Annotated in this window: 39 protein-coding genes and 1 pseudogene (2 of these 40 cut by a window edge); 19 read left to right on the top strand and 21 right to left on the bottom strand. The window is 56.5% G+C overall.

Features of this window, described 5'->3' with window-relative positions:
• On the top strand, positions 1-479 hold the 3' portion of the coding sequence (locus SCT_RS01535) for a ParA family protein (RefSeq protein ID WP_059418129.1). The gene continues 286 nt to the left of window position 1, outside the view; only the last 479 of its 765 coding nucleotides appear in the window; its start codon lies beyond the left edge, outside the window; its stop codon occupies positions 477-479.
• 11 nt (positions 480-490) lie between these two features.
• Here SCT_RS01535 and SCT_RS01530 read toward each other — a convergent pair whose 3' ends face one another.
• From SCT_RS01530 to SCT_RS01490, 9 genes are read right to left on the bottom strand one after another with little or no spacing between them, the layout of a single operon-like run.
• Positions 491-1,279, bottom strand: coding sequence for a diguanylate cyclase (locus tag SCT_RS01530; RefSeq protein ID WP_059418128.1), 789 nt, complete (start codon positions 1,277-1,279; stop codon positions 491-493).
• Between the two features lie 60 nt (positions 1,280-1,339).
• On the bottom strand, positions 1,340-1,999 hold the full coding sequence (locus tag SCT_RS01525; RefSeq protein ID WP_059418125.1) for a response regulator transcription factor: 660 nt from the start codon (positions 1,997-1,999) through the stop codon (positions 1,340-1,342).
• A gap of 4 nt (positions 2,000-2,003) precedes the next feature.
• Positions 2,004-2,660 (bottom strand): thiol:disulfide interchange protein DsbA/DsbL, encoded by a 657-nt coding sequence (locus SCT_RS01520; protein ID WP_059418124.1) that lies wholly within the window; start codon positions 2,658-2,660, stop codon positions 2,004-2,006.
• Positions 2,661-2,693: 33 nt separating this feature from the next.
• Positions 2,694-3,308: an SPOR domain-containing protein gene (locus tag SCT_RS01515; protein WP_059418122.1), complete on the bottom strand. Its 615-nt coding sequence runs from the start codon at positions 3,306-3,308 to the stop codon at positions 2,694-2,696.
• A gap of 12 nt (positions 3,309-3,320) precedes the next feature.
• Positions 3,321-5,042, bottom strand: a complete 1,722-nt coding sequence (argS, locus tag SCT_RS01510) for an arginine--tRNA ligase (RefSeq protein WP_059418119.1) — start codon at positions 5,040-5,042, stop codon at positions 3,321-3,323.
• A 54-nt stretch (positions 5,043-5,096) separates the two neighbouring features.
• The gene (locus tag SCT_RS01505; RefSeq protein ID WP_059418117.1) at positions 5,097-7,280 is read right to left on the bottom strand and encodes a primosomal protein N'; all 2,184 of its coding nucleotides are present in this window, start codon (positions 7,278-7,280) and stop codon (positions 5,097-5,099) included.
• A gap of 25 nt (positions 7,281-7,305) precedes the next feature.
• The gene (gene hemE / locus SCT_RS01500) at positions 7,306-8,373 is read right to left on the bottom strand and encodes a uroporphyrinogen decarboxylase (protein ID WP_059418115.1); all 1,068 of its coding nucleotides are present in this window, start codon (positions 8,371-8,373) and stop codon (positions 7,306-7,308) included.
• A gap of 53 nt (positions 8,374-8,426) precedes the next feature.
• On the bottom strand, positions 8,427-9,863 hold the full coding sequence (locus SCT_RS01495; RefSeq protein ID WP_059418112.1) for a glutamate synthase subunit beta: 1,437 nt from the start codon (positions 9,861-9,863) through the stop codon (positions 8,427-8,429).
• On the bottom strand, positions 9,864-14,546 hold the full coding sequence (locus tag SCT_RS01490) for a glutamate synthase-related protein (RefSeq protein WP_189799633.1): 4,683 nt from the start codon (positions 14,544-14,546) through the stop codon (positions 9,864-9,866). It lies immediately after the preceding gene.
• Between the two features lie 458 nt (positions 14,547-15,004).
• Between SCT_RS01490 and SCT_RS01485 the strand changes: the two genes are divergently transcribed.
• The 4 genes from SCT_RS01485 to SCT_RS01470 all read left to right on the top strand — a co-directional run bounded on the left by SCT_RS01485 (position 15,005) and on the right by SCT_RS01470 (position 18,877).
• A complete protein-coding gene (locus SCT_RS01485) occupies positions 15,005-15,799 on the top strand; it encodes a hypothetical protein (RefSeq protein WP_202812094.1) in 795 nt (264 codons plus the stop codon).
• Positions 15,800-15,995: 196 nt separating this feature from the next.
• The gene (locus SCT_RS01480; RefSeq protein WP_059418111.1) at positions 15,996-16,910 is read left to right on the top strand and encodes a hypothetical protein; all 915 of its coding nucleotides are present in this window, start codon (positions 15,996-15,998) and stop codon (positions 16,908-16,910) included.
• A gap of 29 nt (positions 16,911-16,939) precedes the next feature.
• Positions 16,940-17,797 (top strand): ThiF family adenylyltransferase, encoded by an 858-nt coding sequence (locus tag SCT_RS01475; RefSeq protein WP_059418110.1) that lies wholly within the window; start codon positions 16,940-16,942, stop codon positions 17,795-17,797.
• The gene (locus tag SCT_RS01470; RefSeq protein ID WP_059418106.1) at positions 17,798-18,877 is read left to right on the top strand and encodes a nitroreductase family protein; all 1,080 of its coding nucleotides are present in this window, start codon (positions 17,798-17,800) and stop codon (positions 18,875-18,877) included.
• Positions 18,878-18,879: 2 nt separating this feature from the next.
• Here SCT_RS01470 and SCT_RS01465 read toward each other — a convergent pair whose 3' ends face one another.
• The 3 genes and pseudogenes from SCT_RS01465 to SCT_RS17545 form a co-directional block, all read right to left on the bottom strand.
• On the bottom strand, positions 18,880-20,352 hold the full coding sequence (locus tag SCT_RS01465; protein WP_237759545.1) for a DUF1302 family protein: 1,473 nt from the start codon (positions 20,350-20,352) through the stop codon (positions 18,880-18,882).
• A 58-nt stretch (positions 20,353-20,410) separates the two neighbouring features.
• On the bottom strand, positions 20,411-21,082 hold the full coding sequence (locus tag SCT_RS01460; RefSeq protein WP_237759549.1) for an ABC transporter ATP-binding protein: 672 nt from the start codon (positions 21,080-21,082) through the stop codon (positions 20,411-20,413).
• 42 nt (positions 21,083-21,124) lie between these two features.
• Positions 21,125-21,394: pseudogene (locus SCT_RS17545) on the bottom strand (FHA domain-containing protein); the annotation flags it as partial.
• 152 nt (positions 21,395-21,546) lie between these two features.
• Between SCT_RS17545 and SCT_RS01455 the strand changes: the two are divergent.
• Positions 21,547-22,359 (top strand): outer membrane lipoprotein-sorting protein, encoded by an 813-nt coding sequence (locus tag SCT_RS01455; protein ID WP_059418102.1) that lies wholly within the window; start codon positions 21,547-21,549, stop codon positions 22,357-22,359.
• An 8-nt stretch (positions 22,360-22,367) separates the two neighbouring features.
• Here SCT_RS01455 and SCT_RS01450 read toward each other — a convergent pair whose 3' ends face one another.
• Positions 22,368-23,579 carry an ABC transporter permease gene (locus tag SCT_RS01450; protein WP_059418100.1) on the bottom strand — a complete coding sequence of 404 codons (1,212 nt, stop codon included), beginning with the start codon at positions 23,577-23,579 and terminating at the stop codon, positions 22,368-22,370.
• Between the two features lie 16 nt (positions 23,580-23,595).
• Positions 23,596-24,819, bottom strand: coding sequence for an FtsX-like permease family protein (locus SCT_RS01445; protein ID WP_088178621.1), 1,224 nt, complete (start codon positions 24,817-24,819; stop codon positions 23,596-23,598).
• 215 nt (positions 24,820-25,034) lie between these two features.
• On the opposite strand from SCT_RS01445, the gene SCT_RS01440 reads away from it, so the two are divergent.
• Positions 25,035-26,282, top strand: a complete 1,248-nt coding sequence (locus SCT_RS01440) for a glycosyltransferase (RefSeq protein WP_082098128.1) — start codon at positions 25,035-25,037, stop codon at positions 26,280-26,282.
• Between the two features lie 175 nt (positions 26,283-26,457).
• Here SCT_RS01440 and SCT_RS17540 read toward each other — a convergent pair whose 3' ends face one another.
• The 5 genes from SCT_RS17540 to prsT (SCT_RS01410) all read right to left on the bottom strand — a co-directional run bounded on the left by SCT_RS17540 (position 26,458) and on the right by prsT (SCT_RS01410) (position 34,672).
• A complete protein-coding gene (locus tag SCT_RS17540) occupies positions 26,458-27,441 on the bottom strand; it encodes an EDSAP-1 family PEP-CTERM protein (protein ID WP_059418094.1) in 984 nt (327 codons plus the stop codon).
• Positions 27,442-27,695: 254 nt separating this feature from the next.
• The gene (locus SCT_RS01430) at positions 27,696-28,376 is read right to left on the bottom strand and encodes a DapH/DapD/GlmU-related protein (RefSeq protein ID WP_059418091.1); all 681 of its coding nucleotides are present in this window, start codon (positions 28,374-28,376) and stop codon (positions 27,696-27,698) included.
• Positions 28,377-28,398: 22 nt separating this feature from the next.
• On the bottom strand, positions 28,399-28,779 hold the full coding sequence (locus tag SCT_RS01425; protein WP_059418086.1) for a hypothetical protein: 381 nt from the start codon (positions 28,777-28,779) through the stop codon (positions 28,399-28,401).
• Positions 28,780-28,863: 84 nt separating this feature from the next.
• Positions 28,864-31,647: an XrtA/PEP-CTERM system TPR-repeat protein PrsT gene (gene prsT / locus SCT_RS01420; RefSeq protein ID WP_159107867.1), complete on the bottom strand. Its 2,784-nt coding sequence runs from the start codon at positions 31,645-31,647 to the stop codon at positions 28,864-28,866.
• A 244-nt stretch (positions 31,648-31,891) separates the two neighbouring features.
• Positions 31,892-34,672: an XrtA/PEP-CTERM system TPR-repeat protein PrsT gene (prsT, locus tag SCT_RS01410; protein WP_237759544.1), complete on the bottom strand. Its 2,781-nt coding sequence runs from the start codon at positions 34,670-34,672 to the stop codon at positions 31,892-31,894.
• Positions 34,673-35,233: 561 nt separating this feature from the next.
• On the opposite strand from prsT (SCT_RS01410), the gene SCT_RS01405 reads away from it, so the two are divergent.
• The 8 genes from SCT_RS01405 to SCT_RS01370 all read left to right on the top strand — a co-directional run bounded on the left by SCT_RS01405 (position 35,234) and on the right by SCT_RS01370 (position 47,109).
• Positions 35,234-36,151, top strand: coding sequence for a lytic transglycosylase domain-containing protein (locus SCT_RS01405; RefSeq protein ID WP_059418073.1), 918 nt, complete (start codon positions 35,234-35,236; stop codon positions 36,149-36,151).
• Between the two features lie 967 nt (positions 36,152-37,118).
• Positions 37,119-37,919 carry a serine protease gene (locus tag SCT_RS01400; protein WP_202812097.1) on the top strand — a complete coding sequence of 267 codons (801 nt, stop codon included), beginning with the start codon at positions 37,119-37,121 and terminating at the stop codon, positions 37,917-37,919.
• Between the two features lie 10 nt (positions 37,920-37,929).
• Positions 37,930-39,336: a TIGR03013 family XrtA/PEP-CTERM system glycosyltransferase gene (locus tag SCT_RS01395; RefSeq protein WP_371257721.1), complete on the top strand. Its 1,407-nt coding sequence runs from the start codon at positions 37,930-37,932 to the stop codon at positions 39,334-39,336.
• Between the two features lie 10 nt (positions 39,337-39,346).
• Positions 39,347-41,431, top strand: a complete 2,085-nt coding sequence (prsK, locus tag SCT_RS01390) for an XrtA/PEP-CTERM system histidine kinase PrsK (RefSeq protein WP_059418069.1) — start codon at positions 39,347-39,349, stop codon at positions 41,429-41,431.
• Between the two features lie 16 nt (positions 41,432-41,447).
• A complete protein-coding gene (gene prsR, locus SCT_RS01385) occupies positions 41,448-42,800 on the top strand; it encodes a PEP-CTERM-box response regulator transcription factor (protein WP_059418067.1) in 1,353 nt (450 codons plus the stop codon).
• 116 nt (positions 42,801-42,916) lie between these two features.
• Entirely contained in the window at positions 42,917-44,755 is a 1,839-nt protein-coding gene (locus SCT_RS01380) for an asparagine synthetase B (protein WP_059418060.1), read from the top strand.
• 136 nt (positions 44,756-44,891) lie between these two features.
• A complete protein-coding gene (gene cysC, locus SCT_RS01375) occupies positions 44,892-46,457 on the top strand; it encodes an adenylyl-sulfate kinase (protein WP_059418052.1) in 1,566 nt (521 codons plus the stop codon).
• A 247-nt stretch (positions 46,458-46,704) separates the two neighbouring features.
• Positions 46,705-47,109 carry a hypothetical protein gene (locus tag SCT_RS01370; protein ID WP_059418050.1) on the top strand — a complete coding sequence of 135 codons (405 nt, stop codon included), beginning with the start codon at positions 46,705-46,707 and terminating at the stop codon, positions 47,107-47,109.
• A 120-nt stretch (positions 47,110-47,229) separates the two neighbouring features.
• Here the strand turns inward: SCT_RS01370 and SCT_RS01365 are convergent, their stop codons facing one another.
• Together SCT_RS01365 and SCT_RS01360 are read right to left on the bottom strand one after the other, a co-directional pair.
• Positions 47,230-50,601 carry a VanZ family protein gene (locus tag SCT_RS01365; RefSeq protein WP_059418048.1) on the bottom strand — a complete coding sequence of 1,124 codons (3,372 nt, stop codon included), beginning with the start codon at positions 50,599-50,601 and terminating at the stop codon, positions 47,230-47,232.
• A 127-nt stretch (positions 50,602-50,728) separates the two neighbouring features.
• On the bottom strand, positions 50,729-52,045 hold the full coding sequence (locus SCT_RS01360; RefSeq protein ID WP_059418045.1) for a hypothetical protein: 1,317 nt from the start codon (positions 52,043-52,045) through the stop codon (positions 50,729-50,731).
• Between the two features lie 350 nt (positions 52,046-52,395).
• Here SCT_RS01360 and SCT_RS01355 point away from each other — a divergent pair, with 350 nt between their 5' ends.
• From SCT_RS01355 to SCT_RS01340, 4 genes are all read left to right on the top strand, one after another.
• Positions 52,396-53,856: a lipopolysaccharide biosynthesis protein gene (locus tag SCT_RS01355; RefSeq protein ID WP_059418044.1), complete on the top strand. Its 1,461-nt coding sequence runs from the start codon at positions 52,396-52,398 to the stop codon at positions 53,854-53,856.
• 8 nt (positions 53,857-53,864) lie between these two features.
• The gene (locus tag SCT_RS01350) at positions 53,865-55,790 is read left to right on the top strand and encodes a hypothetical protein (protein WP_059418043.1); all 1,926 of its coding nucleotides are present in this window, start codon (positions 53,865-53,867) and stop codon (positions 55,788-55,790) included.
• Between the two features lie 393 nt (positions 55,791-56,183).
• Positions 56,184-56,999 (top strand): bifunctional 2-polyprenyl-6-hydroxyphenol methylase/3-demethylubiquinol 3-O-methyltransferase UbiG, encoded by an 816-nt coding sequence (locus SCT_RS01345; RefSeq protein WP_059418041.1) that lies wholly within the window; start codon positions 56,184-56,186, stop codon positions 56,997-56,999.
• Positions 57,000-57,236: 237 nt separating this feature from the next.
• Positions 57,237-57,671: the 5' end (the start) of a glycoside hydrolase family 99-like domain-containing protein gene (locus SCT_RS01340; protein WP_059418039.1), read on the top strand. It continues 645 nt past the right edge of the window; 435 of the gene's 1,080 nt are visible here — the first part of the coding sequence; the start codon lies at positions 57,237-57,239; its stop codon lies beyond the right edge, outside the window.

The raw sequence follows: 57,671 nt of genomic DNA, 5'->3' as shown, positions 1-57,671 counted from the left end.
ACGGAAAAAGCACCAGCATTGCATCGCGCCTGCGCGAGGGCCTGCAGGAAAGCCTGGCATGGGAGGACAGTCCGATTTTGATCGACTGCTGCCCGATGCTAGGCGTGTTGTCTTTGAATGCGATTTTTGCTGCAGACCGGGTGCTGATCCCGGTGTCAGCCGATTATCTTTCCATGCAGGGGGTAGAGCGGCTGGATGCCGCATTAAACGTTCTGGAGAGAGGTCTGAAGCGCAAAATCGAACGCAAGGTGGTGGTGACCCGTTTCGATTCTCGCAGAAAGTTTTCCCGTCACGTTTATGAACAGTTGAGGGAGCGCTACGGCGACGTCTTGTGCGAAACCCGCATCGCGGAAAACGTCAGCTTGGCGGAAAGCCCGGAGCATGGCAAGAGCGTGTTTGGTTTCGCCCCCCACAGCCAGGGGGCAAAAGACTATTTTGCGTTGACAGCAGAATTGCTTGAAAAAGGTTTTATTCAGTAGCGAGATGCGGCCTATTCTGGAATTTCCGGGTAAACGTCGTCAAGCCGGTCTAGCAAGGCATTGACGTTTTCTTCATCGATCGCTTCGGCGACATTGTAAAGTAGCTGGATTTCCCCCCCCACATCCAGGTTTTCTTCACGCAAGGCTCTTTGCAGGCGGTCTGCAGTCAGTCTGGCGTTTTCCAATGCGGTTTCCGGCAGAATCGCCAGGAATTGACCATCCTTGTAGTTTCCTACGACATCCATCACGCGTAGGTGAACTCGCAGCATGTCCGCAATCTGATGGAGTTGCTCCCGACCGGCATTCGGAAATTTAAGCAGGAGCAAGCTGAATTTTTGCTGGTAGCGCTTCATCCGGGAAATCTCTTCCTCGATGCGGCGCGACATGGAAAGACGGGTATACAGGCCGGTTTGTGGGTTGAAGAATGCCTGGTCGGGCGTGGATTCAAGTGGCGTGAAGGCAGGGCGGCGAAACAGGACCAGCACGCAGATTTTCCCATCGATTTGACGACAGGCTGCTTGCGCCTCAAAGGCGGTGCTATCGTGTTCGCCATTCAAAGGAATAACGAGCTGCCGCGCGCTGGATAGAGCGGCCAGTAGTTCTTCCCTTTTTTCGGCCAGATCCGGGTAAACGGAGGTTAGCTGTAAGCCTATGCAGTGAGGGGAGATGCCAAATTCGCTGATTCGGCCACTCAGAAAAACGACGTTGAGCTGGGAATCAGCCAACAGATACGCCACTTCGTCCAGCTCGGTCAACGCAGCAAGCACAGGAACCTGGTGGGATGGCGGAATATTCAACATAAGGCTTTCTCGTGAGACAGGCAGGAAACCATTATAACAACAGCCCGGGGCTGGGGCAGTCTACGCTGCGCCAGACTTTCTGCTGATGCCATGTTTCAGGGCAAAGGTGGCGACCTGCACGCGGTTGTCGAGTCCGAGCTTTTCCAGGATGCTACCCAAGTGGTTGCGTACGGTGTTGTCCGAAAGGCCCAGTTCGTCGCCTATGGCCTTGTTGCTCTTGCCGTGCGCAACCAGGCCGACGATTTCCAGTTCGCGGGTTGAAAGCTTGCTGCTCGCATCCGATGTCAGCTTACCCTGCATGGTTTCATCCATGACGGGAGAATGAGGTAACCCAGAACCTCGTGCGACAGTAGATATCGCCTGAAGAATCTGAGCCGGTTCGCTGGTTTTGGATACGTAGCCGTCAACACCACACTCTATGGCCTCCCGGATTTCGTGGGCTTCATCCGCAACGGTCAGCATGATTACCTTGATGCCGAATCGCTTCAGTTCGGGAACAAGAGTCAGGCCGTCTTCGTCACGCAAGTTACGATCCAGCAAGGCAACTTCCGCACGCCCGCCGTTCCGCAACCAGTCGAGGACGCCGCCTATTTCGGCAAACTGCCCGGCAACAGTGATTCCTGCTTCACGGGCCTCGAGCAGGTGCGACAACCCTTTGCGAAACAGCGGGTGGTCGTCGATCAGAATGACGGAGATGCTCATGGCAGGCAGGTTAGACATTCCCCTATTTGCCGGCGCGCTCCTGCCGCGCCTGCTTGATCAACTGGTCGAGTGCCGACATCAAGCCGGCATGGCTGCCGGTGTTCGATACGGATGTGCGATATTTACCATCCACGATAACCGTGGGAACACCACTAATCCCATAGGCTTGAGTAAGCTGCTTGGCACGCAACGCCTTGCTCTGGGTTGAGAAGGAAGAATAGTTATCGATAAAGCTTTTTCGGGGGATGCCCTGTTTTTCAACCCAGTCAAAGATTGCGTTGTCGTCATTGAAGCGAATGTGACTGACGTGAATGGCATTGAAAAATTCGCCATGCAGCTTTTCGGTCAGGCCCATGGCTTCGAAGGTATAAAACACCTTGGCTAGAGGTGTCCAGTCGGCACGGAAAATTGCCGGCAAGCGGCGGAACTCGACATCCTTGGGGAGCTGTTTCGACCATTTGCTGATATCCGGATCGAGGTCGAAACAATGTGAGCAGGCGTAGGAAAAGATTTCCAGAACCTCAATTTTCTTCCCTGTTTCCACGGCCTGGGGTGGGGAAACCAGTTCATATTCCTTGCCGGGACGGAGATCTGCTGTTGCATTGAGCCCGACCAGGGCCAAAGCAACAGCTAGGAAAATGCGCAGGGAAAAGGGACGGAAGAAAGGGATAAAATTCATGTTGTCTACTCCGGAATAATTAATTTCAGTGAGTTAATTTGTCGACGGTCCTTTGACCTTGACCAGGCTGGAGGCAATGTCGTTCTGCGTGAGCAAGGTGCGAGAGCGGCTCATGTCCTCGATGTTGGCAAAAGGCCCGATGCGTACCCGGTGCCAGACTCCCTTGTCGGGAATGTCAGCCGTTTGGATGACCGCTTCCAAGCCGAGGAGGGCGAGACGCGCTTTCATGTTGTCAGCTTCGGCTGCCGCTTGAAAAGAGCCGACCTGAAGAAAATAGCTATCTTTGGCGACGCCTTCCTGCTTGGTGGCTTGTTTGATTTCCTGTTCTGACACCGGCGCCTCGCTGCCAGGCAAAATAGTATAGAAATCAAACCGGGGTTTGTCGGAAGACTTGCCATTTTTGCCTGCCACATCGGGTGGCGCAGCATCTTGCGAGGCGGTGTCGTTTTTTGTCGCTGCCTTGGTGGATGTGGATGCCTCAGGCTGTTTGTCTCGGCTGGCGAAGGGCTTGGGGCTGAAGTTAATGTAAAGGGCAACACCGATCGCTACGGCGAGACCGACGGTCAGCCCGATCAGTACGCCCGTAAATAATGAGCTACCCCCTTTTCTGGAGGAAGTGCGGTCGGGTTTTTTGTAATCACGGCTCATAATTTACCAAACCTACATTTTTTCCGGGCTGCCAACGCCAAGCAGGGTTAACCCATTACGCAATACTTGCCGGACGGCGATAATCAGTGCCAGGCGGGCTAGTCGCAGAGTGTTGTCTGGAACTAAAAACTGCTCCGCATTATAGTAACTGTGAAACTCGCCGGCCAGATCCTTGAGGTAATAGGCGATCAGGTGGGGGGAAAGTTCCCTGGCCGCGCTTTCCACAATACCTGAATAGTCGTTCAACAGGTTCATCAGGGCAAGCTCGTGCTTGCCGCCCAAGGCTCCGGTTTCCGCATCGGCCAGCTCTGCTGCGTCGCCCCCCCATTGCCCCAGTACGCTGCAGACTCGGGCATGCGCATACTGGATGTAATACACTGGATTTTCGTTGCTCTGCGATTTGGCCAGTTCCAGATCGAAGTCGAGGTGCTGGTCGCTTTTGCGCAGCACGTAAAAAAACCGCGCGGCATCGTTGCCAACCTCTTCACGCAACTCGCGCAAGGTGACGAAGTTGCCGCTACGCGTGGACATCGGCAATTTTTCAGCGCCGCGCCAGAGCACGGCGAACTGAACCAGGGCGATAACCAGTCGCTCGGCATCCAGTTCCAGTGCGGTCAGCGCACCTTTGACGCGGGCAATGTAGCCATGGTGGTCCGCACCCCAGACATTAACGACGCGGTCGAAGCCGCGTTCATATTTGTTCAGGTGATAGGCGATATCAGAGGCGAAATAGGTGTAAAGGCCATTCTCGCGCTGTACCACGCGATCTTTCTCGTCACCGAAGTGGGTGGAGCGGAACCACTTTGCGCCGTCCTGCAGGTAAATATGGCCATGCTTTTCCAGGTCGGCGACGGCGCGATCCACCAACCCGGTGTCGAATAGCGATTTTTCCGAAAACCAGGAGTCGAAAGTAACGCCGAACTCGGTCAGGTCGTTGCGGCAATCTTCTAGCTGCTCGGTCAGGGCAATGTTGTGGATATAAGCGTAACCCTCGCCCAGAAGCTTCTTGGCATTGGCGATCAGGGCATCGAGATGGCCCTCGGCATCCTCCTCATGGGCGGGGACGCTCTCCAGAATAGAGCCCGGCTGGTGCAGGTAACGATCACCGTGGGCTTCCTGGATCAGGCCTGCCATGTCGCGCACGTAGCCGCCCTGATAGGCGTTGGCCGGGAATGCGACGTGTACGCCGTTCAGTTCCAGATAGCGCAGCCAGGTGGAAAGAGCCAGGATATCCATTTGCCGGCCGGCATCGTTGACGTAGTACTCACGGGCAACTTTATAACCGGCAGCGCCAAGCACATTCGCAAGGCTCATGCCAAATGCCGCGCCACGTCCGTGGCCGACGTGCAACGGGCCAGTGGGGTTGGCGGAAACGAATTCGACCTGGATTTTGAGTCCTTGTCCCAGGGTGCTGCAGCCGAAATTCGACCCCTGCGCAAGGACTTGCTTGATGACCTGCTGCTTGGCATCCGGGGTCAAGAACAGGTTGATGAAGCCGGCGCCGGCAATTTCAGTTTTTTCTACAAAAGGAGAGGCAGGCAAAGCGTTGAGCAGCTTAGTCGCGATTTCCCGAGGATTGCCGCGCAGTGGGCGCGCCAGCTGCATCGCCAGATTGCAGGCGAAATCGCCGTGTTGCACCTGCTTGGGGCGAGTGATTTCAAAAGCGGTGCCGGCGTGTTCCGGCGCGACTTCTTTCAGGGCTTGGGCAAATAGTTCGGAAAGGTGATGTTTCAAAGCGGTAACTTTAGCGTAAAACCGACATTTTAGCGGCTATTCGCTCATGCTGCACTAAAACTCCAGAGGGTCGACATCCAGAGACCAGCGGACATTCCCGCCCATGCTGAACAGGGATTTATTCCAGGCGCTGAGAAAAGCCTGCAAAGCGCCACGGGATGTGGCCTGGACCAGCAAGTGCGCGCGCTCCATACCAGCCAGGCGGGCCATCTGGGCCGGAACCGGATCGAACAGGCTGACGTCGAAATCTCGGGGAGCAACACCCTGCGCTTTGCGCAGGAATGCCAAGGCAGTTTCTACTTGCGGTGCTTCGGCACGCAGCAGGGCCTGGTGGCAAAAGGGCGGGAATTCCGCCTGCTTGCGCTCGGTCAACAGGGTTTCGGCAAATCCCGGGTAGTCGTGCCGGATCAGCGCCTGGAACAGGGGGTGGGTGGGAAACTGGGTCTGGATCAGCACTTCGCCGGGGAGGGTGTCGCGCCCGGCGCGCCCCGCGACCTGCATCAGTTGCGCGAAGAGCCGTTCCGAGGCGCGGAAATCGGAGCTGTAAAGCGCGCCATCCGCATTCACCACGCCGACCAGGGTGAGCTTCTTGAAGTCGTGGCCTTTTGCCAGTAGCTGGGTGCCGATCACGATATCCACCTCCGCCGCGTGGATGCGCTCCAGCATTTCGGGCAAAGCCTGCTTGCGCCGGGTGCTGTCGCGGTCGACGCGCAGGATGCGGGCGGCGGGAAACAGGTTGCCCAAGGTATCCTCCAGTCGTTGCGTGCCTTGGCCGAGAGGTGCCAGGTCGGCATTGCCGCAATCCGGGCAGGTGGGGGGGATGCGCGATTCGTGGCCGCAATGATGGCAGCGCAGGCGTTTCTCGCGCAGGTGAACAACCAGCCGGCTGGAACAGCGGTGGCAGGTGGAGACCCATCCGCACTGGCCGCAGCGCATCACCGGGGCATAGCCGCGGCGGTTGATGAAAACCAGGCTTTGCTCACCGCGTTCCAGGCGCACGCGCAGCGCATCGATCAAGGAGTCAGACAGGCCATCGACCAGCTTGGCGCGACTGATGTCGATGCAGTGGATGGCCGGCAGCGCAGCTTCCGCGATGGCTCGTGCCGGCAGTTCCAGTTTTTGGTAGCGGCCGATGCTGGCGTTGTACCAGGTTTCCAGCGCGGGCGTGGCCGAGCCGAGAATCACCGGCGTGCCGGCCTGTTTGCCGCGTGCGATGGCCATGTCGCGCGCGGAATACCTCAGCCCGTCCTGCTGCTTGAATGAGCCGTCGTGTTCTTCGTCCACCACGATCAGTTTCAGTTTCGGCATCGGCGTGAACAGGGCCAGGCGGGTGCCGAGCACGATTTTGGCTTTCCCGGATTGCGCCAGCGACCAATTTCGCAGTCGTTCCCCGGCGGAGAGGCGGCTGTGCAGGCTGACCTGGCAGGTATCCGGGAAGCGGGCGCGAAAGCGCGATTCCAACTGTGGCGTGAGGTTGATTTCCGGCACCAGCACCAAGGCCTGCCCGCCACGTTGCAAAACCTGTGCGATGACCCGCAAATAGACTTCCGTTTTGCCGCTGCCGGTGATGCCATACAGCAACCAGACCTGAAAATGATCCTGGCCGGACAGAATGGCGGTGACCGCCTGCTCCTGCGGTGGTGTCAGCGGCGGTAGCCCGTCTGTCTTGACCGGTGCGAGCACAGGCTCGGCTATTTCATCGCTTTCCGCGGCCCACCCTTGCGCGATAAATTCCCTGAGGGCCTGCAAGGCGCTCGGGGAAAGGCCGGCAATGTCGTTGCGTGCAAGCGTGCCGGCCTGCTTCAGACTTTGCAGCAGCTTGCGCTTGACGATCGCGCGGGTGGGCAAGGCATCGGCTTCGAGCGCGAGTCCCGCCTCGGTCAGCCGGTAGCCGGTGGGGTTGGTGCGCGCAACCGGCTTGGTCTGGCGCAGGGGGACGGGCAGTGCGTTGAGAACGACTTCGCCCAAAGGGTGGTGATAGTAGTCGGCGCAGAAGCGCAGCAGGTGGAATATTTCTTCGGACAGGGGCGGCGTGTCGCGAAAGACCTGAAGCACCGGTTTGATGCGCCCCGGTGACAGGTCGGAATGGTCGGAAATTTCGGCGACCACGCCGACCATCTGACGCCGACCGAATGAAACCAGAACCCGGTCGCCGATTGCGATGTTGTCCTGGTCCGCTGCGGAATAGTCAAACAGGGTGTCGAGTGGGACGTCCAGTGCGACACGAAGAATCTTCATGCCCAATACAGCATTATTTGGGTGCTTACGCGTGGTACGGCTTGCTCAGTTCGTGCACCGCCTCGACCATGGCGGCGGCATTTTCCGGATTGGTGAACTGCGAAATGCCATGCCCCAGGTTGAATACGTGGCCGCTGCCCTTGCCATAGCTGTGCAGGACTTTGCCCACTTCGGTGCGGATGGCATCGGGATTGCTGAACAATACTGCCGGATCAAGGTTGCCTTGCAGCCCGACCTTGTCGCCGACACGAGCACGCGCCTGGCCGATGTCGATAGCCCAGTCCAGCCCGACTGCGTTGCAGCCGGTAGCGGCGATGCTTTCCAGCCACAGTCCGCCGCCCTTGGTGAAGATGATATTGGGTATGGTGGCGCCATTATGTTCACGGATCAGTCCGCTGACGATCTGCTCCATGTAGGGCAGAGAAAATTCATGGTAAGCAGCGTGGGACAGCGCCCCGCCCCAGGAGTCGAAAATCATTACTGCCTGTGCGCCGGCTTCGATCTGCGCATTGAGATAGCTGGTCACGGCGCGAGCGTTGATGTCGAGGATGTGATGCAGCAGTTCCGGGCGCTGGTAGAGCATGGTCTTGACCAAAGCAAAATCCGAGCTGCTGCCGCCCTCGACCATGTAGCAGGCCAGCGTGAACGGGCTGCCAGCAAAGCCGATCAGGGGCACTTCATTGTTGAGCGTCTTGCGGATCTGGCTTACGGCATCCATCACATAGCGCAGATGCACGTTTGGGTCAGGTACGGCCAAGTCGCGAATTTCCCATTCGTCGCGCAGCGGACGCTCGAATTTGGGTCCTTCGCCGGTACTGAAATAAAGACCCAGACCCATGGCGTCGGGAATGGTGAGTATGTCTGAAAACAGGATGGCGGCGTCGAGCGGGAAGCGTGCCAGCGGCTGCATAGTGACTTCGGTGGCGAGATTGGGGTTCTTGCATAAAGACAGGAAATCACCGGCTCTGCCACGCGTCTGATTGTATTCCGGTAGATAGCGTCCGGCCTGCCGCATCATCCACACCGGGGTGTATTCGGTTGGCTGGCGCAACAGGGCGCGCAGGAAGGTATCGTTTTTTAGTTTGTTGCTCATTTTATAACCCTCTTCCCCAACCCCTCGCCCGCAAGCGGGCGAGGGGGGTAAAATTACCGGGGTAAATCGGAAAAGCCCATCAGGTATTCATCGACGGCACGTGCGGCCTGGCGGCCTTCGCGTATGGCCCACACTATCAGCGATTGGCCGCGGCGCATATCGCCGGCAGCGAACACCTTGTCCACCGAAGTTTTGTAGCAGCCCGCACCATCCGTCGCGGCCTTGGCGTTGCCGCGGCCATCCTTCTCCACTCCGAACGCTTCCAGAACCTTTTGCACCGGGCTGACGAATCCCATTGCCAGCAGTACCAGATCGGCCTGTATCTCGAATTCGCTGCCGGGTATTTCGAGCATCTTGCCGGCATTCCATTCCACGCGCACGCAGTTCAGTTTTTCGACCTTGCCACTGGCGCCGAGGAATGCCTTGGTCGTGACCGACCAGTCGCGCGTGCAGCCTTCTTCCTGTGAACTGGAAGTGCGCAGCTTGAGTGGCCAGTTGGGCCAGGTCAGCGCCTTGTCTTCCTGTTCGGCAGGGCGCGGCATCACCTCGATCTGGGTTACCGAGGCCGCTCCCTGGCGGATCGAGGTGCCCACGCAGTCGGAGCCAGTATCTCCGCCGCCGATCACCACGACATGTTTGCCGGAGGCCAATATCTGTTGAGGCAGCACATCGCCGGCAACCACCTTGTTCTGCTGCGGCAGGAACTCCATGGCGAAATGCACGCCCGATAGTTCCCGTCCTGGTGCCGGTAAATCACGGGCTTGTTCCGCACCGCCGGTCAAAATCACGGCATCGAACTCATCCTTCAGTTTTTGAGCCGGCACGTCCTCGCCGACTTGTTGATTGACGCGAAATTCCACTCCCTCTGCGCGCATTTGTTCGATGCGGCGGTCGATGTGCGACTTCTCGAATTTGAAATCGGGAATGCCATAGCGCAACAGTCCACCGATGCGGTCATTCTTTTCGAACACCACCACGCCATGTCCGGCACGCGCCAGTTGCTGCGCGCAGGCCAGACCGGCGGGGCCGGAGCCGACTATCGCGACCGTCTTGCCGGTCTTCTTCTGTGCCGGCAGCGGTACGACCCAGCCTTGCTCCCATCCTTTGTCGATAATCGCGTGCTCGATGGACTTGATGCCCACCGCATCATCGTTGATGTTCAGCGTACACGCAGCCTCGCAGGGTGCAGGGCAAACGCGACCAGTGAACTCGGGAAAGTTGTTGGTGGAATGCAGCACGTCGAGTGCCCTTTTCCAATCAGCCAAGCTGCCTCGGTACACCAAGTCATTCCAGTCCGGAATGATGTTGTTGATGGGGCAGCCGCTGGTACAGAAAGGGATGCCGCAGTCCATGCAGCGCGCTCCCTGTATGGCGGCTTGTTCGTCGGTCAGGTGCTGCACGAATTCGCGGTAGTTTTTCAGGCGTTCCGCGACGGGAAGGCTCGCCTCGTTCTGGCGGCGCAATTCCATGAATCCGGTAGGCTTGCCCATTTATGCAACCTCCTTCAACTTGGCCTGTTGCGTTGCGATTTCCTGCAAGGCGCGGCGATACTCGGTAGGCATGACCTTGACGAACTTCGGCAGATAGCGCGCCCAGTTATCCAGAATATTCTTCGCGCGCGTGCTGCCGGTGTAGCGCAGATGCTTCTCGATTTTCCCGCGTAGCGCGGCTTCGTCGGCTTTGCCGAGAGGATTAAAATGTACCCTTCCATGCCCTTCCACGGCACCGGTTTCGCTGGCGGCCACTTCTTCGGGTATCGGCTCCAACTGTACCATGGACAAATTGCAGCGACGTTCGAAGCTGCCGTCCTCGTCGAGCACGTAGGCTACGCCACCGGACATGCCTGCCGCAAAATTGCGTCCGGTCTGACCCAGTACGATCACCATGCCCCCAGTCATGTATTCGCAGCCGTGGTCGCCTAGACCTTCCACCACCGCGACAGCCCCAGAATTACGCACCGCGAAGCGCTCACCCGCTACGCCGCGGAAGTAGCATTCGCCGCTGGTCGCCCCGTACAGCACGGTGTTGCCGACGATGATGTTTTCTTCAGCCACGATCTTGCATTCCTTGGGCGGCATCACCACGATGCGCCCGCCGGACAAACCTTTGCCGACATAGTCATTGCCTTCGCCGGATAGCTCGAAGGTGACGCCATGGGCGAGGAAGGCGCCGAAGCTCTGCCCTGCCGTGCCAGTCAGCTTCACCGTGATGGTGTTGTCCGGCAGTCCGGCATGACCGTAGCGTTTCGCTACTTCGTGCGACAGCATGGCACCGGCGGTGCGGTTGACGTTGCCGATAGCGCTGTTTATCACCACCGGTTGCCGGGTCTCCAGGGCGGCCTTGGCCTGTGCGATGAGTTGATGGTCCAGTGCCTTGTCCAGGCCGTGATCCTGCGCCTCGGTGTGGAGGCGCGCCACGCTGGACGGCATGGCCGGCTGATGGAATACCTTGGAGAAGTCCAGTCCCCCAGCTTTCCAGTGCGCAATACCCTGCTTCATGTCGAGCAGATCGCTGCGCCCGACCAGGTCATCGAACTTGCGGATGCCCATCTGCGCCATGATCTCGCGCGCTTCTTCGGCGACAAAGAAGAAGTAATTCACCACGTGCTCGGGCTGGCCGGTGAATTTCCTGCGCAGCGCGGGGTCTTGTGTCGCCACGCCCACCGGGCAGGTATTCAGGTGGCACTTGCGCATCATGATGCAGCCTTCTACCACCAGCGGCGCGGTGGCAAAGCCGAATTCGTCCGCGCCCAGCAAGGCGCCGATCAGCACATCGCGCCCGGTCTTGAGCTGCCCGTCCACCTGCAAGGCAACGCGCCCGCGCAGCTGGTTCAGCACCAGGGTCTGCTGGGTTTCCGCCAGGCCGAGTTCCCACGGCGTGCCGGCATGCTTGATGGAAGACAGCGGCGATGCGCCGGTGCCGCCATCGTAGCCGGCTACCACGATGTGGTCTGCCTTGGCTTTGGATACGCCGGCTGCCACCGTGCCCACGCCTACTTCGGAGACCAGCTTGACCGAGATGGACGCGCTGGGATTGGCATTTTTCAGGTCATGGATCAGCTGCGCGAGATCTTCGATCGAGTAAATATCGTGGTGCGGCGGTGGGGAAATAAGGCCCACACCGGGTACCGAGAAGCGCAACTGGGCGATATATTCGGAGACCTTGTGGCCGGGCAGCTGACCGCCCTCGCCAGGCTTGGCTCCCTGCGCCATCTTGATCTGGATCTGGTCGGCGCTGGACAGGTATTCCGCCGTCACGCCGAAGCGGCCGGATGCCACCTGCTTGATCCGGGAGCGTAGCGAATCGCCTTCTTTCATCACCAGGTCGCGTTCAATACGACCCTTGCCGATAATCTCGGAGAGCTTTTCGCCGCCCTTCACTGCCTTGAACCGAGCGGCGTCTTCGCCACCTTCGCCGGTATTGGATTTGCCGCCGATGCGGTTCATTGCGATGGCCAGCGTGGTATGCGCCTCGGTAGAAATGGAGCCAAGCGACATCGCGCCGGTGACGAAACGCTTGACGATCTCTTTCGCCGGTTCCACTTCATCCAGCGGTACCGGGGCACCCGCCGGCCTGATTTCGAACAGCCCGCGCAAGGTCTTCAATTGCTCGCTCTGGTCGTTGATCAGCTTGGCATATCCCTTGTAAGTCTGAAAATTGTTGGAGCGCGTGGCGTGTTGCAGTTTGGCGATGACATCCGGTGTCCACATGTGGGCTTCGCCGCGCACCCGGTAGGCGTATTCGCCGCCCGCTTCCAGCGCGTTGGACAGGACCGGATCGTCGCTGAATGCAGACTGATGGGTGCGCACGGTTTCTTCAGCGATTTCGTGCAGGCCTATGCCTTCGATCTGGGTTGCTGTGCCGGTGAAATATTGCGCTACGAAGCCGGCGTTAAGGCCGACCGCTTCGAAAATCTGGGCGCCGCAATAGGACTGGTAAGTCGAGATGCCCATCTTGGACATGACTTTTAACAACCCCTTGTTTATTGCCTTGATGTAGCGCTTATTGGCCTCTTTGCCGGTCAGCCCGGTGGGCAGGGAGCCGGCCAGGGCATCAACGGTTTCAAAGGCCAGCCAGGGACATACCGCCTCGGCGCCATAGCCGGCGAGCAGGGCGAAGTGATGTGTTTCTCGGGCGGAACCCGTGTCTACCACCAGACCGGTGCTGGTGCGCAGGCCTTTGCGCACCAGGTGATGGTGCACCCCCGCGCAAGCCAGTAATGCCGGGATGGCTGCACGGTTACGCGATATTGCCCGGTCGGACAGGATCAATACGTTATAACCCCCTGCCACGGCCGCGTCGGCAGCCACGCACAAGGCTGAGATCGCTGCTTCGCAGCCTGCCGAGCCCTGCGTGACTGGATAGGTGATATCCAGTATCCGGGTTTTATAGCGTCCCTGCGTCAGCTGGTCGATGTCGCGCAGCTTCGCCAGGTCCTCATTGGACAGCACCGGTTGGTGGACTTCCAGGCGCAGCGGCGGATCGGTCTCGTCGATGCCGAGCAGGTTGGGTTTCGGCCCGATGAACGAGGTCAGCGACATCACGATCTCTTCGCGGATCGGATCGATCGGCGGATTCGTCACCTGGGCAAACAGTTGTTGAAAATAATCGTACAGCGATCTGTTCTTGTCGGAGAGCACCGGCAACGCGGAATCGTTGCCCATGGAGCCGGTCGCTTCCTCGCCTGCCGCAGCCATGGGCGCGAGGATAAACTTGAGATCTTCCTGCGTATAGCCGAAGGCTTGCTGGGTGTCGAGCAGTGTTTCCTGGAGCGCAGTCTTGCCGTCTACGCCGGGCAGATCACCAAGAAAATAACGCGATTTCTCGATCCACTCGCGGTAAGGCTTGGCGGTGGCGAGATGCTGTTTCAGTTCGGCGTCGTCCACAATACGGCCTGCCCGCAGGTCGATCAGGAACATCTTGCCCGGCTGCAAGCGCCATTTTTTCACGATCTTGTGTTGCGGAATGTCGAGTACGCCCATTTCGGACGCCATCAGCACCACATCATCGTCGGTAATCAGGTAGCGCGCCGGACGCAGGCCATTGCGATCCAGAGTCGCGCCGATCTGGCGTCCATCGGTGAAGGCCACAGCGGCGGGGCCGTCCCATGGCTCCATCAGGGCTGCGTGGTATTCGTAAAAAGCGCGGCGTTCTTCGTCCATCAGGGGGTTTCCCGCCCAAGCTTCAGGTATCAGCAGCATCATCGCGTGAGGAAGCGAGTAGCCACCCGCCACCAGTAGCTCGAGGGCATTGTCGAAGCAGGCCGAGTCGGACTGGCCGTCCACGATCAGGGGCCACAGCTTTTCCAGGTCAGCACCCAGCAGCTTCGAGGACATCGCCGCATGCCTTGCCGCCATCCAGTTCACGTTGCCCCGCATGGTATTGATCTCGCCGTTGTGGGCAATCATGCGGAAAGGGTGGGCCAGATCCCAGGTGGGGAATGTGTTGGTGGAGAAGCGCTGGTGGACCAGCGCCAGCGCGCTGATTACGTTCTCGTTTTGCAGGTCGAGGTAATATTTGCCGACCTGGTTGGCCAGCAGCATGCCTTTGTAAACGATGGTGCGCGCGGACAGGGACGGGATATAGAAGCCTCCCCCCTGATTGTCGGGCAGGCTGCGCACGGCATGTTCCGCGGTCTTGCGGATTACAAATAATTTGCGTTCGAAACTGTCGGCATCCAGGCTCTGCGCCCCTCGACCGATGAATACCTGGCGTACGACCGGCTCTACCGCCTTGACGCTTTCGCCCAGGCTGGCGTTGTCCACCGGCACATCGCGCCAGCCCAGCAAGATTTGACCTTCCGCCGCGATTTTTTCGGCAATCGCGTGTTCGCAGGCGGCTCGCGCCACAATATCGCGCGGCAGAAAGATCATGCCGACCCCGTACTCTCCGGCCTCTGGCAAGTTCACGCCCTGAGCGGAACAGGAGAGCCGCAAAAATGCGTCAGGAACCTGGATCAGAATGCCTGCGCCATCGCCCGCCAAGGGATCAGCACCAACCGCGCCGCGATGGGTGAGATTTTCTAGAATCTGCAAGCCCTGACGTACCATGTCATGGCTCTGTTTGCCCTTGATGTGCGCGACAAATCCCACGCCGCACGCGTCGTGCTCCTGGCGGGGATCATACAAGCCCTGTTGTACCGGCAACGAAAGATGGCTCACGTTGTTCCTCATCAAATCATGTACAGCTAATTTTTAAAGTATTGATTTCATAACGCTGCGATGCCTATAGTAAAATCAGCGCGAAAGGGCGGAAATGTTACCCCGTCTCGAGCCGGATGGCAACCATGAGCCTATATCACGGAGCCCCTTCCTGTGCTTTGCTTGCATCGACTTCGTTGAGATGCTGGGCCTTATCAGTTTGGGGCGGTTTCTCTTTGGGCGGAGGGTATGGAACTGAATCGCTGGAGTTATGTCGAAATTTAGTTATACGCTATAACTAAACTAAGCAGATTGCAGAACAGGACTGAATCAAGCTTATAGTTAATATGTTGGATGCAAAATTCTACTGGTCGAAGCCGGTCAAATATTCGGTTTAAGCGTTGGATCAATAAGTGTTGTAAGGGGATAGCCCCGTTGCGCCGAGCATGGTTCAGGTAGCGGCAGGAATCTCTTTGCAAGAGGTGGGCAGGATGGCCAAAACTCCCCATGACAGGGGCAAAACGGAAACCGGCGATGCTATTGCCGTGGTCCGTTATGTCCCCATAGAACCGGACCCTCCTTTCCCGGAGGAGGTATGCTCCGGGACCCAGGATACTGCGGTAGATATCAAGTCTTTCAGGATCCGACTTGCCGACAGGGATGAATTCCGTAACTCCGCGAACATGCTCATCAACCGGATGTATTCGTGGAGGGGTTACACTACATCATACCAAACGCCAGCAAGTTCCAACCTGATAACATTGATAGCTACGGAAAACCACTCGACGATCGGAACAATTTCCATCTCTTTCGATTCCCCCCTGGGAATTCTGGCTGACGAAACCTATGAGGAGGAAATCAATATTTTCCGGAGCAAGGGCAGCAGAATTTGCGAATTCACCAAGCTCGCTTTCGACCCAAGTGTCCGCTCAAAACAGGTTCTCGCTTCAGTCTTTCATGTCGCTTTCCTCTACGCTTGGAATATTCGGCATTGCACTGACCTGTTCATCGAGGTCAATCCGAGGCACCGACGTTTTTATGAAAGACTGCTGGGCTTCAAACAGCACGGGAAAATTAAGAACAACCCGCGCGTCAACGCTCCAGCGGTATTGCTATGGCTTGATCTTGGTTATGCGGAACACCAAATCCAGAAATTCGGTGGGTCAAACAGTCACCCTGGATCTGAAAAGTCCTTATATCCTTATTTTTTTTCCCACCGAGAGGAGGAGGGTATTGCCCACAGGCTATTGGACCTGAACAGAGATGGCCGTGAAATGGTCAGTTGAAACCCCCTGGATTCCCGCACACCTCTCTCCAACCCTCTCCATTGGGAAGAGGGTTAGATGAGAGTCGGCGGGGAATGACGGATGCACGATTGATTGCCTACCCAATAAAGCGTAGATTACTTAAAGCGTAGATTACTGTTAAAGCATCGAGTTATCCTGCATTGTTGCCGTAATCACGGTTATCAGCAACAAACGGATGATGAGACTACTCAAACTGCATACAACTTATTCGGCCCAGAGCATGCTTGATATTCACAATTTTTTTTCTGGCATCATGCATGGCCGTAGGAAGGCAGATGCATGGAACATGCCGGATATTCGCAAATTTCTTTTTGGCAACAGGAAGCGCCATAGGAAGCCGGACGAATGGGATAAAACCATTGTCGCTTTCTCGCCCAACTTGGCGCCCAACTGGTTCAGAGATCTTGCCTTGCCGGCACCTCAGGACGTTGCGAATCTGCAGGATGACAAGGCCGAACAGCAGGTTTTCAAGGTTCGCCTTGCCAACAGCGAAGACCGCCGTAAATCAGCCAGCCTGCTCATCCAGAAAATGTATGACTGGCGTGGCTATGAGGCCGATGCCTTAAGCCATGATCCCAACAAGATAACCCTGGCGGTCTACCAGGAAGATAAAGTGGTGGGCACAATGTCCTTGGGCATGGACTCCCCCCAAGGCATGGTGGTGGACCAGCTTTACAAGCAGGAGGCAGATCAACTGCGCGCAGCAGGAAGAAAACTTTGCGACATCACCCGGCTAGCCGTGGATCATGACATCAAGTCAAAAAGTGTATTGGCCTCCTTGTTTCATATGGCATTCATTTATGGACACAATATTCACCACGCAACGGATTTTCTGATTGAAGTGAATCCGCGCCACGTGCTTTTCTATGAACGCATGATGGGATTTGAACCATTTGGTGAAGAAAAGACATGCCCCAGGGTCAATGCGCCAGCCGTCCTGATGAGACTGGATGCAGCCCACGCGGATGAACAGATAATCCGCTACGGCGGGATAGGAGTCGCCGCCACGGGCGTGAGGTCGATCTACCCCTATTTTTTCTCGCATGATGATGAATTGGGTATCACGCAGCGTCTGCTTAAGGGAGAATGACCCCCTGTGGGGTTCTCTGGTTTGATCGCATGCAATCCTTTACCTATGACGAAGCTTTTTCCCGCAACATCGGCTGGCTTACCCGGCAGGAGCAGCAACAGTTGCGCCACAAACGGGTGGCGATTGCCGGCTTGGGCGGCGTGGGAGGGGTACACCTGCTGACGCTTTGTCGGCTGGGCATAGGCAAATTTCATCTGGCCGAATTTGATACCTTCGATCTGGCTAATTTCAACCGCCAGGCCGGAGCGACGGTCAGCACCCTGGGTCTGGGCAAGATGGAGGTCATGATCCGCCAGGCGCGCGATATCAACCCTGAGCTTGAAATCAAGGAATTTGCCGGCGGTGTGACAGCCGACAACCTGGATGCCTTTCTGGATGACGTGGACATCTACGTCGATGGCCTGGATTTCTTCGCTTTTCAAGCTCGCCAGCAGGTCTTTGCCGCTTGCGCAACAAAAAATATCCCCGCCGTCACTGCCGCCCCTCTGGGCATGGGTACGGCGGTGCTCAATTTTTTGCCGGGCGGCATGAGCTTTAATGATTATTTTCGTCTGGACGACGGCCCTGAGGCGGAAAAGCCCCTGCGTTTCCTCATGGGACTTGCGCCTGCCCGCCTGCAAATGGGCTACCTGGCCGACCCCTCCACCGTTGATCTGGCCAATCGCAAGGGCCCGTCCACCATCATGGCCTGCCAGCTTTGCGCGGGCGTGGCGGCGACCGAAGCCCTGAAAATTCTTCTGGGTCGAGGCCCGATTCGGGCGGCACCCAAGGGTTATCATTTCGATGCCTACCGCAACAAGCTGGCGCTGACCTGGCGACCCGGCGGTAACCGCAACCCCTTGCAGCGTCTCGTCATTGCCCTCGCCAAGCGCAAGCTCGGACTATAAATGGACCCGATTCCCCAGCCCATCGCAGATATTCTCGAATTCGCCCGCTGGGCGCCCTCCGGCGACAATACCCAGCCCTGGCGTTTTGAGATAATTGACGAGCGCCATCTGATCGTCCACGCTTTTGATACCCGCGATCATTGCGTCTATGACCTGGATGGCCACCCCAGCCAGATTGCCTTGGGCGCGCTGCTGGAAACCCTCGCCATCGCCGCCAGTGCGCATGGCCTGCGGGCGGAATTCAGGCGCCGTCCCGACTCACCGGACACTCACCCTGACTATTTCGTGGAACTGATCCCGGCTAGCCAATTGTCGCCGGATCCCTTGCTGGCCTACATCAAGAACCGTTCCGTGCAGCGTCGGCCCATGCTCACTGCTCCTCTCACCGAAGCACAAAAACAGGCCCTGCAAACCACTGTCGGAAAATTTTACGCCGTGCATTGGTTCGAGGGGGGGTCACAACGCTGGCAGTTGGCCAAATTGATGTATGACAATGCCAAGCTCAGACTCACCCTGCCGGAGGCCTATACGGTACACCGTGACATCATCGAGTGGCAAGCCCGATACAGCGAGGACAAGGTGCCCGATCAGGCGCTGGGGCTGGACAAGATGACTCTTAAATTGATGCGCTGGGTCATGGCGAGTTGGCAGCGTGTCGATTTTTTTAACACTTATTTGGCCGGGCACCTGATGCCGCGGATTGAAATGGATCTGTTGCCCGGCCTGTTCTGTGCCGCCCATTTCGCCTTGCTGGCGCACAAAGCGCCAGAGACGATAGACGATTACGTGGCCGCCGGCCGGGCGGTTCAGCGCTTCTGGCTGACGGCTACAAGTCTGGGCCTGCTGCTGCAGCCAGAGATGACCCCACTGATTTTTGGCCGCTATGTGCGTGAAGACAGGGTGTTCAGTCGCCTGCCCGGTGCCATGGAAACAGCGGCAAACCTGGGCGCCCGGCTTTCCCGGCTGTTGCAGAACGATGCGGTGGAGCGGGCTGTCTTTCTCGGACGAATTGGCAACGGGCGGTCAGCAGCCAGCCGATCCCTGCGACTGTCCGTTGGGCGGTTGATGAACGCAGGATAAAGTCAAAAGCTGTAGCGCACCTCGGTGTAAACCCGGTCTTTATCGTCGAACGCACCGAACAGGCCGGTTGGCGGCCCTGCAAAAATATCGATACCGGTGGCCAGTCGCCAGTTGCCATCCAGTTTCCAGGTGAGTTTGAACTGGGCAGACCAATCGTCGCGGTTCAAGCTTCTGAGCAGCAGAATTTTGGGCTCCAGCCGAGGGTGCAGGGCCAGGGTGCTGAACAGGAGGGAAACACCGCTTTCGGTTTTGTCCGGCACGATGCCTGCATCGTGGCTGGGGAACCAGCGCTGAAAGAATTGCACGTTGAAGCGGGTTTCCTGCGGGAAGCTCCATTCCAGCCCGACGATGTAATCCAGCATGTTTTGCTTGACCAGTCCGTCCGCATCAGTGGCGTTGGTGGTGTTGAACAGTTTGTCTTTGGTGTAAATTGCCTCGGCCTTGAGCACCATCGGCCCCAGATCCTTGCCCAGAGTGGCGCCTAATTGGTGAATGCGCTCATGGATGGGCTGATAGGTGATGGTGGGGGTGGGCAGCAGTGCAATCTGGCGCGAGAAGGCTGCCGATGGGTCGTTGGCGGTGTAGTAGAAACCCGAGACGTCCCAGCCTTCCATGAGGTAGGACAAGCGCGCGCCGTAAGCCGCCTCACCCAGGCCGACGGGTTGTTTTTCCGAGGCAATGACCGTTTGAAAACCGGTGACGGCAGGCGGATTGAACGGGTAGAACTCGGCCCCGGGCTTGCCGATGTTGTCGTAGCTCATGTAGGGTATCCACACCCCCTCGACGTGAAAATCCCCCTGAAAATACTCGGCGCGAGCCGCCCATTGTGGGATACGGATGATGTCGAAATCCGGCAGTACGAGCTGGCGCATATCCTTGGCCGATACCACGTCAGCAAAAAACAGCCCGACCATTTCGCCCCAGATGACATGCTGTCGACCCAAGCGAAAATCCCAGTCGCCGGCCGAAAAATCCATATAGGCTTCACGGATCATGGCCTCGAAACGCTGATCTTTGCGCACCGCTTGGGGGTAGGTGTCGGCGAGGTCGTAGATCGGGTCGTAATTGATGCGCCCGCCCAACTTCCACGCCGCTCCGCCCGCCGTGCGGCCTTGGGTGGCGAGGTCGAGGGTGTTGTTGAATCTGGACCAATGCTTCTGGCCGGCGTAGGTGTAAGCCAGGTCATTTTGATAAAACCCGGTCAGGTGCGGTTCGGAGGGTGAGAGCTGGCTTGGCGGCACGGGTTCAGGTGCGACAGGTGTGCTGATGCCTGGCGTTACGGCCGGTTCGCCTTGGGGGGCGGCTGCCGGGATATTGGTGGGATCGGTTTTTGCTGCCGGTTTCTTGGTAGCGGGGGCAGGGCTGCCAAAGAGGTCGTCGATGGATTCCACATCCATGCCGGCTTTGCTCTTTTCTGCTGCGCCCGCCGGGATGGCGGTTATCAGCAGGCCTAGCAGCAAGACTCCGAGAACCATTGGCTGCTGACCTGGCCGTCGGGTTTTGGGGCAAAAATGTACTCCCACGGTGTTCCCCCTATTCCATTATCTGGCCATCGGCCAGTTCAATCACCCGGTCAGCCATCTCCATGACGCGCGCATCGTGGGTGGAGAAAATGAAGGTCGTGCCTTCTTCCTGATTGAGGTCTTTCATCAGCCTGAGAATGCCTTCGCCGGTCTTGTGATCAAGGTTGGCGGTTGGTTCGTCTGCCAGGACGATACTGGGACGGGTGGCGAGGGCACGAGCGATCGCCACCCGCTGGCGTTGACCGCCGCTCAATTCATTGGGGCGGTGGTGCGCATAGGGTTCCAGGCCAACCACATTCAGATAATGCTGGACACGTTCCTGCCGCGTTTTCTTGGCTACATGACGTTGCTGCAACAAGGGATATTCGACGTTTTCCCAGGCTGATAATACTGGCAGCAGATTGAAGGTCTGGAAGACAAAGCCCAGCGTGTTCAGTCGCAGATCAGCCAGTTCATCGGGTGTTTTGCCGCTGATATCCTGTCCTCCTATCAGGATGCTTCCCGTGGTCGGCGTGTCGATACAGCCAATCAGATTGAGCAGGGTTGACTTGCCGCTCCCCGATGGCCCAGCCAGCGCCATGAATTCGCCTTTATGGATCGTAAGCGAAATGTTGCGCAATGCCGTAACTATTTGTTTTCCAAGCGCATACTCTTTGCCGACCGCTTGAGCCTCGACTAACACCGCAGCAGGTTCAGTATCGTTTTCTTCATCGGCAACAAACTCCAGTTGAAAGTGGTAAATCGTGAACTTGTCGCCGCTTTTCAGTGGGGCGCGCTGGATTTTTTCTCCATTCAGGAAGACGCCGCTTCTGCTCCCCAAATCTTCCAGGTAATAGAGGCCGTCGACCAAAGTAATCCGCGCATGTTTGCGGCTGACCCCCGGGTCTGACAGTTGTATCTCGCATTCCGAGGCGCGGCCAATCTTGAGATCAGCCGAGTAGAGTCGAATATTCCGCAGGATCTGCTGATCCTGTCTTATCAGGAGGCTAGCCACGACCCCACCTCCCCGTTGTCCAGGAACAAAACTGGCGAGGACAAAACATAGGTTTTTGCTGATTGCCTAGCATGCATATGATCTCACTTGTCTTTATCATATAGTATTCGATAATCTTAGTTTATTCGTTTTGAGTTTACAGGACACCACTTATGGCTCTGACTCCATTTTATCCACGCGGCGTTTACGTTAAGCACTATCGACAGGTACCTTTCTGGACAGTTTTCGCCGTTGCGCTGCTGTTGTCGATTTTCAGGCCGGCGCTGGCTGCCGACACCGCAGGTGGAGACCCCCTTGCGCGTGAAATGCTGATGCGTGCAGACCGTATTCGCTTCCCTGACGAGGGCTTCCAGGTTGACGTGACCATCACGACAACCGAGCCCGATGTCGCTGAAGACGTACGCGCTTACCGGATACTCTCCAAAGGCAACAACCAGACCCTGGTGCAGACAACGGCGCCGGTGGTTGACCGCGGTCAGATTCTGCTGATGCGGGATCGCGATCTGTGGGCTTTCCTGCCCAACCTGTCACAGCCAATCCGTTTGCCGCTCTCGCAGAAACTGACCGGTCAGGTTGCGAATGGCGACCTGGCTCGCGCCAATTTCGTGGGTGATTACGAACCCAGGCTTCTGCGCACTGAGAAAATAGATGGCGTGTCCTATCACGTTTTGCAACTGGATGCAGTCGATAGCGGAGTCACTTATCGTCAGGTGCTCTTCTGGGTGAACGCAAAAAACAGTCGGCCTTATAAAGCCGAGTTCTATGCGCTCTCGGGCCGTCTGCTGAAAACCGGCCTCTACCAGGAGTTTCGTGCACTGGGCGGGGAAACGCGACCGACCCGACTGGTGATAGAAGATGCCCTGCGTCGCGGTCGACGTTCGGTACTCGAATATGGCGACATGGTCATGCGCGACCTGCCGGACAAGGTGTTCACCAAGGATTACCTGAAGAAGCTCAGTCACTGAAGCGGCATTTAAATATTATGGCGCAGCGCATCCACCACCGGTAGGCGTGAGGCGCGACGAGCCGGAAGCACGGCAGCTATAACCGCCGCCAGCGCCCCAGTCAGGGTCGCCATCACAAGCACCCACGGCACCAGTCGAATCGTAGCGGTGTAGCCGACGTTCGAGCCGGGCGGTGGCGGCATGGAAATGCCGATGCCCGATATCAAGCCCGCAAGCGCGCTCCCCGCGACCACGCCGAGCAGGCTGCCGAGCAAGCCCAGCAGCGCGTTTTCGAGCAGCACAAGTTTGAAGATCTGGCGCCGGCGCAGGCCCAAGGCGAGCAAGGTTCCGAATTCGCCGGTGCGTTCGTAGACCACCATGTTGATGGTGCTGGCTACGCTCAATACCAGCATGACAAGAATGATCGACTGCAGCGCCCCGAACTGGCGCCGGTAAAGGGCCTCGGTCTTTTGATAAAAATCGGCCAACTCATGCCAGGGCTTCACGACATAGCCGAGCGGCTCCAGTTTGGCTCTGAGGATCGCGGTTACCGCATCGGTTGCGGCGGTGTCATCCAACAACACGACAGCGCTATGCACCGACTTGGTAAACAGCAGTTCCTGGGCGGCCGACAACGGGATGCGTACGGCTCGATCATCGTAAACCTTGGAGAAAGTGCGGAACACGCCGACGACTTCATACTCAAGGGTGTTAAGCGCACCTTCCGGCGTATTTACCATCAAGGTCACGAAGCTGCCGGGGCGCAAATGCAGGGCGGCGGCGACACCTTCTCCGATCACCGCGCCGAATGCGTCCGCATCCCGCAACGGACGGCCGGAAACGATGGTGGCGGCGGTTCCCAGTTGTGCTTCCCTGCCTGGTTCAACGCCTTCGCCGATAATGGGCAAATCGGCGCGGCCATTGTTGGCCAGCCCGGAAAAATTCACGCGGGTCATGACAGCCTGCACATGCGGAAGGGCACTTATCGCCTCCACCAGGGCCTTTGGCTGCGCGATCATATAACGCGCCGGGTCGCGCTGACCGTACTCGAGATAGCCGCGCCGCAAAATCTGCACATGTCCAATGCGCGAGTGGATTGTCGACTCGCGCAGTTGCACAAACGCATCCTCGACAAAGCCGCCACTGATGATAATGGCGACTACCCCGGTGATGATTGCTGCCAGTGTCAGCGCAGTGCGAAGTCGCTGGCGGAAAATGTTGCGGAAGGCGAGCTTGAACATGTGGCTTTCGCGGACCTCAGATATTGTGACGTAACGCGTTGATGATTTGCAGGCGCGAAGCTTTCCATGCTGGATACAACCCCGCCAGCGCAGTGGTGATAAAAGCGACCAGAAACGCATTCATCACCACGTTCAAGGTGACTCGGATTTTTCCAGTGTAGCCCTCTTCCATGCCGGGGGGCGGCGGCATGGGAATGCCGATCGCGGAGATCAATTCGGCCAGCCCATAACCGACGACCAGCCCCAGGGATGCGCCGACCAATCCGAGTAACAGCCCCTCGATGGCGAACAGGTGAAGGATTTTTTTGCGCTTGAAACCAATGGCCAGCAGAGTGCCGATCTCGCCGGTACGCTCGAGCACATTCATTACCAGCATGTTGGAAATGCTGAGCACGATAATGCAGCCTATGATCAGCCGCAGCACGTTCATCTGCTGCGAGAACAGCGCCACTGTCTTGTTGTAGAAATCTGCTTGCTGGTACCAAGGCACGAACTCCAGCTTGTTCGCTGGCGCGGGGAAGCGGGCGCGGAACTGCGTGAGATAGTCGTCCGTGCGCTCGGTGTCATTGAGTAGCACCAGCCAGGCGTGAGCACCGTTAACGCGTAGCAGTGACTGCGCCAAGCCGATGGGCAGACGCAGGGCGGAATCATCGTAGGCCTGGTTGGCGCTGACAAACACCCCGGCGACTTTCGCCTCGACGGCGTTGATGCCGCCGCCTGCGGCATTGGCCAGCAGCGCCACCGTGGCGCCCGGTCTCACGTCGAGATTGCGCGCCAGGCCGTGCCCCAGGATCACCTCTTTCGCGGTCGCGGCGGCGATATTCCGTCCTTCCACGATACGCAGAGCTTTGCTCAGCTCCGCCTCCTTTTGCGGGTCGACGCCATCCGCCACAAACGCTATTGTCGTCTCGCCGTGGCTGATGAGCCCAGTCACCGCCAGCCGCGGAGCCACCAGCTTGATGCCGGGTGTGGATTCGATCGCTCTGCGCTCCGTCGAGTTCTCCGGCAATACATAAGCGTAAGGATTAGCCACGCCCGCGCTGAGGTATCCCGGCCGCACGACCTGAATGTGGCCTAATTGGGACTGGATGGTACTTTCACGCATGGCCCAGAAAATCCACTGGATGAAGCCGTCGGCGAGCATCAGGGAGGTGACGCCGACAGCCACCGTAAGCACGGCTGCCAGCGCCCGCCGCCGATTGCGTGCGAGGTTGCGCATGGCGATCAGCAGGTTAGCCATGGCAATCCAATGCGGCGAAAGCATCCATTTCCCATCCGGCCCAATGCGCTTCGCTTATTGACGCCCTACATTGACGGTGTTTCGCGCCTCGCATTGACAGTCGGGTTATCGTTGTGATGTCACACATCCGGGAGAACTCCCACTAATTTCATTGCATGAGCCATAATACAAAATTATCTCTGTGTTATGGTATTACTTTCCCGCGAGTGAGTGTAATGCAAACCCGAAACAAGCCGGTCATTCTTCTTGTTGCTGAAGCGGTCACGCTTGCCCATTTCGCACGGATTGCGACGCTGGCGAAGGCGCTCGATCCGACTGCGTATGAAGTGGTTGTCGCATCGGATCCTCGCTACACAGATCTGGAAGCACCACTTGGCTGTGCGTTCCATCCCATTCGATCCATCCCTTCCGCCGAATTCGCACAAGCTCTTGCCCGGGGCAAGCCGCTGTACAGCGTCGAGACGCTCACCCAGTACGTCGAAGACGACCTGGCGCTGCTCGACAGCGTCAAACCCGATCTGGTGGTCGGAGACTTCCGGCTGTCGCTGGCCGTGAGCGCGCCGTTGCGTCGGACCCCCTATGCCGCCGTGGTCAATGCCTACTGGAGCCCGTTCGCCGACACCGCCTATCCGGTACCCGACTTGCCCATGACCCGGATTTTGGGTGTCCGTCTGGCGCAAAAACTGTTCGATACCGTCAGACCCATGGTCTTTGCCTTGCATGCCCGACCCTTGAACCGGGTGCGCCGCCGTTACGGGCTGCCGCCGCTGGGGTCGGATCTAAGAAATGTCTACACCTGGGGCGATTACACCCTGTATGCGGACATTCCCGAAGTGGTGCCTACCCGCAGACTGCCAGCCCACCATCGCTACCTCGGCCCGGTTCTCTGGTCCACCCATACACCGCTGCCTGAGTGGTGGAGCCGCCTGCCCGAAGACAGGCCGATCGTATTCCTGATCCTGGGCAGCTCGGGTCAGGCCGACCTCCTGCCCATGGCGCTCACGGCCCTGTCGCAACTTCCGGTCACGGTCATCGCCGCCACCGCAGGCAAAATCGCGCTTGTCGATGCGCCTGCCAATGCGTACATCACCGATTACCTGCCGATGGACATCGCAACCCGGCGCTCGCAACTGGTGATCAGCAACGGCGGCAGCCTGACCACCTACCAGGCGCTCGCCAGCGGCGTGCCGGTCATCGGCCTGTGTTCCAATATGGATCAACTGCTGAATATGGGCGCGGCGGTACGCTTGGGAGCCGGAATCATGCTGCGTGCCGGAAAGGCGTCTTCTACCAGCTTATTGGAGGCTGCAACTGCCATCCTGAATAATCCGTCTTATGCACAGGCGGCCAGCCGGGTCGGCCAGACCTTGGCGCAGACTGATGCTGCGCAACGCTTTCGGGACATCGTGGCGGAGATGCTCCGCCACGGCAGCAACCCCTCATCGGATCAAGCCCGGAAGTAGCGGCAAGGATGCGGCTTGCATCCTGTATGGATAGCCCAAGCAACTGTCGGAAAACTTTACGCCTGCAAACGGGCATTTGCCCGCTGGTTATGGGTGGGTTGCAAAGAGCCGGCGGATGAATGAAAAAGGGCAAGGGTTTGACCCCTTGCCCTTCAAAACAGTCAGCGTGGAGTGCTTATGACTGCTTGCGGCGGCGTGCGAATGCCAGACCGGTCAGCCCCAGTCCCAGCAACGCAAGTGTGGCGGGCTCGGGCACCCTTTGTACATCGATGTTTTCCCGCGCGGTCAGGCTTAACGTATAAATTCCAGGGTCAAGTTGGCTGGTCGTCACACTGAAAGAGCCCGAAGTAGTAGGGGTAAGGTCGCCAACATCAACGTTGCCGGCACAAGCTAGCTCGAGCCCCTCCGCGCACAGGGTCGGGTCGTAAATGCCACCGCCGGGGTTTCCGAAGTTTTTGGTGAGGGACGTATTAAGCGAAAACGGGTCAATCTCAGTGACCCCCGCAGTAACCTGGCCATCCGGGGACCAAGTGAACACTACTCGGCCATTGGCATCAATAATGTTAACGTTAGCGGTAATTTCCGCGCGCACGGACGAAGGGAACAGCGATGGTGGGCCGTCCAGAAAAATCTTCAGGAAGGGGTCAGCTTTAAAAGCGATTGTGAGGGTCGTCGCGGACCCAAGATTGAGCGTCGTGGTGAAGGTTGTGTCGGAAGAGTTTCGGCCGAGCGCCGAGCCAATGCCAGCCGCTGCAATATTGCCCTCGGCAATATTCACCGCCTGAAAAGTGCCCCCAACCGGAGGTGGAAGCTGCTGAGACACGATTTGGGCGTCGCCCCTGGCGTAGGTGTTAAGCAGGCTTTGGCCTTGCACGGTGAAGTCGTTGTTGGCCTTTGCCACAGCGCCAAGGTTGGCGGGAGCCGCGTCCAGTGAAACAACGTTGTTAATTGGCGCAAACCCCGTCAGGCTTGCAGAGGCTTGTGACGTAGTGGTGTTGGGAAAGATGAACCCAAAGTTGGCGCCCGATGGAGTCACCGTACCTTCAAAGATGTTGTTGTAAGCAACGGCGTAGGCGTTCGCTTGCGCTTGACCGGACACGCCGATCCCGCAGGCAAGCAGGCTGGCTGACAGCGCGAGCAGCTTGAATTTCGTTTTCATGATCGTTCTCCTCTTAAAAAATGTTGAGCATCTTTGAATCCGCGAGGATGGGGCGTTTGGAATTTGCTGGCCTCATGCTCTTGCCTAGTAGCTAAAGCAGTAAGTGTGCCACTTAAAAACATCACTATAAATACAATGAGTTATAATAAGCACTCGCTAATCGGTAGGTTGCGCGCGTTCAGTTTGTAAGATTTTCCGACGCTTCCTGCGGACTGTGCGCCCAATCCAAACAGGCCCGGGTACGCAATCCGGCATCAGGCAGCCTCTCCCGTTGTCCGCCGCTTCAACAATTTGGCCGGAATGCCGCCCCAGATCTCATTCGCTCCGATGCGCGTGCCCTTCGTCACGACTGCGCCAGTTGCCACGATAGCATTGTCGCCGATGGTCACGTTGGGCAACACGACTGCGTGCGCACCAATGGTGACGCCGTCGCCGATGCGGATAGGATAGTGGGCGAGCCGCTTCCCCTCGATTACATGGGGGATGAGTAGGGCTGATTGCCCAATAACACTGTTAGCCCCGACCTGCACGAAAGGTGGATCATGGATGATTCCCTGGCAGTAGGTGTTGCTCCCCAACCTCGTACCTAAGGCCAGATAAAACATACGCATCAGTGGGGTGGGCATAAGCCCGCTGCGTATGATTGGATAAAAGAGTATCAGGTAAAAGAGTATGTAGACGTGATAAATAAATTCCTGCTCAGACCCTTCATCAATCTCGCCGTCCCTAAGCGGCATGATGTGCAGGAACAAGCGGTAAACAGCAAAAGCATAGAGATACACCGATAGCAGTGCCGCGCCTGTCAGCACCACCCCGCGGAAATCCCCCAACGGCAATGCGCCAAAAAGCAGCCAGATAGTGCCGATGCCGAGGACAAGGATCAATGCGAGCAACAGCAGGAAAGTGAGGATTTGGCTAGATGTGATCTGTCGCATGATAGTCTAAATAACCTCGTGGTTAACGTGAGAGGGAACGGACACGGCGGCAGCGACGTTCATTTTCGGGTGTGGTGCTGCCGCCATGTCCGTTAGTTGAGATGGTGACGCCGGCGAGGCAGGATTGTATGAAGGCCGGGAAGCGCTCGGCGGCTTCGTTAGCTGTAATATATTCCGACACTTTACCTGCTGCCATGCGGAATGAGGGGTTGGCAAGCCGTTGCATTCCGGTTGCTGGCAAGGCTTCTGGCTTGAGTCTGTAGGCGTGCATTCGAAGCCCTGCGCCGGCAGTCGCGACGGCGGACACATGTAACCAATTGACCAGGTTGGAGGTGATGCCCAGCGCGGGTGTGTCTTGGCTCAGCGCCTGCTGGCTGGTGGGGCCGCAGCCGTTGCGAATCACGAGGGCGGCGCGGACGGCGGCCTCCGGGCAGGCATCTTGACGCCTTAAAGTGCAGTTTCTGACAATTCATGGGTCCGCCCAGGCCTACCACTGTTTTAGCACTGCTTTTGCTTCGTCTTGCTGCGGAAAGCTTAGTCCGGAAGCCAACACAGCCTCAAGCTGTTTGCGCGCCTTCTGCCTGTCGCCCGCTTTGGCGAGCGAAACGGCATAGTGATAGCCGATTTCTGGGTTCTTGGGCGCAAGCGAAACGGCTTTTTGCAGTAGCTCGACGGCGCGTGCAGTTTTGCCCTGCTCGAACAAAATCCAGCCCAGGGTATCCGTGATAAACGCAGCATCGGGTCTGAGTTTATAGGCTTGCTCTGCTATATTCAGCGCACGCGGGTCTTTTGCGCGATGATACAGCCAGGCGAGATTGTTGAGTGCGAGCAGGTTGCCGGGCGCATCCTGCAATAGAATCTGGTACTGCTCGATGGCCTGTTTATCTTGCCCACGTGTCATGTAGGCTTGCGCCATGTAGGCGCGGGTTGCAGTGTCTTTCGGCTGCTCCTTGAGCCATTGCAACAGACGAGTGTCGGCATCCTTTACCCTTCCGGCCAGAGATTGCGCCTGATGCCGTTTGACCGCGATCAGACCACTTTTGTCGAGGGTAAAGGCTTTCTCGTAGGCTTTTGCAGCTTGGTCATACTGCTTCTGGTCGATGAGAATGTCGCCTTCGAACACCAAACCCGCCGATTTCCTGGGGTTTTGCAGTTGCACCTGCTGGGCGATTTTCAGCGCTTCTGCAGGTTTTCCAATTTTGAGATCCAGCGAGATGAGCGCGGCCTGCGCCTCCAGATAGTCGGGTTTCAGTTCCAGGGCTAGACGCAGGGATGATTTGGCTGCGTCAAGGTTTTTTGCGGCGGCCTGCACCGATGCAAGTTTGTAATGCGCGAGCGGTGACTTGGGCGCCAGGCGAGCGAGTTTTTGGTAACTCGTGAGCGCATTTCCCGTTTCACCGGCGGCAAGCTGCGTTGTGCCGAGCAAATCCAGGGCATCCGCGTTGTCAGGATTGGCTGTCTGCGCCTCGCGCGCAAGGTTCAACGCCTTTTTTGCCTCATTATTCCCCAGGTAGTGCTCTGCCAGAAGCCGGCGCGGCTGTAGTGCCGACGGATTGGCCTGTGCCGCCCGCTCCAGCCAGGAAACGGCCTCTTTCTTGTCGCTTGCCAGATTCACCAGCGCCAACAACGCGGGGAGATTGTTCTTGTCCCTGGCCAGGATGGCTTCGTAGCGCTTGCGGGCAGCTTGGGGGTTCTTTTCCTGGAGGTCAAGCTGCGCCAGGTTCATGGCTGCCTCGCTGTAGGCCGGATCGAGGTTCAGCACCTGTTCAAAATTTTTCCGCGCATTGGCAAAATCTTTTTTTCCGGCGTAGGCTGCGCCCCGGAAATTGTATACAGCGGGGTTGTTCGGGGTCTTTTTCTCGAGTACGTTAATCGCTGCCAGCGCCTTGTCGAATTCGCTATTGCGCAGGCGAGTCAAGATCAAGAGCGTATCGGCCACGCTTTGACCTGTATCCTCTGCGGCTGCGGATTCCAGTTCCGCCATGGCGCGCGCCGAGTCGCCGGCGGCCATATGACTTACGCTCAGCGCGGTGCGTAGTTTGGCGTTCTTCGGATCGATTGCCGCGGCCCTTTGAAGATAGTCACGCGCCTGCGCGGGTTCACGCGCTTGCAGAGAGGCTTCGCCAGCCATCGCCAACACGCTCAGGTCTTGGTTTTCCGTCATGAGCAAGGGTTTTAAGGTATCCAGTGTGCGAGCGGGTTGCCCAGTTTTCAGCCACGCAGCCGCGAGGCCTTTGCGCGCATACACGCTATTGGGGAACTGGCTCAATACCTTTGTAAAGTTCTGGATGGCCTGTTCATAACTGCCGAGCTGGTAGGACACCATGCCGGAAAGCAGGATGCTCGGCATATGATTGGGGGCATCTTTCAGCACTTCTTGCAGGCTATCACGCGCTGCGGCATATTTGGCCTGCCGGAAATCCAGTAGCGCCTGTAAATACTTGGCTCGCAGGTTATGCGGCGCCGCTTTCCGCGCCGCGCCAATCTCAGCCTGCGCAGTATCGAATTTGCCTGCCGACAGGTGCAGAAAAGCCAGGCTCAGGCGGGCATCGACGTGATCAGGGACGATCTTGAGCACACCAGAGTAAGCCGCCTCTGCCGCTTTTGGATCATTTCTGACTTGCGCCAGTTTGCCAAGCCACATCCAAGTGTCGGCGTTCTTGGCGTCCAATTTGAGCGCTTGCTCAAGCAGTGCTTTGGCCTGATCGAAGTCCTTCGTGGCAGTGGCGCACCTGGCAAGTCCCCAATAGGTAGGGACATAAGCTGGATCGGCCTGCGCGGACTGTTTGAACTGCTCGCATCCCTGCTCAAAGCGCCCCAGGCCTAACTGGGCTTCGCCGTGGAGTTGCTGTATTCGCGCCATATTCTTGGGAGAGGTTCGGGAACTGGGCGTGACCTCGTTAAGAACCCGTTCATAGCTCTCCTGCAAAAGTAGTGCCTGCCCCAGCAGAACCTTGATTGATTCTTCGTCGACCCCGAGTTTCTGCGCCCGCAGCAACTCCTTTTCCGCGTCCTTCCCCTGTTGCGCCTTGATATAAATTTCCCCCAGAAGCAGGCGTGCTTCGGTATTGTCAGGGTTTTGCTGCAACGCGCTCTTGAGTTCGATGATACTTGCGCGCTGGTCGCCCTTGTCCAGGAAGTCCTTCGCCTTTTGGATATGTTGCTGGGGTGTTGAACTTCCGATCCGATCGCACCCTGAGACAACAGGTAACGCGATCATTGCCGCCAACAGAGCCACCTTGCGCAGTTTGCCAAAAGCACCTGAATACATTTTGCTCTCCTTCATCATGGTTCTATGTGAAATACAGTGGGTAATCAAATTTCAGCCTCCCGCAGAAGAAGTAAATCCGTTCGCCCTGACCCTTCGGCTTCGCTCAGGACTAAAGGCATTGTCGAAGCAAGTCTCCCCTGAGTCCCGTTCGCGGTGAGCTTGTCGAACCGTCCTTCGACAGACTCAGGACGAACGGTGGCGGGGGCCACACGCGGCATTTCTATCTGGAATTGGAATAACCTCATCATTTGCCGCCTTGCAGTTGCTTAAGCATGTTTTGCGCTTCTTTCTCATGGGGAAAGGCAACCCCGCTGGCAAGCAGCCGTTCCAGTTCCTGACGGGCATGCGCGGTATCGCCCGATTTCGCCAGTGTAGCCGCCAAATGCCAGCGAATCTCGGCAACGTCCGGCGCCTGCGAGACGGCGCGGCGAAGGGGGTCAAGACCCTTGGCGGGCTGTCCGGACTGGGTCAGCAGCCAGCCGTAGGTGTCCAGTATGGTGGGATTGTTGGGTTGAAGCTTCAATGCCTGATCGGCAAACGAAAGTGCGCGACTGTCTTTGAGTTCCGACAGCGCCCAGGCGAGATTGTTGAGCACGACAAGGTTACCTGGGTTTTGCTGATTCAGGAGCAGGTAATGTTCCGAGGCCGCCTTGAATGCGCCGCGTGTGATCAGGCGCTCCGCCAGATAAAGACGGGTTCCGCCGTCCTGCGGATGGCTGGCAAGCCAGGTGGCAAGCTGCTTTTCCCCTTCCTCAAATCGACCGGCACCGGCCAGCGCCTGGTGCAGACGAATCAGCGTGGCAGGAGAGGGCGAGAGTTTGTGCGCGCGTTCAAATGCAGCGAGCGCAGCGGGATATTGCTTGCGCGCCAGTGCCGTGTCGCCTTCCAGTACCAGTCCCGCTGGGGAGGCGGGCTTTTGCTGCTGGATCTGTTTGGCGATTTTCTGCGCCTCGTCATACCGCGCAGACTGGATTTCAAGGCCGCCGAGCATGAGTTGCGCCTCGATCAAATCGGGTTTCATCCCCAGCGCCTCTTGCAGGGTTTTGCGCGCGTCTCCGGTTTGCTTCATCGCTATCTGAACCTGGGCGAGTTTCAATCGCGGTTCAGCCTGGTTGGGGAGTTGATCGGCGAGTTTGCGATAGGTGTCCAAGGCGTTGCCTAGGTCTTTGCTGGCGAACTGGCTGGTGCCGAGCAGGTCGAGTGCAGCCGGATTTTTGGGTTGGGCGTTGACCGCTTCGCGCGCGGCGAGCACGGCTTTGGCATTTTCGCCTTTAGCTAGCAGATAGTGCGCCAGTAGTAAATGCGGCTGGATGGCTTGCGGGTTGGCGCTGGCGGCTTTCTCCAGCCAGCTGGTGTAAGCTTTTTCGTCTTTCTGGCGCAGACTCAGATCAGCCATGGCCAGCATGGCCAGGAGATGTTTGGGCTCGGCTTTGAGAATGTCCTCGAAGCGTTTGCGCGCATTCGTGGCCTGTCCGTCCTTGAGATCAAGCTGGGCGAGATTGGCGGCAGCAGGGAAAAATTTGGGATCGAGTTTGAGCGCGTGTTCGAGACTGTCGCGCGCTTTTGCGATATCTTTTTTGCCAAGGTAGGCCGCGCCCCGGTAATTCCACGGCAAAGGACTTTGCGGCATTTTCTTTTCCAGCACGGCGATGCTGGTGAGTGCCGCGTCGTATTGCTGGTTTTTGATCTGGCTGAGGACGATGAGGATATCGGCGCGACCACTTTCACCCTCCAGTCCGGAGGCGATTTGCAGGTCGGCGAGCGCACGCTTGTCGCCTTGCACAATACGCGAAAGGCCCAGCTCGGTGCGGATGGCGGCGCTACTCGGGTTGATCTGCGCGGCTTTTTCGAAGTGCTCTGAGGCTTGTGCGAACTGTTTTTTCGCGAGGGCGATTTCAGCCGCGATTACGTGCACGCCTGCGTCGTTCGAGTGTTCTGGATCAAGCGGCACAAGCGTGCGAGCAGCATCGTCCGGTTGCCCCTGCCGCAATTGGGTTGTGGCCAGCAGTTTGCGCGCATAGAGGTTGTTCGGGTCTTTGCCCAGATAGTTTTTCAGATGTTGTTCGGCCTGTTGCAGCGAGCCCAGGGAAAATTGGACTGCGCCTGCAAGCAGCACGCTGGGCATATGGTTGGGCGCGACGCGCAGTATCTGCTGAAGGGAATCACGCGCTGCGGCGTGTTTCCCCTGGCGGAAATCGAGCAGCGCCTGCAGATAATCGACCATCAGGTTCTTCGGCGCCTTGCTGCGCGCCGCCTCGATATCGGCACGGGCCGCGTCAAATTTCCCGGCGGCAAGTTCTACAGACGCTCTGCTCAGGCGCGCCGGAGTGTTTTCCGGCATGATCTTCAGAGTTTCGCCGTAGGCGTCCAGGGCAGGTTCGATCTTCCCTTGGGCTCGAAGCAGGTCGCCCTTGAAAAGCCGAGCATCGATATTTTTCGGGTTTTTGTCCACCGCGAGATCGGTGAAGCGCATAGCAGCCTCGATGTCTTTGTCCGCGATGGCGAGACGGGCCATCCCGAGCAGGGCATCGGCAAAGTCAGCTCTGGCCTGGAGGGCCTGCTCGAATGATAGCTTGGCATCCTGGTGTTTGCCTAGAGCGAGATAGGCGTTTCCGCGCAAGCCCAGTATTTCTGGGGAGGCTGGCCCCTTGGTGGTGGCTTGGCCTGTTTCATCCAGAACGTTCTGGAATTGCCCTTGCATCAGCAATGCCTTCCCCAAGCCCGGCGTCACCTTGTCATGGCTCATGCCTAGCGCCAGGGCCTTGCGTAGTTCTTTCTCGGCCGAAGCAGGATCGCCGGTTTCCTGATAAGTCATGCCTAAGAGATAGCGGGCTTCGGCATCGTCTGGGGTTTTCTGCAAGGCGTTCTTAAGCTGAATAATGGCGGCCTGGTTGTCCCCATTTTTCTGAAACTGCTTGGCTTGAGAGACCAGCGCCTGGGTGTTTTCGATTTTGCTACAGGCGATTGTTCCTCCCCCTATTAGCACGGCAAGCGTCGAAAGCATCACCAATCTGTTTGCCTGCATATTGCTGCCAAAATTATGCATACGTACTTTATTCTCTCTTTCTATCAGCAAGAGGTTGGCTTGGCGACTCAGTCTCACATGGTATCTCTTTTGCCGCAATGTTTGAAAGGACCGGCAGTTTAGATTCGGACTGGAATGGAGAAAGATTCTATATAAACACATTTTATATGTTTATTAATAGACCTTGACCAAAGTGTAGTCAAGCTTGCCACCGTCATGGCTGTCGGAATTTCTTACAACAGAATGCAAGTGAGTGAGTTACTTCATGCAGGATTAATCCGGGCTGTCAACATTGCGGCTGCCTATTTTGAATTCCACGAAGAGGGGGATCTATTGGATTTTTGCGGGCTTCCAGGGTGTATCCGCGTCTGGAATGGCAGAGATATTTGGTGTCTGAGTTGATGATGCCAAGACTCGAGTTATGTCGATATTTTTTACATACTCCGCAGCCCAGCATCCAGTGCCATATGTTAATCCGTTGTAATTAATAGTAAATCATGTTTTGGCGCGAAACTTGCGGTTGTATTCACCAGTCTAGAATAAAATATGTGGTGAGTTGCAATGGTTTTTTCGGGCAAGTTCTTGGTGGCGCTGGCAGCGTGGGCCTTGTGTGTCGGCGGCGCAGCCGCCGACAGCAATCCTCGTTCGCTCCCGGCGGTGCCGGTAGCGAGTTTGGAGAATCCAGAAGCGCTGGTCGCTCTGGCTCTAAAGTACGAACACGCCGAAGGCGTGGCGCGGAATTATGCCAAGGCCGCAGATTTGTATTGTCGTGCCGCCCGTCTTGGCTTTGCCGATGCCCAGTTTGCCCTAGGATGGATGTATGCCAATGGACGTGGCGTTTCCCGGGATGATGGGGTGGCCGCGCAGTTGTTCGCAATGGCGGCCGAACAGGGGCATGGCCACGCGCGGGAAATGGTACGCTATATCCGCTCTTCTGCAACGACACCGCTGCCAAGCTGTTTGTTGCCCGAGGAATTCGCGCCGGAAACGGGAAACACCCCGGAGCAGGTGGATTCAAAGGCCTATCCGAAAGGTCCCATCTTCGACCTGGTGCAACAACTGTCGCCCAGCTACTCGGTAGATCCCAAGCTGGTTTTGGCGATTATATCGGTCGAATCCGGTTTCAACGTGCGAGCAATATCGCCTAAAAACGCACAAGGTCTGATGCAACTCATACCCGAAACGGCCCATCGTTTTAACGTCAAAAATGCCTTCGATCCGGCGCAAAACATCAAGGGTGGGCTGGCCTACCTGCAATGGCTGCTGTCGTTCTTTAAGGGCAACGTGCCGCTGGTAGCCGCGGCCTACAACGCGGGGGAGCGGGCGGTGGAAAGGCATCGCGGGATTCCCCCCTATCCCGAAACGAGGGACTACGTGCGAAAAATCACGGTCCTTTACGGGAAACCCACCCACCCCTTCCTGCCCAGCCTGGCGGAGACGTCATCATTTGTGGCGTTGCCGGTTAACTATCATCAATAAACCAGTAGCCGTCTCCCTGGTTTGAATTGGATACTTCAAACTTGAGGAGATCTGGCGTCTGCAAAAGATCTCCGGCTACCCCAAGGTCAATGGACAGTCCGCCGTCAGGCACGAGCAATCTAGGCTGACCTCCCGCGCCGGAGGCGCGCTGTATCGCACCCTGCGCTATCAGAAGGCTCGCATGAAGCGTAGGAAGGACGAGAGCGACGCGTCACAATTCCCAGCCAGGTATCGATCGAACAACGCACGGCCATTGTCGACAGCCGCCAGAATTTTTCGACTGGGAGACGGGCTTGGTCATGGGCGCTGGACAGAAGCAGGCCTCTATTTATCGTAAAGAGCGTTCGTCTCGCTTCTCTCGGTTCGCCGTAAAATTCGTCGCAGAACTATTCTTTCGTTCATCCCTGCATCTCCTGGGAACGCGGCGCCACCGAGAACGGGGTCAGCCAGATCCGACAGTTCTTTCCGAAGAAGATGTACTTTGATTCCTATACCCGAGCGGGTCGCATTCGTCATGCATCGACTCAATCACCGCCCCAGAAGATGCCACGGTTTTAAAACATCACACGAGGTCTACATGAAACAGTTACACTCCTGTCATAGCACTGTTGCCCTTCATAGCACTGTTGCCCTTCGGACTTGAATCAGCCACTATTCAGAAGTGCTTATCTTTACTGATAAGCCAAGACCTAATTAGAATTCTTGATAGTTCACAAACACCTGCGGACTGTATCTATCCTCGGTATTCCTGTCTCATTCGGAAGTTGGCGTTGCTACAAAAAAGGGGTGTTCAGAGAGCGCCGTGGGGCATTTTTTATGGGCTATAGTGAAGTAGACGACAGTTGTGTAACAAAAATGGGCTTTGAGATGTTGGCTCTTGATGTAGATGGAGAGGGACTGAGTAATTGTTTGCCTGATTTTTGCGACAGGGGATCGTAGCGGGATGGATATGAATAGCAACACACGAATGAATGGCTGCCGGGCAATCCCGGGTTTTTACTTGGGGCGCGTCAGAAGCATTGTCCTCGTGGGGCTGGGGTTGCTGTTTGTTTCCCCGCTTTGGGGCACCGAGCTTGTCCAAACCATAGAACGTATCAAGCCGGCCATTGTGGGGGTAGGGACATTTCAGAAGACGCGTACCCCGCCAGTGAGCTTTCTGGGCACAGGCTTTGTGCTGGATGACGGTCTCCACGTAGTCACCAACGCCCACGTCGTCCCAGAATCACTGGACATCGCGAACAAGGAGTCACTTGTCGTGATCACCGGCAAAGGCAAAAATCCGGAACTCAGGGCGGCGACTCCGGTTGCCCAAGACAAGGAGCACGATCTGGCTCTGCTGAGGATCAGCGGGCCGGCTCTGCCTGCCATGAAGCTCGGGGATTCGGGCGAGACCCGGGAGGGACAGACATTGGCCTTCACCGGGTTTCCGATCGGCATGATTCTGGGATTTTATCCGGTGACTCACCGCGCCATCGTTTCCGCGATCACCCCCGTCGTGTTGCCAGCGCTGAACTCCCGGGGGCTCGACGCAAAGATGATCGGCCAGTTGCATCGGTCCGCCTATACAGTGTTTCAGCTCGACGGCACGGCCTATCCCGGCAGCAGCGGAAGCCCTCTCTACGATCCTGAAACCGGGTTGGTGTATGGTATCGTCAACATGGTGTTTGTAAAGGGAATGAAGGAAGCCGCCCTCAGTCATCCGAGCGGCATAACCTACGCCATTCCCGGAAATTACATCCACGATCTGCTGGGCCGGAAAATACCATAAATAAAAGGGAGTGCCTGAGTTGGCTCGAATTTCCAATCATCACATTTCCACAACGGCAATTTTTCTTTTTGGCGTGGAAACGTTCGCGCTGATGGCCTCGGTTTACCTGGGGACAAAAATCCGTTTTTTTGACCAACCCAAGCTTTTTTCAGACGCCCTCACAGATCTATTTCCCCAGGCCGTCACATATGCCGTTGTCATGATCATGAGCATGGCGGCGATGGGGATGTATCAACTGGATTCCAGGCCGGACCCCAAAGCCACTTTACTTCGCCTCATGCCTTCCCTTGCCTTGGGGTTGGGTCTCATGAGTCTGGTTTTCTACTGGGCGCCTGACCTTTATTTCGGTCGTGGTATATTGGGGATAGTGTTGCTTCTGGCCATGATAGGGATATCTCTGACGCGGGCCGTTTTTTTCAAGTGGTCCCGCCTAGGAATTTCGGAGTCCCGGGTCATGGTGCTGGGCACGGGTGCCAAGGCTAAGGAATTCAGCGATCTGATCGGGAGCGACCCCGGTTGCCATAAATTCAATATCGTTGGTTTTGTGCCGCTACCCGGCGAGAAACATCTGGTGCCCTCCCCCTCCATTTTGCCTGCGGAAGGGCTCCTGAGGTCCATGGTCAATAAATACACCGTGAGCGAGGTCATTGTCGCGGTTGGGGACCGGCGCAACGGCGGCTTCCCAATTCAGGAACTTCTGGAATGCAAGCTGCATGGGGTCACGGTGAGCGATGCCGCCAAATTTTATGAACGCGAGCGGGGCCAGATCCGGGTTGATTCCCTTTACCCGAGCTGGCTGGTCTTTGGCGATGGATTTGAGCAGGGGCTCTTGAGAAGGGTCGTAAAGCGAGGTTTCGACTCGATCGCAAGCGTAGTCCTTCTGGTGGCCACATTTCCCGTCATGCTGGTTACAGCCCTCTGCATTCTCGTCGAAAGTGGTGCGCCTATCCTTTTTCGGCAGGAAAGGGTGGGGAAAGGGGGCGAAACGTTTATGGTCCTGAAGTTTCGCAGCATGAGAAATGATGCTGAGCAAGAAGGAAAACCGCAATGGGCGGCAGCGAATGATCCACGGACAACAAGGGTGGGCAGAATTATCCGAAAATTGAGGATAGACGAGCTTCCCCAGATATTCAACGTGCTGAAAGGGGAAATGAGCTTTGTGGGTCCCCGCCCGGAAAGGCCCTATTTTGTTGACCTGCTCAGCGCCAAGATCCCCTATTACAACACCAGGCACAGCATCAAGCCGGGGATAACCGGATGGGCTCAGGTCCGCTATCAGTATGGCGCCTCGGTGGGGGATGCCATCGAAAAGCTGCAGTATGACCTTTACTATGTGAAGAATAATAGCCTGTTCCTGGATATCATCATCCTGATAGATACGGTCCAGGTTGTCTTGTTGGGCAAGGGGGGAAGGTGATAGATATCCCATGTTGACAACAAATATTGCGGCACTTAGTTATGGCGCCGCCGCGGCAGCATTTTTTTTCTTGTCCGGTCTCCTGTTGACCAGTTGGCGCGGACGCCTGCACGGGATGGTGCTCACTGTCGCATGCCTGCTTTCTGCGCTTTGGGCGGCGACGGTCGCCTATCAGGCCACTTTGGGACGCCCGGTATCGCTCTTGACAGATATCCTGGAAATTCTTCGGAATGCAGGCTGGACCGCTTTTCTGGTCATGCTGCTGGGTCCCTTACGGCAGACTGAAGCTTTGTCTTCCCCCAAGGTCAAGCCAGCTGTGGTGGCTGTGGCAGGGTTTTACCTTTTGCTCTTTCTTGCCACTCTTTACTCCTATGGAGGCCTCGGCACTTCCCCTCTTGGGGTGATCGTTTTTATGACCAGTATCGTCGGACGCGGGGCAATGGCGGTTATTGGCATGATCTTGGTGGAGCAGCTCTACAGGAACACGCCTGCCAAGCAGCGCTGGGGGATAAAATTCGCCTGTCTGGGGATAGGCGGGGTGTTCGCTTACGATTTCTATCTTTACAGCGATGCTATGTTGTTCAGGCAGGTGAGCCCAGAGATCTGGACAGCACGAGGGATAGTCAATGCCCTGGTCGTTCCCCTGGTGGCGGTGTCTGCAGCGCGCAACCCTCAATGGTCATTGGGAATCTCGGTTTCGCGCCGCATCCTGTTCCACTCCACGGCGCTGTTGGGGGCCGCCATGTACTTGATGATCATGGCGGCTGCCGGCTACTACCTCCGTTTTTTTGGGGGAAACTGGGGCTCGGTACTGCAGGTCGCTTTTCTGTTCGGTGCCGTGGCATTGCTCCTGGTCGTGCTGTTCTCGGGCACTTTGCGTTCCTGGCTCAAGGTATTTATCAGCAAGAATTTTTTCAGCTACAATTACGACTACCGGGAGGAATGGCTGCGTTTTATCCACACCCTTTCCGAGGATGCGCACGGTCTGGGCGAGCGTGCCATCCAGGCCATTGCGGAGCTGGTGGAAAGCCCTGGCGGGGCTTTGTGGATCAGCCGCGAGTCCGGTGATTGCGAGCTTGTGGCGCACTGGAACATGCCGCTGGCTGGTGGGATCGAGCCAGTGAACAGCCCTTTTTGCCGGTTTCTCGAAAATCAGCAATGGGTGATGGATTTGCAGGAGTACGACGCCCATCCGGAAAAATACGCTGCAATCGCCATGCCTCAATGGCTGCTCGCCATTCCAAAGGCATGGCTGGTGGTTCCGCTGATCCAGCATGGAGGATTGTTTGGTTTTGTGGTGCTGGCACAGCCCAGGAGCAGAATCAGTTTGAACTGGGAGGTTAACGATCTGCTCAAGATCGCCGGCCGCCAGGCGGCAAGTTATCTCGCGCAACAGGAAGCGGCCAATGCGCTTCTGGTGGCGCGACAGTTTGAATCATTCAATCGCATGTCCACTTTTGTCGTGCATGACCTGAAAAATTTGGTTTCCCAGTTGTCACTGCTGCTTTCCCTCTCCGAAAAACACAAAAATAATCCGGAGTTCCAAAAAGACATGACCGACACAGTGGATTTCTCGGTACAGAAAATGAAGCTGCTCCTTCGGAAATTGAGCAGCGGTTCTTCTGATGAGAAGCCTGCCCCGCTTCCTATTGAAAATCTGCTGCAGCAGACGGTGGCGGCCAAGCTGGCCGACACGCCGAAGCCGGTGCTTGAGATACTGGAGCCAGGCTTGGTTGTCTTCGCCAATTGGGCGCGCCTGGAACGGGTGATCGGGCATCTCATCCAGAATGCCATTGAGGCTACTCCCAGGGACGGCCAAGTCATCGTGCGCCTGGCCAGGCGGGATGACTCCGCGATCATAGAGGTCAAAGACAGTGGGCATGGCATGAGCGAGGAGTTCATCCGCGAGCGGCTGTTCAAGCCTTTCGAGTCTACCAAGTCGGCGGGCATGGGGATAGGCGTGTTTGAAAGCCGGGAATATATTCGCGAACTCGGGGGCCAGCTGGAAGTCGCCAGCAGCCAGTCGGGTGGCACTACTTTCCATGTGATTCTGCCGCTTCACCGCCAGGATCAGGCTGTCGAGAGAGTCACATAGCGTGAAAGGAAATCCGGTGAATCGGGACAAACCCCCCTTGCTGATTATTGAGGACGATCCCGGCCTGCAGAAGCTGCTGCGCTGGAGCTTCGAGGCTTACGAAGTTTTGGTGGCAGGAGATCGTGAAAGCGCGCTTGCGCTGATTCGGCGTCATGAGCCGGCGGTTGTTACCATGGATCTCGGGCTTCCTCCTGACCCCGATGGCGCCTCGGAGGGCTTGGCCACGCTGCAGCAAATACGTGCACTTGCACCGGATACCAAAGTGATCGTCCTTACCGGCAACCAGGATCATGCCAATGCGGTGAAGGTCATCGGCATGGGCGCTTACGATTTTCACCAAAAGCCTTTTGACCCTGAGATGCTCGGCTTGGTGGTCGAGCGGGCTTTTTTCCTGCACGCGCTGCAGCAGGAAAACCGCCGGATGCAGCAAGTCCAAATGGATTCCCCCCTGTCGGGCATCATCAGCAGGGATCCGGGCATGTTAAAGATATGCCGTAACGTGGAAAGGGTCGCGTCCTCCGACGCCACAGTAATGCTATTGGGCGAAAGCGGAACCGGCAAGGAGGTGCTGACAAAGGCCCTGCACCAGTTGAGCCCGCGGCATGGGGAGCGCTTCATGGCGATCAACTGTGCGGCGATCCCGGAAAGCCTTCTGGAAAGCGAGCTGTTCGGCTACGAGAAGGGCGCCTTTACCGGGGCTGCCAAGCAGACTCTGGGCAAAATCGAGTGCGCCAATGGGGGCACCTTTTTTCTCGATGAGGTGGGTGACCTGCCCATGGCCCTGCAGGCAAAAATTTTGCGTTTCCTGCAGGAAAGGGTGATAGAACGGATAGGTGGGCGCGAAGAGATCCCTGTGGACGTGCGCATTGTCTGTGCGACACATCAGAACCTAAAGGAAATGATAGCGGCGGGAAGCTTCCGCGAAGACCTCTATTACCGGTTGAGCGAGATCGTTGTCACGATTCCCCCGCTACGGGAGCGGGTGGGCGACGCCGCCTTGTTGGCGCATCACTTCAGGAACAAGTTCAGCGTTCAGGAGGGGCGCTCCTCGCTCAACTTCAGCCAGGAGGCGTTGGCCACGATAGAAAGCTATTCATGGCCTGGCAATGTGAGGGAAATGGAAAACTGCATCAAGCGTGCCGTCATCATGGCGGATGGCTCCCAAATCAGTGTGGAGGATCTCGGGTTGCAGGCATTACCCATGGCGGACGAGCCTCTCAATCTGCGGCAGGTGCGGGAAGAAGCGGAATACAAGGCCTTTGTGAAGGTGCTGGCGAGAGCGGATGGCAATATTACCAAGTCGGCCGACTTGTTGGGTGTCAGCCGCCCCGCCCTGTATGACCTGATGAAGCGACATGGGATAAAGTAACCCACTTGTCGCGTAGCATCCTGTTTTTCGCCTGTTTCCAGAATAACCGAAAAACAATGGGTTTAAAGGCCCAAAAATAAAGGGGCGTTGATGTTCCATAAAACAAGGAAATTGTTGTGAGTGGTCTGTGCGGCTGGATAGGCTACGGTGCCACAACTGCCGAGAACCGGCAGATTGTAGAGCGAATGGCCGGGCCGCTGGCGCGGTTTGACGGCAGCGGCGTCCAGGCGTTGGCATGGGGGGGCAGCGCCCTGGCTGTCGCCGCGAGCGGCGACAGCGCCCACCTCTATCAAAAGGAAGGGCTTTTGGTCGCGGTATGGGGCCGGGTCAGGTTTATGGATTCCCGTCTGGCCCAGCTTGCGCAGGCCGAAGGTGTGGCCAAAGCGCTGGCGGACGGCTGGCGGGAAGGGGGAGAAACAGTCCTCCCGCTTCTGGAAGGGGCGTATGACCTTTGCATTCTGGATGAAGCTGCCGGGGAGGCGGTTCTGGCGGTCGATCGAATGGGGACCCAGCCGCTTTCCTACACGCTTTCTGGGGATGGGCTGGTGTTCGGTTCATCGGCGGATGCCGTCATCCTTCACCCGTTGGCAATACCGGAGATCGACCCGCAGGGCCTCTACAATTACCTCTATTTTCATATGGTGCCCGGCCCCGACACGATTTACACTGGGCAAAAGCGCCTCCTGCCGGGCGAATATCTGGTTTTCAGGAAGGGTCGGGCGGAAACAAAAAAACACTGGGAAATGCAGTTCCTGGAAGGGCAAAAGCGCCCCTTTGACGAGCTCAAGCAGGAATTTTTGCGGCTGCTGCGCTCAAGCGTGAGCGAGGCCGCGTCAGATCAGGAGGTTGGCGCCTTCCTCAGCGGCGGGACAGACAGTTCCACGATCGCGGGCATCCTGGGGGAGGTTGGCGGCCGGCCGGCCCGCACCTACTCTATCGGTTTCGAAGCAGATGGCTATGACGAGATGGAATATGCCCGCATCGCGGCGCGGCATTTTTCCACCGAGCATCACGAGTACTATGTCACTCCGGACGACGTAGTGGCAGCCATCCCGCAGATTGCAGGAATTTTCGATCAGCCCTTCGGCAACGCTTCTGCCGTGCCCGCTTTTTATTGCGCACGCATGGCGAGGGCGGACGGTCTGAACAGGATCTTGGGCGGTGACGGGGGCGACGAGCTATTCGGCGGTAACGAGCGTTATGCGAAGCAACATATCTTTTCCCTCTATCAACGCATCCCCTCGTTATTGCGCAAGGGGGTATTGGAGCCCGCTGTCTTCGGCATGCCCGGCGGCCAGAGAGTGTCGCTAGTGCGCAAAGCCCGCAGCTATATCGAGCAGGCCTCGGTGCCGATGCCGGCGCGCACGGAAACCTACAACCTGCTGGATCGTTACGGCCATGGGGAGGTGTTTACACGGGAGTTTCTGGCTACCGTTGATCCGGGGCAGCCGCTCTCCCACTTGAACGAAACCTATCGCCAGGCCCATGCCCAAAGCCTGATCAATCAAATGCTCGCCCTCGACCTGAAGTTCACTCTCGCCGACAACGACCTGCCCAAGGTGGTCAAGGCCTGTGAACTGGCGGGAATGGAGGCGGCTTTCCCGTTTCTTAACAACGAAATGGTGGCCTTCTCGGCGCGGCTGGCGCCGGAGCTCAAACTCAAAGGGACAAAACTGCGTTATTTTTTCAAGGAGGCATTACGCGATTTCCTGCCGGACGAGATCATCACCAAGCAAAAGCATGGTTTCGGCCTGCCCTTCGGCGTCTGGCTCCAGAATCACAAGCCACTGCAGGAGTTGGCCGCCGATAGCCTGAATGGCCTGAAATCGCGCAACATCGTGCGTGCTGAGTTCATCGACAGACTTCTCGGGCAGCATCTGGCGGAGCACGCCGGATATCATGGCACCATGGTGTGGGTGCTGATGATGCTGGAACAGTGGTTCAGGCAGCACTAGTGGCCTGCTTCCGCAAATACCCCGGATTCAAAAACTCCTTAAAAAGTTTTCCGGGAGCAGCTATGCTTTCGTTATAATCGCGATGCACTTGCAGACTTGCAATCCGCCCAAATTATCCTGAGATTCCACTTTCCATATGACTTACGCCCCCGACTCCACCATCATCAATGCACTCTCGTGCAGCCAGCAGCACAAGAAGGCTTTGCGTTTTATTATCTGTGGCAGCACCGGCTCCGGCAAGAGGACCCTGACCGGGCTGCTGCCCGACCAATCAAAAATGCTGTTCGAGGGCCAGCTGGCCATACTGGACGCCGGCGCGAAGAAGAAGGAAACCCAGGGCGTTCACAACCCTGATTCCGTCCTGCTGGCGGAAGGATGGTCCGCGGATCACGAACAGACCGATGCAGCCCACAGCCTCTTCTCCGCCGACGTGGCGGTCATCCTTATTGACGCAAGCAAAGGCATGCTCACCCAGAGCCGCCAGCATAGCCACCTGGTATCACTGCTTGGCATCCGCAAGGTTATCCTGGCCATCAACAAGATGGATCTTGTGGACTACTCGGAAATAGTGTTTCAGCGCATCGTCGACGACTACCACGGCTTCGCTAGCCAGATCGGGCTGGAACACATCACTGCGATTCCCCTCTCGGCGTTGCATAGCGACAACATTACCGCGCACGGCAACCACATGGCGTGGTACCACGGCGCCACTCTGACGGGTTGTCTGGAAATGGCTGAAGTCGATATCTCGCGCGGAGAGGCCATTTCCGCAGCCGATGCGCCGGCAAGCGTGGCCGACCAGTTCGAATCCACGATTATCTGGATGCACGATGCACCCATGTTTCCGGGGCGGTCGTATTTGCTCAAGACCGGGTCCCAAACGGTTACTGCCACTGTTACCGATATCAAATACCAAGTGAGCATGGGCTCTCCGGAACACCTGGCGGCAACAAAACTGGAGAAAAATGCCGTCGGCGTGTGCAACATCAGTGTCAACCGGCCGGTCACCTTCAAACCCTATAACGACAATCGGGATATGGGCAGTTTCATCCTTATCGACCGCGTGAGCAACCACATCGTCGGGATGGGACTGCTGCACTTCGCCCTGCGCCGTGCACAGAACATCCACATGCAGCAGGTTGACGTGGACAAGGCTGCACGCGCCATAAGCAAGGAGCAGAAGCCCCGCATGCTGTGGTTTACAGGCCTATCTGGCTCTGGGAAATCCACCATCGCCAATCTGGTGGAAAAAAGGCTGCACGCCATGGGCTGCCACACTTACCTGCTCGATGGCGACAACGTGCGTCATGGCTTGAACAAGGACCTTGGGTTCACCGAGGTTGACCGGGTGGAGAATATCCGTCGCGTGGCGGAAGTAGGCAAGCTGATGGTGGATGCCGGCTTGATCGTCCTGGCCGCATTCATTTCCCCCTTTCGTTCGGAACGCCGCTTGGCGCGGGAACTGCTCGAAGAAGGCGAATTTGTTGAGATATTTGTTGACGTCCCACTTTCGATAGCCGAGCAGCGTGATCCGAAAGGACTTTATCGCAAGGCCCGAAGAGGTGATCTGAAAAATTTTACTGGGATCGACTCGCCATATGAGGCGCCTCAAACCCCTGAAATCCATCTCGACACAACTTCAATGACACCCGATCAGGCGGCCGAGTTGGTCGTGGCGGCTATCGAGCACAAGATGGGCTAGTCAGCCGCTTTAATTTAAATTCACTATTCAACTGTGGGATCGGGCGACTGAATATTTGTCGAGAATGTTTACACTTGTAACTCGGGTTGACTATAGTTAAAGGGTATCGCATTGATAGGAAAAGAAAAACTACAAGTGGTGCGAAAATTGCTATTTAATATTTGGGCCGTCAATCGAATTGCCAGCGAGGCTTATTTCCAGGCAACGAATTGATATCAACATTATTCACTCGAAAGGAGTAACGGTTATGAAGCGTCTTATGGTTGCAAGTATCGTTTTGCTCGCAGGGATTTCTGGGGAGGCAATGGCTGCCTGTTCAGACCAGCAAGTTACAGGCAGCGCCCTTACATCATTGATTGCAGGTAGCACGGTCTGTGCTACGCGGGGTGCCGAAAAGTGGCAGGAGCAGCATCGGGCCGGCGCTCAACTTTGGGATTACAAGAAGGGTTCCAGCGATAAAGTCGATCCATCGAAGCAGGTCGGAACCTGGAGTATCAATAATGTGGACAACACTGTTACGTACTTCTATACGGGCGGCCCTAGCTATACATACAGCGTTCATGGCTTGGCAGGAGGCCCGTATAGCTTCTGCACTAATGGTGCCGAGGTGGTAAGTGGCGCTACCTTCACAGGAACCATCGGCGGTTGTTAATGAAGCAGGAGGCGGGATTTTTGGTTTAGGTGGCGGCGGTGGCGGTTTTTCAGTGCGATTGTCGCCAACTCACGAATCTACATGCAATCTCTCGCATGGCGTTTATCTTGTCAGGGATTCCTAGGGCGAGTTCAGGGCGGTCCGCTCCCCTCCGCCGGCTCGCCCGCAGAACCAGGCTAGCAGCAGGAACAGCATGAGCAGGCGCGGACTGTCCACCAGGCTGTCGAGGGTTCCGATCACGAGGAAGCCGATGCTGGACGCCAGCATCGCACCGGCCATCACGTCGCCTCGCCAAACATCGCGACCGGCGCGCCATAAGCCAACCGCGACGAAAAGGGTCAGGGCGACCCCCCCCAGCCAACCCTGGTCGAACAGAACTTGGATTGGCAGGCTCCAGATATGCCATGGCTTGTCGTTGTCGACGGTGAAGAACCACCGGTCCAACCCCCGCGAAAAGCCCCCGTTGACCAGCAGGTTGTCCTCGTCCGTTGCCTGCAAACGCACTTTGTCCACATCTACCACGGCATGGGCATTGGAATTGTAGATCGACAGCTTGACGGGGCGGGCTGCATACCAGGGGCCGCTTCCCAAGTCACCCGATAGCATGTGGGTCTGGACTGGCTGCCACCGTCCGTTTCCTGTGACATCAATGGTCTTGAAGGCGCAGCGGGCTGAGGTGAGCAGCCATTTTTCGCAGATCGATACGGTGACTTGGGTGTTAGGCTGATCGCTGCGGGCGTTCATGCTGAGTGTATAGTTGTGCTGCTGTTTTATCGTGACGAACTGCTCCATGTAGAGCGGACTGCCCGATCCTAGCCGCAGAAAGGTGTTGCCAGTTTCGGAGCCTAGGCGGTAAGTGGCGGCTCGGCTTTCTTCGCTACGCCAATAATGGGTTTCCGGGTAACGGCCAACCCCCATCCCGAATAGTGCCGTGCCCCAGCCCGGATCGCGCATCTGCAAGGCGTTGGACCAATGGGCCAAACGTATTCCCAGATCGGTTCCCGTCCGGGACATGCGAGCCTGTGTGAACGGGCCTTTGAGGATCGGCACCGCCACCGCGAGAGTCAGCGCCGCAAGTGCGAAAGCCGCCATGCTGCGCTTGAAAGGCCAGGTTCGCACCCGATTACCTGATTTTGCAGTTGCCGCCAGCAGGGCGAGCGCCAGAGCGACACCGTAGGCAGCGTAGCCAATGCGCGAGAAGGTGACCATCACCCCATAGGTGGCGCCAACCAGCAACGCTGTACCGATCAGCCTTGTTACCCAGCTCTGCCTTTCAAACAGCAGCACCACCAGGAATGGCGTCGATAGCGTCAGGTAAGACTCGATATCCGCCCCGCCAGTATGCATCTGGGAGAAGGGCCCGGTTACCCGGTAAACGTCGGTGAAATTGAACAATCCCGGGAAGACAAAGCGTTCCCAGACGATCACAGCCACCGTGCCAGCCAGCCCGACAACCATGCCCCAAGCGAAATGGCGGCGAACGTCCTGCCCGGTGAACGCCAGGCGTCCGAGCAGGCCATATAACAGGAATGCCCACAATGCACCCTTGGCAATGCGTAGCGCGTTATAGGGGCTGTAGTAGTTGGTGAATGCGTTTGAATCTGGCATCTGCCAAGGCAGCAAGCCGCGGATGGTGCCGATTGCATAGGAAAGACCCAGCAAGACAGCGAGGGAGAGGAGCAGCAGGTCGCGTTTCGAATGGCGCGGCGCGGGGGGTAATCGGACATAACCGACGGCGACGCTGGTCAAGAGAAGAAAATCAAACTCGTCGAAATAGAAGCATCCACTCCAGGGGGCGAGGTCGAAAAGCGCCAGAGCGGCTGGAATAACGATGAGCAGAAACTGTGGCCGGTACCAGATCAGAGCTGCATACCCAGCGAAAAGCGGGCCGAGGAGGGCTGGTTGGTAGGGAAAGGTCGCCACACCCCAGCCGACACCCACCAAGCCCACAATCAAGACGGCGTAACCTATCCACAACGGCCTTTTGAGCATGGCAAGCGGCATCGCCGATGCTGTCGCGTCCAGCATTTGGTCATTTATTGCTGGCGCCCAAGCCCCGGAAGCCTCAGTTTCACTGCCGCAGAGGCTGCGGTGCATGTGGCTGGTTGACGTCGCAGCCATCGGCGTGTCATTGCGCTTCGGGGCCTCGGCGGACATTGCAGGGGCCGAGGCAAGCCGTTTGGCCAGTTTCGCTGTTGCCCAGGCAGCAAACCCGGCGATAAGGAGGTTGGTGGGGTCGGGGTGGAGGCTCTCAAGGAACAGCTTGCTCGTTTCCATGAATCCGGCTATCAGCGTTGCCATTAACATCGCCAGCTTGGGAGGGTTCCAGTATGCCCAGGTCAGAACCCCAATGGGTGCGTACATCAGGCATACGGATGCCAAACTTAACAGCGCAGCCTGTTCCGTAGTGTAGTAATGGTAATAGAAGGGGAGAAAACGAATGCCATTGAAGGCGCTCATGGCGGAGTCGATGCCTATCCAGCGATGCTCGAACCAGCCATTGACCGCAGCCAAGGCAATCAGATAAAGGATGCCCACGGGTAGACCGAATCGCCTGAATCCGGACGCCAGTTGCGGTGGTTGCAAACGTGTACGGTGGCGCCAAAGCCGTGCGCCCAGATACATTCCCGTCGCGCGGGTAAGCACGGAAAGACCTTGGCTAATGCCGGAAACGATGAAAAATTGGGCAATCTCAATAATCAGCCCAAGGACCGCGCCTGAGAGGAATGCACGTGTGGGAGAGCACAGTGGCCGCCCGGTTCTCTGTTGACAGAGCATCAAACCCAGGGGCACGACGGCCAAGGCTTCTGCGCCCAGCTTGGCCAGAGTAAGCGCGATGCCTCCGTGCATGGACTCCGTCGCTACCAGCCATCCCCAGCCATTCGAGTGAAGCTTCCATTCGAGTTCAGATACTGATACCAGGAAATCGTAGGGAAATAGGCTGAACGCGACGTAGCCAAGAGCGTATGCTTTCAGCAGGTGGGCAAGCAAACGACCCGAGTTTCCCGTCAGCGTGGAGAGGAAGGACCTGAACCGATTTGACCAACGCGATGCAAAAACCGCGCCCAGGATGCTGCCTAGAAATTCGGCAATGACATCGTTGATGGATACCGTTCGGGGCGGGAAAAATAGTTGTGCAAATTCAACTGTCACGGCCAAGGTGAACGAAAACAGAAGCGAACCGATAAACGCCAAGGCAAGGGCGCGATGCGTCTTGAAATGCGTAAATAGCGTGAAGGTGAGGAAGCCGACGGGCACGTAGAGCACGCCATTTGCGACCCAGTCGGCACGCCCTTGGGCGCCGACGTTGAGTAGCCTGATGTGCTGGAACATCTCCCATGCCTGATCCCAGGGTAGTGGATGAAAATCCAGAGGCACCAGGCTCCCGTAAACCACAAAGCAAACGTAGAGCAGCCACCACGGGAGGACTGCGACCTTGGATGGGATGATCCGGGTATCAGGCCTGCGGCGCGAAGAATGATCGTAGGTCATGGTTTTTCATGGCTGCCAATTAGCTCAAGTCAAAGCGATGGGGCTGAGTAGACCGGACCGAATGCGGCTTTCTGGCAATTTGCATTTCAGGCACGACGGTCATCCGGGTAAGGGAGGGGGCACATCTTCACGGTTTCCGGCTTCTGCTGAGCGGCCAGCCAGGGTTGCGGCCTTCGCCTGCGTAGGCACCGGTGAACGAGTCTTTCCGACGGTTGCCGTTGAAATCACGATTCCAACTTTCATAGCCATGCAAAGAGCGGGTCTCCATTTGTATTTTCTTCAGCTTGCCCGGACGCGGATACAGGTCCAGCTTTTCCAGGGGATCAAAAGGCGCATTGAGGTATCTTCCCGCTACTTCGTAGTGCTTGGTCACGTTTGCCGATGATGTCCCTAAGGGAAGCGATAGCGGCGGCCCACCAAACACCGCATTGCCCGCCACGAACTGGCTATACTCAGGGTCTCCTTCGCGTCTCAGAAGAACAATACCATTTTTAGACGCAACAACTGTATTGTAGAACACGCTGATGGTTCGTGGCGTGTCGTTGTGAGGTTGGATCCGGATCGCGTCGCCCGCATGATTAACGAACAGGTTGTTGTACAAGGCGATATTCCCCTCGCCCTGGAAGAGTGATTCGCCAGGGTTCTGGTAGAAGAAATTACCATGGACGAGATAGATGTCATTGGCACCGGGGCCCACCAGCGGAAAGTGTCCTACCAGCACGTTTGGCCTGGCCATAGAGCCATTCGATGCACCCTGTTCCTTGCTGAACACATTATCGCGAATGGTGGTTACGCTGCGTTCCTGCGGCATCCCCAGCAGTTCCGGGCGCTGGTTCTGGTGTTTGATCTGCAGGTTGTAACCGATCGTATCCAAAATCACGTTGTGCTCGATCAGGCCACCCACAAAAGGGGCGTTGCCATCAGAGTTGCCCAAATAGATGCCCGTGCCGGCGCCCACAATCCGGTTTTCCCGAATCACCCAGCCCCATGCCGGACATTTGGTGGAGATGCCCACTGTCTGCTGGTTATTGCCATGGCCACGGATATCCAGATTCGCAAGAGTTATATGATGCGCCCACTGTGCATGGCCTTCGCATTTCACGCCGTCCACAGGCAGGCCCGCACCATCGAGTGTCAGGTTCCGTACCGTTACATGACTGGAGTTCACAATGCTGACGGTGTTGCGCCCGGCATGTGCCAGGAGGATGGCTGGCAGCGCGTCGCTAGGAGCGGTGATCACGATGGGAGCTTGCGCGGTCCCGTTCAGATTGTGAATTGGAAGGCCGCGTTCATAAATGCCCGGGGACAGAGTCAGCCGATCACCTGGCGTGAGCTCGCGAAGCAAGGCCACATAGGTATCTGGCGTTGCAGTGTATGCCGTGCCGCCTACCGCCGTGTTAGCCAGTAGTATTGTACCCATTAAAGCAACCAGTGGTTTGATCATCGACATTCTGCCCGGATAGCAAATCGACCCGCAGGCCGGTGTATCAAGTAATTCCCATGGCAACACAATACGTCAATCGCGCTATGTCCAAACTGCGCGCCATGATCTCGCGAATAGCGTCAAACAGGTTCAATCTCACGCGACACGATTTTCATGTCAGAATATGCTAGCCCGAATTACAATATAAAGACATCACCAAACCAAATGCCAGCCTTCAGCACGAGGCCTGCCTTCCATCAATCCTCTGCCTACAAACTATGTGCAGAACGCAGCGCATTGGGGGATTTTTTTACGCACCATCGTTGTTCGATGTATATTTAGATGTATAACGCACCATAAACAGAAAAAACATGTCTCTCGGTGAATCCATACGCAAGGGAACTAAATGGCTAGTCGCCGGCAGCCTGGCCGGCCAAGTACTGCAATTCGCCTTCGGCGTCGTTCTTGCTCGCCTTTTATTACCGGCCGATTTCGGCCTTCTTGTTACTATCCAAGTCTTTACCGGTGTTGCCGGCATGATTGCTAGCGGTGGCATGGGGGATGCTTTAGTGCGCGCAAAGAAAGTGGATGAGCACGATTTCAATGTGGTTTTTACCGCGCAGCTCGCTTTAAGCGTGTTGATTTTCATTGCATTCTTCACACTTTCTCCAACAATCGCTCTTGCCTTCAACGAGCCTCTTTATACCGATCTTATCCGCATCTCCGCCTTGAGCTTCTTGTTCCGGCCGATGCTTAATGCCCGCAACATTTGGCTACAACGGGAAATGCTTTTCAAAGAGCGCTCTCTTGCCGGATTGTCCTGTGCTATTTTTAGTGGGGCATTAAGCATTATCATGGCTTGGGCGGGGATGGGGGTGTGGAGCTTGATCCTCTCCGGCTTGGCAGGCAGCTTACTGAATCTCATCCTGCTCGACCGAATTACTCTCCAACGCCTCCAAATGTCGTTTGACATCGGCACGGCACGCATCCACAGCGGTTATGGTCTGAAATCATCTGCTAATGAGTTAGTGAGTTATTTACGCAAGCAAACCAGCAACCTGATCATAAGCCACGTTGCAGGCCCCGCCTCGGTGGGGCTCTACAATAAGGCGGAGAGCCTAGCCATGCTGCCCTTGGCTACCATCAGCGACGCGGTATATACCCCCGTGTTTCGGGCTATGTCCAAGGTGCAAGACGATGCAGCGCAGGTTCGTTACTTGTTTTACCGTATGATTTCGCTGCTGGTTGTTTATACCTTACCTTTCTATGTCGGCCTAGCGTGGCTGGCAGAGCCTTTCATCGGTGTGGTCTACGGGGAAAACTGGCTGCCAGTTGCTGGACCTTTGACGGTCATTTCCCTTTGCGGATTCCTTTTCTGTATCGGACATCCATGCGGTGCCGTATTGGCTGCACGTAATCTGCTGGGGCGCGAGGTTCTCATCCAAGCAGCCACTTGGGCTTTCGTGGCAGTAGCCACCTTGATTGGTCTACGTTGGGGCGGGCTTACCGGAATAGCATGGGGGGTGGCGGCAAGCCACTTATTTTCTGCCTCACTTATGTATCACTTGGCCTCAAAATCTGTGCAAGGCTCGTTGCGGGAGTTAATCAACGCGATCGCCCCGGGTTTGTTGTTCAATGCACTCATGCTTGCAGTATTGTGGGGGCTTGATTTACTTTTGCCCTCAGGATTTCCGGAACAGCAGCAGGCCGCTTATCTGCTGCTTTCTGCTACGGTGGGCGGCCTTATATATGGCGCCAGTTTCCTTTTCCTCCCTATTCCGTCGCTTGAGGCGGAAGCGCTCCGATGGCGCAAGACACTGTGTTTAGCCTGATAGATTCTATGACACTGGAAATCCAACTCGTCGATGTGTTTTCCCCTAATGGTAGCAATGAAGTCTTGCGCCTTCGCGACATGTCGCGATTCCACAAGACAAATACGCATTTCGAAATTTTCCGCGACGACTTTGCTGATGCGGGCGCCCAATGCATCTTTCTCCGCGCCGATGCTAATGACGCGAACAATCAAGTACGCGTTACTGTAGAGGGCAGCTATCGCATGATAGCCAGCCCCGCCGGTGGCTGGTTACTTCATTCCCATGGCAACGGTCCAACCTATTGGATTCCTCGTGCACCGATGACGCGCACGCTCGATAAACTTGCTCGCATCGTTTCCGAACAGACTGCGTCTCTGATCAATATGGATCTAGAGCCCAGTGGGATCTCAGCCACATTTTCCGTGCCGCGTGGCCAAATCCTTGATTTGACCATCTGGCGCTTCAACGCGGGTACAGCACGATGGCTGGATGAGCTTGGCCGAACAATGGTCATTGAAAAACAGCCTTATTTCGTCTACGCTTCACACACGGTATGCAGTAGCCTGGCGGATTTTTACCTTCACCTCGTGCATGGTCATGTCTACGGCAATCACTGGGCTTGGCCAAACAAACTCAAGATCTGCGATGAACTTGATGCTTACGCGCTCTACCTCATTGCGAACGGTCTAGAACGCGCTACAGAAAAGAAACTCTATGGCCTGCTACGGCGCCAGATTGTAGCAAGCGTAATCGCGCGACAGGAGCCGGATGGCGGATTCCGTCACGGTGAATGGACGGATTTATTCGAGAGCCACAATCGCCTCATCAATGGTGCAATCCAACTGCTCGCGGCAGAACTCGAGCGCGCACCCGATCCCACACTACAGCAGGCGCTGGCGTCAGCCACCAGCTACATCGCCCGGCAAATGGATCAAACCGAGATCGGAGCCTGGTTACTGCATGACTCTCTTGAAACATCCGAGGAAGGGATGCGCCTGTACCCATCCCCCTGGTCGCCGAGTACCTGGCTCGGCAAATCGCGCACGAACCTGATGATCCTTAACACGCATATGGACGGTATTCTGGCGCTTGACCGTTATCGCGAAGTTTCGCACGATGACAGCCATTCCAATGTCGTAGCCTCCGCGCGCGATATGATGAAAACCGTATTGGCCTATCGTCCAGCTGAGTGGCTATATCGGCCATTAATGAAGCTCATGGCGTTAACTGTGCTGCCCAAAACCAAACAGGAAGCACTGTCACTACCAGCGCGTGCCTTGAAACGAATCACATGGAAATACCTGATGCCTCGATTCCATTGGCTAATGAATATCGCTCCCCGCTTTATCATGCCAGATGGGTTCGTGGCCCGCAGCATTGGTCAGCATGGCTATTCGCACCGGTATCAGGCTGTGCATGTCATGGATATCGCGCGTTATCGGCACAGTTTTAACACCGATGAACTTGATGACGCGTTAAAACAAGCCGTGGCTTTCGTCGTCAATAGTCACATCACCAAATTCTGGCGTGAAAACCTTTCCAGCCGTGACTCGCTGCCCTTTTGGGCGGAGGGCTTATACCTGCTCTGTCTTGACGACCCCGCACCACGATTCCGCAAACTGTTAGCGGAAGCTATGCGCGACATTCATGAATCTGGGCTCGGCTTACCACCAAGCTTGTTAGGCGCATGCCCTGAAGCCGTGCCGCCGAACGAACAGCACCCCACGCCATCACCTCGCGATGCACGAATTTGGATTGCCAATTTAAGCCAGGGTAGCAATTATGAGTGGCTGGCTGTGAATATCAGTCGTGACGAGGTGCCGCTGCAATTTAATAATAACGTTGGAAAAAATGTAATATGGCAGGAAAATTCCGGTACTCACCAACACAACGCTGGAATGCTCGCCCCCCTTCAATGGGTAATGGGCTCAATGCCTGTGCGCCAAGAATGAATATGTATAAATATCAAACACAGGATGCGATAAGGACGACATGAAAGCCGGGATCATAGCCTTCCACTTGCCGCAGTTTTACCCCACCACATCTACCATAGTTCCACGGATCCGGGTTTTCAACTTGAGCCAAGAGGCGGTGAATTTCTGGTCATCAATACAGCGCGTGAGGCATTAGCTCTTAAGCTGCATGAATTGCCCAGTGGGTTTGATGTGGAACCTCAACTCGGGTGGTGTGTTTGGTGGTTGGTCTCAAGCGCCCAAGACCGACCACCAAATGAATGAAAGCAACAGCATCGATTTTCGTATTATCTGGAAGCATATTCTTAAATATTCTCGCTCGTTCTTTACGAGATTAAGAACGAACGAATTAGATTTCATGGAGGAACATAGATGCAGAACGAAAAATTTTTTGCCCCCCCCTCTGATGAGCGTGTCATGCCACCAGAAACGGAAGGAGATAACCGTAATTTCATCGAACATCTCGCCCGCTACGATTTCGCAAGGGGATTCTTGAAGAAGGGTATGAATATTTTAGATGCGGCGTGCGGTTCGGGTTATGGTTCCCATCTCCTTGCCAAGTATGGCTGTAACGTTATCGGCGGAGACATTAGCCAGGAAGCGGTCAGTTACGCAAACAAGCGCTTCACTCATGAAAATCTGACTTACACTAAAGTGAACTGTATTCGGCCCGAATACCCCGATGGACATTTTGATGCTTACGTCTCATTTGAGACCATCGAGCATTTTTTTGAACAAGATGAATATCTAACCAATGCTCGTAGAATTCTCAAGGCTGGCGGATTGTTCATTTGCTCAACCCCAAACAAGGATGTTCATGAGTTCTACCGGCACAAGGGATGGATGGGGGCAAACCCATATCACTTAAAGGAACTAACCGTCCAGGAATTCAGGGATCTACTTGAAAAGCATTTTCCAAAGGTTGAACTCTACGCTCAAGATTATGATCCTCTCGCCCTAAAAATGTTGGAGATGAACCGTATTGTTTCCGAACTACGTTGGGAAATGGATCATTTACCCATCACCCTAATAAAGAAAATATTACCCCAAGGAGTACTTGGTATGCTGGGTAAGCCTGCGCCCGATCTGGCAAAGAAGTTAAATACCCGCTATAACTTGGATATGGCCAAGATAAGCAAATTGAACATTGAAAATGCTGACACTTTAATCGCCGTCTGTTACACCTGATCAAACAACCAATCTTCTATGGATTATCCACGTGCTGGACATTAGTAAGTGGTGTCACCGAGGATACTGAATGGCGCGATGGGACAACATGCACTCTACACAACGCAAAATATGTCATCAGTTGAGTATTGGGGGTGGAGCGGACGAATCGCTACCGCTGTAGTGTTATTGTCGGGTGTCACTTACCTCTACATTGAGCTCCCATTCCTAAGCCGCAAAAATCAAAATTGAAAGACCATGCCATCACAAACCCCTCATACACGCGTAATCGCATTTCACCTTCCTCAGTTCCACCCAACACCGGAGAATGACGAATGGTGGGGAAAGGGATTCACTGAGTGGACCAACACTGCCAAAGCAACCCCCTTGTTCCCGGGACATTACCAGCCCCACATCCCAGCCGACTTGGGTTTTTATGACCTGCGTCTACCAGAGGCGCGGCACGCACAAGCCGAATTGGCAAAAGAATACGGCATCGCAGGTTTTTGCTACTACCACTACTGGTTTGGCGGCCGGCGTATTCTCGAACGGCCAGTAAACGAAATATTGCTATCCAAGGAACCTGACTTCCCATTTTGTCTATGCTGGGCAAATCATAGTTGGAATACCGTCTGGCAAGGCACCAGTAATATGCTCGTTGAACAGGTCTATCCCGGTTGGGACGACCACGCG

The organism is Sulfuricella sp. T08 (assembly GCF_000971475.1).
In the GTDB taxonomy this organism is placed as follows: domain Bacteria; phylum Pseudomonadota; class Gammaproteobacteria; order Burkholderiales; family Sulfuricellaceae; genus Sulfuricella.
The sequence above is the reverse complement of the archived record's forward strand: the minus strand, read 5'-3'. Positions and strand labels throughout refer to the sequence as shown.

Bases quoted from the DNA above. Each gene is read 5' to 3' on its own strand.
- SCT_RS01530 (WP_059418128.1), bottom strand. From the start codon at position 1,279: ATGTTGAATATTCCGCCATCCCACCAGGTTCCTGTGCTTGCTGCGTTG.
- SCT_RS01525 (WP_059418125.1), bottom strand. From the start codon at position 1,999: ATGTCTAACCTGCCTGCCATGAGCATCTCCGTCATTCTGATCGACGAC.
- SCT_RS01520 (WP_059418124.1), bottom strand. From the start codon at position 2,660: ATGAATTTTATCCCTTTCTTCCGTCCCTTTTCCCTGCGCATTTTCCTA.
- SCT_RS01515 (WP_059418122.1), bottom strand. From the start codon at position 3,308: ATGAGCCGTGATTACAAAAAACCCGACCGCACTTCCTCCAGAAAAGGG.
- SCT_RS01505 (WP_059418117.1), bottom strand. From the start codon at position 7,280: ATGAAGATTCTTCGTGTCGCACTGGACGTCCCACTCGACACCCTGTTT.
- hemE (WP_059418115.1), bottom strand. From the start codon at position 8,373: ATGAGCAACAAACTAAAAAACGATACCTTCCTGCGCGCCCTGTTGCGC.
- SCT_RS01495 (WP_059418112.1), bottom strand. From the start codon at position 9,863: ATGGGCAAGCCTACCGGATTCATGGAATTGCGCCGCCAGAACGAGGCG.
- SCT_RS01490 (WP_189799633.1), bottom strand. From the start codon at position 14,546: ATGAGGAACAACGTGAGCCATCTTTCGTTGCCGGTACAACAGGGCTTG.
- SCT_RS01485 (WP_202812094.1), top strand. From the start codon at position 15,005: ATGGCCAAAACTCCCCATGACAGGGGCAAAACGGAAACCGGCGATGCT.
- SCT_RS01480 (WP_059418111.1), top strand. From the start codon at position 15,996: ATGATGAGACTACTCAAACTGCATACAACTTATTCGGCCCAGAGCATG.
- SCT_RS01475 (WP_059418110.1), top strand. From the start codon at position 16,940: ATGCAATCCTTTACCTATGACGAAGCTTTTTCCCGCAACATCGGCTGG.
- SCT_RS01470 (WP_059418106.1), top strand. From the start codon at position 17,798: ATGGACCCGATTCCCCAGCCCATCGCAGATATTCTCGAATTCGCCCGC.
- SCT_RS01465 (WP_237759545.1), bottom strand. From the start codon at position 20,352: ATGGTTCTCGGAGTCTTGCTGCTAGGCCTGCTGATAACCGCCATCCCG.
- SCT_RS01455 (WP_059418102.1), top strand. From the start codon at position 21,547: ATGGCTCTGACTCCATTTTATCCACGCGGCGTTTACGTTAAGCACTAT.
- SCT_RS01450 (WP_059418100.1), bottom strand. From the start codon at position 23,579: ATGTTCAAGCTCGCCTTCCGCAACATTTTCCGCCAGCGACTTCGCACT.
- SCT_RS01445 (WP_088178621.1), bottom strand. From the start codon at position 24,819: ATGGCTAACCTGCTGATCGCCATGCGCAACCTCGCACGCAATCGGCGG.
- SCT_RS01440 (WP_082098128.1), top strand. From the start codon at position 25,035: ATGCAAACCCGAAACAAGCCGGTCATTCTTCTTGTTGCTGAAGCGGTC.
- SCT_RS17540 (WP_059418094.1), bottom strand. From the start codon at position 27,441: ATGAAAACGAAATTCAAGCTGCTCGCGCTGTCAGCCAGCCTGCTTGCC.
- SCT_RS01430 (WP_059418091.1), bottom strand. From the start codon at position 28,376: ATGCGACAGATCACATCTAGCCAAATCCTCACTTTCCTGCTGTTGCTC.
- prsT (WP_159107867.1), bottom strand. From the start codon at position 31,647: ATGTATTCAGGTGCTTTTGGCAAACTGCGCAAGGTGGCTCTGTTGGCG.
- prsT (WP_237759544.1), bottom strand. From the start codon at position 34,672: ATGCAGGCAAACAGATTGGTGATGCTTTCGACGCTTGCCGTGCTAATA.
- SCT_RS01405 (WP_059418073.1), top strand. From the start codon at position 35,234: ATGGTTTTTTCGGGCAAGTTCTTGGTGGCGCTGGCAGCGTGGGCCTTG.
- SCT_RS01400 (WP_202812097.1), top strand. From the start codon at position 37,119: ATGAATGGCTGCCGGGCAATCCCGGGTTTTTACTTGGGGCGCGTCAGA.
- prsK (WP_059418069.1), top strand. From the start codon at position 39,347: ATGTTGACAACAAATATTGCGGCACTTAGTTATGGCGCCGCCGCGGCA.
- cysC (WP_059418052.1), top strand. From the start codon at position 44,892: ATGACTTACGCCCCCGACTCCACCATCATCAATGCACTCTCGTGCAGC.
- SCT_RS01370 (WP_059418050.1), top strand. From the start codon at position 46,705: ATGAAGCGTCTTATGGTTGCAAGTATCGTTTTGCTCGCAGGGATTTCT.
- SCT_RS01365 (WP_059418048.1), bottom strand. From the start codon at position 50,601: ATGACCTACGATCATTCTTCGCGCCGCAGGCCTGATACCCGGATCATC.
- SCT_RS01360 (WP_059418045.1), bottom strand. From the start codon at position 52,045: ATGATCAAACCACTGGTTGCTTTAATGGGTACAATACTACTGGCTAAC.
- SCT_RS01355 (WP_059418044.1), top strand. From the start codon at position 52,396: ATGTCTCTCGGTGAATCCATACGCAAGGGAACTAAATGGCTAGTCGCC.
- SCT_RS01350 (WP_059418043.1), top strand. From the start codon at position 53,865: ATGACACTGGAAATCCAACTCGTCGATGTGTTTTCCCCTAATGGTAGC.
- SCT_RS01345 (WP_059418041.1), top strand. From the start codon at position 56,184: ATGCAGAACGAAAAATTTTTTGCCCCCCCCTCTGATGAGCGTGTCATG.